Source organism: Leifsonia sp. 22587 (assembly GCF_052044215.1).
GTDB classification, from domain to species: Bacteria; Actinomycetota; Actinomycetes; order Actinomycetales; family Microbacteriaceae; genus Leifsonia; species Leifsonia shinshuensis_C.
In genome coordinates, this window is record NZ_JBQENB010000001.1 from 893,109 (window position 1) to 950,779 (window position 57,671).

Sequence of the window (57,671 nt, forward strand, 5' to 3'; positions counted from 1 at the left end):
CCCGCCGTGGCCGGCGGGGCGTGCCCCGGCCGCGCGGCCGCGCCAGCTCATGATCGTAGGTGTGAAACGTTCAAATCTCCGACGCGAGGCTTTCCCGAAGGAGATCGGGCTCGAATCCGCCTGAATGTCCGACATACGCTCGCGAATCTCCGACGGTAGGCATCCCGCACCGCAACCGTCGAGGGGTCGCAACGCCGTTATCCCGCGCCCATAACGGCCTGTTGCGACCCCTCGTCGCGCGCGGCTAGCCGGCAAACGGCGGAGCCGCCAGCGCGGCGAGCTGCGTCGCGAAGGCCGGCGCATCCACCGCGGCGAAGAAGGCGGCGTCGGCGGCCTCCACGTCGGCCGTCGCGCGGCGGGCCGCGGCTGCACCCTCGCGGGTGGGGCGCAGCACGCGGGCGCGGCCGTCGGTGGGATGCGGCAGCCGCTCCACGAGGCCGCCGCGCTCCAGTGCCCGTACCACCTGGGACGTCATCATCGGGTCGGTGTCCGCGAAGGCCGCCAGGTCGACCTGCGTCACCAGCCGCTCGGGCTCGCGGTCGGCCAGCCAGGTGAGGGATGCGAGCAGCACGTACTGCACGTGCGTCAGCTCGTGCGGGGCGAGCGCCGCGCGCATCCTCGCCTGCCAGCGGTTGGTCACCCGCCACAGCAGCAGCCCCGGGCTCTGCGCCGCGACCGGGAACCGGCTCCCCAGGCCCGCCTGTGCGCCCCCGCTGCTACTGCCGGCGCCGACTTCGCCAGCCTCAGCCACGGGCCGCCTGCGATTCGGCCGCCTCCGCCTGCGACTCCGCGACCCGCGCCTCCGCCGCCCGTAGCAGCTCCGCCATCGCGACCGGGAAGTCCCCGGCGATCTGTGGCCCCAGCTCCGGGCCGACCGCGTCCGCGTCCTCGCCGTCGATCTCCAGGGTGTGCGTCACGTCCGTACCGCCGTCGGCGCGGGGGGCCAGCGTGTGCCGGAAGGTGAGCGCCAGTCCGCCGAAGGCGGTGCGGTCGGCGTAGACGCGCTCCGGATCCAGCTCGACGATCTCGGACGTCATCGAGTCCTGGCCCTGCGGCGTCACCGTGACGGTGGTGCCGACGGCGAAGGGTCCGTGCAGCTCGAAGCGGTCGCTGGCCGGGCCGAGCGGGGTGCCGCTGTGCAGGTCGCGCAACGCCGACCAGACGGCGGAGGCGGGGGCGCCGGTTCCGGCGCTGTGCTGGGTGGTCCACATGGTGATCTCCGATCGAAAACTAATAAGCGCGCTTAGCGTATCGTCATCGGGTAGACTCGGCAACTGAACTTCGGCGAGGGATGCTGCGCACAGCATCCGTGATCGACGCGGTGGAGCAGGCTACGCAGTCTTTCCTCGCGCACTTCGATGCGTTCGAGTCGAACAACAACCACACTGCGGGCCTCTCGGCTCGCCCGACAGCCGGACCCCCGTCCGGCGAGGAGACACCATGGCAGACGAGTCCAACAAGGTCGCAGCCGAGCTGCGCGAGAGCTTCGGCAAGGGCGCGGCGCGCAAGATCCGCGCGGCCGGCAAGATCCCCGCCGTCATCTACGGTCACGGCACCGACCCCGTCCACATCACCGTCCCGGCCCACCAGGTCGGCCTGCTGCTGCGCAAGGCGAACGCGGTCCTCGACCTCGACATCGCCGGCAAGGCCGAGCTCGCCCTGGTGAAGGACGTGCAGAAGGACCCGGTGTCGCAGATCATCGAGCACCTCGACCTCATCCTCATCCGCCGCGGTGAGAAGGTCACCGTCGAGGTGCCCGTGCACATCGAGGGCGAGCCGTACTCCGGCACCATCGCCATGCTCGAGGTCAGCACCATCCGCCTCGAGACCGAGGCCACCCACATCCCGGAGCGCATCGTCATCGACGTCACCGACGCTCCCGAGGGCACCCAGTACCTGGCCAAGGACTTCGCCCTCCCGCAGGGCTCGACCCTGGCGGAGGACGAGGAGCTCCTCATCGTCAACATCGCGGTGCCGGCGTCCGCCCGTGCCGAGGACGAGGAGACCGCCGCGGCCGAGGCCGCCGCGGAGGCCGAGGCCGGCGAGAGCGCCGAGTAAGCACCTCTCATGGAATCACCCCGTCAGGCGCCCGCCCCGGGACCGTCGGACGGGCCGTGGCTCGTGGTCGGGCTCGGTAACCCCGGGCCCGGCTACGCCGCCACCCGTCACAACGTGGGTCAGATGGTGCTCGACGAGCTCGCCTCGCGCGGCCGTCTCACCTTCAAGACGCACAAGACGAACGCGACGGTCGCCGAGGGTCGGCTGACCCCCGGCGGCCCGCGGTTCGTCCTCGCCAAGCCGAACACGTACATGAACGTGTCCGGCGGGCCGGTGTCGCAGCTGCTGCGCTTCTACTCGCTCGACCCGTCGCACCTGATCGTGGTGCACGACGAGCTGGACATCCCGTTCGACACCATCCGCATCAAGCACGGAGGCGGCCACGGCGGCCACAACGGCGTCCGCGACGTGATCGCGGCGATCGGAACGGGCGACTTCACGCGCGTGCGCGTCGGCGTCGGCCGTCCCCCCGGTTCGGCGGGCGCCGCCGACCACGTGCTCAAGGCCTTCTCGGCGACCGAGCGCAAGAACCTGCCGATCCTGGTCGCAGACGCGGCGGATGCGGTCGAGCAGGTCGCCGCCGAGGGCCTCACCCCGGCGCAGAACCGCTTCCACGCCCGCTGACGCGCATCCCCCCGCCATCGAGTACACGAAAAGTGCACGCGATCTCGGCGTGTCCCGTGCACTTTTCGTGTACTCGCCGGAGGGGAGCAGCTCGGCGGGAGCGAGGGAGCAGCGCGGCGGGGATTCACGACGAACGCTCAGCGGGAGCGGAGGCGGCGCCCTGCCTCGCGCCAGGCGGCGCGCGTACCGTGACCGGCATGAAGTTGTTCTCGCGCGAGTGGGGCACCGGTGACCGCTACGCCGTCCTCGTCCACGGAGTGATGTCGGACTCGCGCAACTGGCGCCGCGTCGGCCCGGTGCTCGCAGATCGCGGCTACCACGTGATCGCCGTCGACCTGCGCGGGCACGGCCACAGCCCCCGCACCGACGAGTACTCGGCCGAGCTGATGGCGCAGGACATCGTCGACACCGTCCCGGACCGTCCCGAGCTCGTGATGGGTCACTCGCTCGGCGGCCTCACCGTGAGCCTCGCGATCGAGCGCCTCGACCCGCAGCGCGTGATCTACGTCGACCCGGCGTTCTCCTGCCCGGCCACGAACCGGTTCCAGCAGCTGCTCGCGCCCGCCTTCCTCCGCACCCTCGCACGCCAGTCCGCCGCTCGCATCGCCAAGCGCAACCCCCGGTGGGATCCGGCCGACGTCGCGATCGAGGTGGAGACCTTCCGGGCCTTCGACCGCGCGGTCCTGCCCGTCGTGGTGACCCCGTCAGCCATGCGCGCTCCCGAGGTGATGACCGTTCCCTCGCTCGTGATGCTCGCCGACAACTCGCAGCTGGTGAAGCCCGAGCTCGCGCGGCGCCTCCGCGGGGAGGGCTACGAGGTCCGGATCGTGCCCGGTTCCGGCCACGTGATCAACCGCGACGACCACGACGGCTTCATGAGGGCGCTGGACGGCTGGATCTGATCCTCCCGAACGTCCGCTGCCCCTGGAACTGTCGGCGGCCCCACGTAGAATCGACCGAGTGATACTCCAGGGTCTGGTCGGCGCGCTTGCGCGCGAGTCCTCGTTCAGCGACGCGCTCGCCCATGCGGCGCGCGACGCCGACTTCTCGCTGACCGACGGCCTGCGCGCTCCGCTCCTCGCCGGGCTGCTGCGCCGCCGCGCCGAGCAGGGCGCCTCCCAGGCGGTGCTGCTCATCACGGCGACGGGACGCGAGTCCGAGTCCATCCGTGGCGCGCTGCCCTGCCTGCTGCCGGAGGCCGAGATCGTCGAGTTCCCGGCGTGGGAGACCCTGCCGCACGAGCGTCTGAGCCCGAGCGCGGAGATCGTCGGCAAGCGGCTGCTCGCCCTGCGGAAGCTGACCGACTGGGCGGACGGCGACCAGCGCACGCCGTTCATCCTCGTGGCCTCCGTGCGTGCGGCGCTGCAGCCGCTCGCCGACAACCTCACCGACTACTCGACCGTCGAGCTGGCCACCGGCGGCCGCGGCTTCGACCTCGGCGGCCTGTCCGCCCAGCTGGTCGACCTCGCCTACGCGCGCGTCGACATGGTGACCCGGCGCGGCGAGTTCGCCGTGCGCGGCGGCATCCTCGACGTCTTCCCGCCGACGGCCGACCACCCGTACCGCGTCGACTTCTTCGGCGACGAGGTGGATCAGATCCGCGCTTTCTCGGTCGCCGACCAGCGGTCCCTCCCGGACCCGATCTCGTCGGTCGCCCTGCCGCCGAGCCGCGAGCTGCTGCTCAGCGAGTCGGTGCGGCAGCGGGCGCGCGAGATGGAGCACGAGTTCCCGAGCCTGTCGGCCATGCTCGCCAAGATCGGCGAGGGCATCCCGGTCGAGGGGATGGAGTCGCTGGCTCCCGCGCTCGTCGACCGGCTGGTTCCGCTGACCCACTACCTGCCCGAGGGCGCCGCCGTCGCCGTGCTGTCGCCCGAGCGGGTCGCCTCGCGCGCGGTGAGCCTCGCCGAGACCAACCGCGAGTTCCTGTCGGCCGCCTGGAGCGCCGCCACCGTGGGGGCCGCCGCCCCCATCGACCTCGCGGCCGGCGACTTCATGACGCTGCAGCAGCTGAGGGACTCGGTGAAGTTCAGCCGCCCGGGGGCGCCCAGTCCCGACCATCCCTGGTGGACGATGAGCGGCTTCCAGGCCAACGACGTGCTGCCCGAGGAGCTGGAGCTGGAGGAGCACCTGCAGGTGCGCATCCAGGCCGAGGCCGTCCCGAGCTTCCAGGGGAACGTCTCGGGCGCGGTCGAGCACGTGCGCGGACGCCTCCGCGACGGCTGGCAGGTCGCGATCGTCGCCGCCGGCAACGGACTGGTGGAGCGGGCCGCCGACGTGCTCGCCGAGGCCGAGCTGCCGGCTCGTCCGGTGGACGAGTTCCCGGCCGATCCCGAGCCCGGCATCGCGTACCTGATCAAGGCGACCGCCGAGCACGGGTTCGAGATGCCCGACATCAAGCTCGCCCTGATCAGCGAGGCCGAGTTCTACGGCCGCACCATCGGCTACGACTCGCGCCAGGTGAAGAAGCTGGCGACCCGGCGCAAGAACGTGGTCGACCCGCTGCAGCTGAAACCCGGCGACTACGTCGTGCACGAGACGCACGGCATCGGCAAGTTCGTCGAACTCACCCAGCGCGAGGTGTCGAGCGGCGGCCGCAACGCGGTCAAATCGAAGCGCGAATACCTGGTGCTGGAGTACGCGCCCTCGAAGCGCGGCTACCCCGGCGACAAGCTCTATGTGCCCACCGATCAGCTCGACCTCCTCACGCGCTACGTGGGCGGGGAGGCGCCGCAGCTGTCCAAGATGGGCGGCAGCGACTGGGCGGCGGCGAAGGGACGCGCGCGTCGCGCGGTCCGCGACATCGCCGTGGAGCTCGTCAAGCTCTACTCGGCCCGCATGGCGAGCAAGGGCCACGCGTTCGGTCCGGACACCCCGTGGCAGCGCGAGCTGGAGGAGGCGTTCCCCTTCGCCGAGACGCACGACCAGCTGCAGACCATCGACGAGGTGAAGGCCGACATGGAGCGGCCCATCCCGATGGACCGTCTGATCTCGGGCGACGTCGGCTTCGGCAAGACCGAGATCGCCATCCGTGCGGCGTTCAAGGCCGTGCAGGACGGCAAGCAGGTCGCCATGCTCGTGCCCACGACGCTGCTGGTGAAGCAGCACGCCGAGACGTTCCAGGAGCGCTTCGCCGGGTTCCCCATCCACCTCCGCCAGCTCAGCCGGTTCCAGACCGACAAGGAGGCGCGCGAGACGCTGCGCGGCCTGGCGGACGGCACGGTGGATGTGGTGATCGGCACCCACCGCATCCTCGCCGACGGCATCACCTTCAAAGACCTCGGCCTTGTGATCATCGACGAGGAGCAGCGGTTCGGCGTCGAGCACAAAGAGGCGCTGAAGAAGCTCAAGACCAACGTCGACATCCTCGCCATGAGCGCCACGCCGATCCCGCGGACGCTGGAGATGGCGGTCACCGGCATCCGGGAGATGTCGACGCTCGCCACCCCGCCCGAGGACCGGCACCCGATCCTCACCTTCGTGGGGCCGTACTCCGACAAGCAGGTCGCCGCGGCGATCCGCCGCGAGCTGCTGCGCGAGGGCCAGGTGTTCTTCGTGCACAACCGGGTCGGCTCGATCACGAGCATGGCGGCGAAGCTGGCCGAGCTCGTGCCCGAGGCCCGCATCGGGGTCGCCCACGGCAAGATGAACGAGCACGCCCTGGAGCAGGTGGTCGTCGACTTCTGGGAGCGGCGGTTCGACGTGCTGGTGTCGACCACCATCATCGAGACCGGCCTCGACATCTCGAACGCGAACACTATCATCATCGACCGCGCCGACAAGTACGGCCTGAGCCAGCTGCACCAGCTGCGCGGCCGCGTCGGCCGTGGCCGCGAGCGCGCGTACGCGTACTTCCTCTGGGACGAGAACAAGCCGCTGAGCGAGACCGCGCACGACCGCCTGTCCACGATCGCGGCGAACAACGACCTCGGCAGCGGCATGCAGGTCGCGCTGAAAGACCTCGAGATCCGCGGCGCGGGCAACCTGCTCGGCGGGGAGCAGTCCGGCCACATCGCCGGCGTCGGCTTCGACCTGTACCTGCGGATGATCGGCGAGGCCGTCTCCACCTTCCGCGGGGAGGTCGCCGAGGGCCAGACCGAGCTGCGCCTGGAGCTGCCGGTGGATGCGCACATCCCCGAGGAGTACGTGGACAGCGAGCGCCTGCGGCTGGAGGCCTACCAGAAGCTGTCGACGGCGAGCTCGCCGAACGCGAAGGACGGCCAGATCGACCTCGTGCTCGAGGAGCTGACCGACCGCTACGGCGCTCCGCCGGAGCCGGTCACCAACCTGATCGCCGTGTCGCGGCTGCGCCGGGCGGCGCAGAAGGCGGGCCTCGGCGAGGTCGTGGCGATGGGCTCCAACCTCCGCCTTGCGCCCGCAGTGTTGCCGGACTCGCTGCAGGTGCGCCTCCAGCGCATGTACCCGGGTTCGAAGTACCACGCGGCACCGAAGGTCGCGACGGTCCCGCTGCCGCGGGTGAACGGCGAGGCTCTGGACGACGCCGACCTCATCGGCTGGGTGGCCGACCTGCTCGGCGCCCTGTTCCCGGAGAAGGAGCCCGCCGCGGAGCAGCGCGCCGGCTGAGCGGACGTAGCGTCCGCCCAGCCGGGCCGCGCCGATCGGTCAGGAGAGCAGACCGCCGATCAGGCCGCCCGCGACGCCCGCGCCGACGACCCCGGCCGCGCCTCCGCCGGCTCCGGCGCCGGCGTTCATGAACGGTCCCATCGCTCCGACGAAGGCCTGGAGGTTGCGGGTCTGCATGAGCACCGTGCCCGGACCGGTGAACTCGGCGACCAGCATCTCGCCCGACGTGAACGACCGGAACAGGCTCTTCGTCGCCTTCTGGATGCGCACATCCATGCTCGAGTCCCAGGCCACGACGTGTCCCGTGTCGATGATGTACCGCTCGCCCGGCTGCAGCACCTTCTCGTGGAGGGAGCCGAAGGCGGTGAGCAGCAGCACGCCCTGCCCGGAGACGCGCATGATGAACAGGCTGTCGCTGCCGAAGAAGCCGCTCAGGCCGCCCCACTTGGTGTCGATCTCGAGGGACGGCTCGCTTGCGAGGTAGCTGGCGGCCGCGATGTTGTAGGTGCCGTTCTCGAGGTGGAGCGGCACCAGGTCGCCGGGCGCGGACGGCGCCAGGGTCAGCTCGCCCGCGCCGGCCGTCGCCGTGAAGCGGGAGACGAACGCCGAGCGCCCTGCGACCGAGCGCTTCACGGCGCCGAGGACGCCGCCTTCGAGTTGCGACGAGAGCTCGACGGACGGCGACATGGACACCATGGCGCCCGCCTGCGTCGCCACGGTCTGTCCGGGCGCGAGGTCGAGGGTCGCCATCGAGAAGGCGGGGCGGTAGTCCACGCGGTAGTCGAAGGTGCCGGCGCGGCCGACGTCGGGGAGGATCGTGAATTCAGACATGGGTGGAGGGTACGGAATCGCGCGTGCCGCCGTCTGATTGCGGTCACAGGCGCACCCGATCGGGCACCTTCGGACGCGGGAACGCGCTCAGTGTCCGGCCGCGCCGACCTCCGCGGCGGCCGTGCCGTGGCCGGTCGGGTGGGGGTGCGGGTGCAGCCGCCGATTGCGCCGGGCGAGCAGGCTGACCAGGATGGCCGCCAGCACGATCGACACCGCCGATCCGAGGAGCACGGCGAGGGTCCCTTCGGCGCGCACCTCCTCGGCGCCGGCGAAGGCGAGCTCGTTCATGAGCAGCGACACCGTGAACCCGATGCCGCCGAGCGCCGAGATCGTCAGCAGCCCGAACACCGAGATGCGACCGCGCTCGGGCCCCTTCTTCGTGAACGACCCGAGCCATCCACCGAGCGTGATGCCGACCACCTTGCCGACCGGCAGGGCGATGAGGATCGCCCAGAACGCGGGGGAGAGCTGCGAGGGCGACACCTGCGGGATGACGACGAGCGCCGCCGAGAACGCGAACAGCGGCAGGATCACCCCGTTCGACCACGGCTCGAGCGCGTGCGTGACGCGTCCCGCGGGCTGCCGCGCCATCGCGAGCCCCAGTGCGACGCCCGCGATCGTGGCGTGCACGCCCGAGTCGTACACCAGCCACCAGGTGAGGGCCGCGAGCAGCACCATGAGGACACCGAGCGGCCAGCGCAGCCGTCCGCGCAGCATCCGGCTGAGGGCCCCGAACAGGACGACGGTGACCGCCGCGAGCGCGAGCTCCCACAGGTTCGGGTCGGTGGTGAAGAACACCGCGATGATCAGGATGGCGATCAGGTCGTCGAGCACGGCGAGGGCGAGCAGGAAGACCCGCAGCCGGTTCGGCAGCCCGCGACCGAACACGGCCAGCACGCCCAGCGCGAAGGCGATGTCGGTGGCGGTGGGGATCGGCCAGCCCTGCTGCACGCCGGAGCCGACGGTGAGTGCGAGGTACAGACCGGCCGGCACGATGACGCCGGCGACCGCCGCGATGGCCGGATGGATGGCCTTCTGCACGCTGTTCAGCTCGCCCGCGACCAGCTCGTGCTTGAGCTCGACCGCGACGATGAAGAAGAAGATCGCGAGCAGTCCGTCGCTGATCGCGTGGCCCACGCTGATCTTCAGGAACCCGCCGCCGAGGTACGCGTGCTGGATGTCGACCAGCGTCGGCCCGACCGGCGTGTTGGCGAGGAGGAGACCGAGGGCGGCTGCGCCCAGCAGGAGGCCGGCGGCGGTGCGCTCGGAGCGGATGATGCTCATGGAATCACCAATCTGGGGTCACGGACTCGACGCCGACCAGACTTCCCGGCACACCGCAGACGAGTCTAGCCGGTGGCAGGATGGATGCATCGTAGAGCGAGGAGATCCGGATGGGCGAGACAGTGGTCCCTGAGGCCGCGACGAAGCTCGATGAGCTGGTCGCGGTGATGGCCCGGCTGCGAGCCCCGGGCGGATGCCCGTGGGACGCCGACCAGACCCACGAGTCGCTGGTGCAGTACCTGATCGAGGAGACGTACGAGCTCATCGACGCCATCGAGACCGGCGACCGCGACGAGCTCCTCGAAGAGCTCGGGGACGTGCTCTACCAGGTGCTGTTCCACGCGGACATCGCCGCGCACACGCCGGGCGAGGACTTCGACATCCAGGATGTGGCGGCGCACATGACGGCGAAGATGGTCGGCCGCCACCCGCACGTCTTCGGCGACCGCGCCGCGGCCGACGCGCGCACGGCGGAGACCGCCGACGACGTGGTCGGCTTCTGGGACGAGCTGAAGAAGCAGGAGAAGCCGGGCCGCACGAGCGTGCTCGACGGCATCCCCCAGGGCATGCCCTCGCTCGCCCTCGCCGACAAGCTGCTCGGCCGCGCCGAGAAGGTCGGTCTGCTCGACCTGCAGGAGCAGGGCGGCGTCCAGGTCGGCAGCGAGGACGAGCTCGGCCCGCTGCTCCTCGCGATCGTCGCCTCGGCCAAGGCGCAGGGGCTGGATGCGGAGCGCGCCCTGCGCTCGACCCTCCGCGACCTCCAGGGCGAGATCCGCGACCAGGAGGCGGCGACGCGCGAGAGTGCGTGAGCGTACCTACCGGTGGTGCCGCCCCAGCGGGACCACCAGCGGCGTCCCGGTGACGGGGTCGTCGGCGACCACCGCCTCCACGCCGAACACGTCGCGCACGAGGTCGGCCGTGACGACCGCGGCCGGGTCTCCCGCGGCGACGATCTCGCCCTGGCGCATCGCCACCAGGTGCCCGGCGTAGCGGGCGGCCAGGTTGAGGTCGTGCAGCACCATCACCACGGTCGTGCCGCGCGCCGCGTTGAGGTCGAGCAGCAGGTCGAGCACCTCCAGCTGGTGGCTGAGGTCGAGGAACGTGGTCGGCTCGTCCAGCAGCAGGATGTCCGTCCGCTGGGCCAGCGCCATCGCGATCCACACCCGCTGCCGCTGGCCTCCGGAGAGCTCGTCGACCGGACGTTCGGCCAGCTCGGCCACGCCGGTCGCCGTCATCGCCTCGGCGACCGCCTCGTCGTCCTCCGCCGTCCAGCGGCGGAACCAGCCCTGATGCGGGTAGCGGCCGCGGGAGACGAGGTCCGCGACGGTGATGCCGTCCGGCGCGCTGGGCGTCTGCGGCAGCAGCCCGAGCCGCTGAGCGACACGCTTGGTCGGCAGCGCCTGGATGTCGGAGCCGTCCAGGAGGACGGTGCCGCCGGTGGGCGCCAGCAGGCGTGACAGGCCCCGGAGCAGGGTCGACTTGCCGCAGGCGTTCGGGCCGACGATGGCGGTCACCCGACCGGCCGGCACCTCCAGGTCCAGGCCGTCCACGATGACCCGGCCGTCGTAGGCGAGCGTGAGCCCGCGGGCGGCCAGCTCCGGCGTCGGCGACGCCGGTGACGGCGATGTCGGTGACGGCGATCTCGGTGTTTGGGATGTCATGGTCAGCCTCCCCGGCCCACACTGTTGGTCCTGGCGAGCAGCCAGAGAAGATACGGCGCCCCGACGATGCCGGTGACGACACCGACCGGCAGCACCACGCCCGGGATCGCGAACTGGGCCGCGATGTCGGACACGACGAGGATGAGCGCACCGAGCAGCGCCGACGGCACCAGCGCGAGCGACCCGCGCCCGACCAGCCGCCGGGCGATCGGCGCCGCGAGGAACGCGACGAACGAGACCGGGCCGGCCACCGCGACGGCGATCGCCGCCAGCGCGACGGCCACCGCGACGACGGCGAGCCGGGTGCGCTCGGGGCGCACCCCGAGCCCGGCGGCGAGGTCGTCGCCCAGCGAGAGCGCCCCGAGCGGACACCCGACGGCCAGCGCGCACGGGACGAGCACGACGGTGCCGACGGCGAGCACGAGCAGCGCAGACGGATCGACCGAGTTCAGGCTGCCGGTGATCCACACCAGCGCCTGCTGCACGTCGGAGATGTCCCCACGGGTGAGCACGTACGACACGATGCCGCCGCAGAACGCGGCGATGCCGATCCCGATCAGCACGAAGCGGTACCCGCTGACCCCGCGGCGCCAGGCGAGCGCATAGATCACGGCGGCCGCGGCCAGCGTCCCCGCGAGCACGATGCCGGAGAGCGCCAGTCCGGTCAGCCCGAACCAGATCAGCGCGATCGAGCCGGTCGCGCTCGCCGCGGCGGTGATGCCGATGATGTCCGGGCTCGCCAGCGGGTTGCGCGCCACCGACTGGATGAGCGCCCCGGACAGGCCTAGGCAGGCGCCGACCAGCGCACCGGCCACCAGCCGTGGCAGCCGAAGGTCCAGGATGACGAAGGACGTCAGGCGGTCGGCTCGCCCGACCAGGGCCGCCAGCACGTCGAGCGGTGCGACGGAGGCTGCGCCGAGCGTCAGCGACACCGCCGCGACGACCACCACGGCGACCGCGAGCACCACCGAGACCCGCACGATTCGTGACCGGCCCGCGCGACGGTCGGCGCGCACGGCCGCGACGAGCGGGCGGGCGTTCCCCGCGATCACGGAGGAAGCGCGGCCGCCCGTCACAGGGCCACCGTCCGGCGACGGCGGACCAGCGCGATGAAGACGGGAGCGCCGACGAAGGCCAGCACGACGCCCACCTGCAGCTCGCCGGGCGGCGCGACGACGCGACCGATGATGTCGCAGCCGAGCAGGAGTGACGGCGCGAGCAGCGCGGAGTAGGCGAGGATCCAGCGGTAGTCGGCGCCGACGACCCGGCGCGCGATGTGCGGCACGATCAGCCCGGCGAAGGCGATCGGCCCGACCGCCGCCGTGGCCGATCCGCAGAGCAGCACGACGGCGACGCCGCTCAGGCCGCGGCTCACGCCGACACGCTGGCCGAGCCCGCGCGCGACGTCGTCGCCGAGCGCGAGCCCGTTGAGCAGACGCCCCAGGGCGAGGGCGATCACCGCGCCGAGAACCAGCGTGGGGAGCACCTGCAGCAGGACACCGAACCCCCGTCCTGCGAGCGAGCCGACCTGCCAGAACCGCATGGCGTCCAGGGAGACGCGGCTGGTCAGCTCCACCGCGGTGATCAGGGATCCGAGGGCCGCGGAGACGGCGGCGCCCGCGAGCGCCAGCTTCACCGGCGTCGCCCCCTCCCGCCCGAGCGACGACACGGCGTAGACGAGGGCGGACGCGAGGGCCGCCCCCGCGAAGGCGAACCAGATGTAGCCGGAGGGAGCGGTCACGCCGAGGAACGCGATCGCCACGACGACCGCCAGCGACGCGCCGAAGTTGACGCCCAGGATGCCGGGGTCGGCGAGCGGGTTGCGCGACAGTCCCTGCATGACGGTGCCCGCGAGTCCCAGCCCGAGGCCGGCGGCGATGCCGAGCAGCGTGCGCGGCAGCCGGCTGTCGACGACGACCAGCGCGTCCGGGTCCGACCGCGAGTAGTGGGTCAGAGCGTGCAGGACATCGGCAGGTGCGATCGTGCGTGCGCCGACCATCAGGCTCAGCACCGAGAGGACGACGAGCAGCAGGGCGGTGCCCGCGAACCCCAGCAGCAGACGCCGGCGGCGCCGGGCGATCGGGGCGGCCGTGCGGCCCTCCCCGATGCGCCCGGCGTCCGGGGCGACGGTGCTCGACGGCATCGTGCCTTACTTCACCTTGTCCGCGGCGGCGGCCAGCTGGGGCACGTAGCGGTCGAGCATCCACGGGATGCTGAGCACGCTCGGCGCGCTGGTGGCCGCGACGAACGACTCGCCGACGATCGGGGCGAAGCGTCCCTCCTTGATCGTGGGCATCGCGGCGACGAGCGGGTCGGAGGTGAACGCGTCCACCGAGGACTGCTTGTCGAAGTACATCACCAGCAGGTCGGTGTCGATCTTCGACAGGTTCTCGTTGCTGAGCTGGTAGAAGAAGCTGCCGTCGCCCTTCGACGCGTCGAGGGATGCGATGCTCGGGGAGTTCTTCAGCCCGAGGTCGTTCAGCAGCTGCACCCGCGGGTCCTCCGCGCGGTACACGTTGAGCTTGCCGGGCTCGTTGGCCGCGGCGTAGAAGAACGTCTTGTCCTTCAGCACGGGGTACTTCGCGGCCAGGGCGGAGACCGAGTCTTCGGTCTTGGCGACCAGCGCGTCCGCCTGCTTCGTCATCCCGAGCGCCTTGCCGACGATGGCCGTCTGGTCACGCCAGCTGGTCGCCCACGGCTTCTCCGGGTAGGCGACGACAGGGGCGATCTTGCTCAGGGTGTCGAACTCGGTCTCGGTCAGACCGGAGTACGGCGCGAGGATGACGTCCGGCTTCGCCGTGACGAACTGCTCGAACGGCACCTCGCCGGTGTCGGCGTCGAGGATCTGCGGGGTCTTCCCGCCGAGCTCCTTGATGCGGTCCGCGTCCCAGGGCAGCACGCCGTCCGCATCGCCGCCGTAGCTGAAGCCCGGCATTGCGACCGGGACGATGCCCAGCGCGAGCACGATGTCCTGCGCACCCCAGCCCCAGGTCGCGATCCGCTTCGGCTTCGCGTCGATGGTCGCGGACCCGAGGGCGCTCTTCACCGTCACCGGGAAGGCGCCGTCGCCGCCGCCGGCCGTGCTGTCAGCGCCGGAGCCGCCGGCGCTGCAGCCGGTGAGCACGAGCGCCGCGGAGGCGACGAGGGCGGAGGCGATGGTGACGAGACGGGACCGTCGGGCGCGGGCAGGGCGTGCTGGGAGCATGGCTCTCCTCGGTTCGGAGGGTGGGGGAGGATGCGGGCCGCCGCCTCGGGGAGGGGTGCCCGTCTTAGGCAAGCCTAACCTAATACGCCGGTCAACATGCCGATCCGGAGCGCCGAGTGGGCAGCGCCGAGGGCGGGGGCGGGGCCGGCAGCGCGTCCGCGGTGGGGGTGTCTATTCGCCATTCGGGTGAGACGCCGGGTGGCGGCGCGCTCCTGGTCCCGACGGACGCGTTGTCGGCCTCTACTGTCTGGCAGCGAGCAGGCGCCGTGGTCGGACGGATGCGACTCATGCCAGGTCCTCCCCGTGGAGGACACCACCGAGCCGCGCGCGCGGAGCGGCATCAGGGTGGCAACGCCCGAAGTTTACGCGCGTCGGCCGAGCCACCGCGATCCCCCCGGGAGGTGTGGAGGGGAGCCGACATGGAAGAATCGGAGCATGGCCTCACCGATCACCCCGCCCCGCGGCATGCGCGACTTCCTCCCCGCCGAGAAGGCCCGCCGCGAGCATGCACTCGGGGTGATCCGCCGCAGCTTCGCCGCCCACGGCTTCGACGAGATCGAGACCCCCGTCGTGGAGGACGTGGAGCGCCTCCACTCGGGGCTCGGCGGCGACAACGAGAAGCTGTCGTTCAGCATCCTGAAGCGCGGCCTCGACGGCGACGACCTCTCGGCGGCGATGGAGTCGGGCGACCTGCTCAGCCTGTCCGACCTGGGCCTGCGGTTCGACCTCACCGTCCCGCTCGCGCGGTTCTACGCCTCGCACCGTGCGGAGCTGCCGCCGGTGTTCCGCAGCATCCAGATAGCCCCCGTCTGGCGCGCGGAGCGACCGCAGAAAGGCCGCTACCGCCAGTTCGTGCAGTGCGACATCGACATCATCGGCGAAGGCTCGCAGCTGGCCGAGGTCGAGCTCATCACCGCGACGGCGGCCGCCCTGGAGGCGCTGGGCCTCAGCGACTGCACGATCCGGATCAACGACCGCCGCATCCTGAACGGGCTGCTGGAGTACTGCGGCTTCGACGAGGCGCGCTGGCCGCAGGTGCTGATCTCGATCGACAAGCTCGACAAGATCGGCACGGACGGTGTGGTCGCCGAGCTCGCGGAGGGCGGCGCCGACGCCGCGGCCGTGCTCGGCGGGCTGCTCGCCAAGCTCGAGCCGCACCTGGCCGACGGGGGAGTGGAGCTCACGGTCGAGGCGATCACCGGCATCCTGCCCGAGGGGCTCGACACGGATGCGGTGGCCGACCTGGAGGCGCTCGCCCACGCGCTCGACACCCTGCCGCCGGGCGTCAGCCTGCGGTTCGACCCGACGCTCGTCCGCGGGATGGGCTACTACACCGGGACCATCTTCGAGATCTCGCACCCCGGCTCGGGCAGCTCGGTCGGCGGCGGCGGACGCTACGACGGCATGATCGGCCGCTTCCTCGGCACCGATGTCCCGGCCGCCGGGTTCTCGATCGGCTTCGAGCGGGTCGTCGACCTCATCGAGCTTCCCGAGGACGCCTCGGCGGAGTCCGTCGTGCTCGTCTACGACCCCGCGGTCCCGCTCGACCGGCTCGTCGCGATCAAGTCCGAACTGGTCGCGCGGGGGAGCCGCGTCCGCCTCGACCGGCGCGCGAAGAACCTCAAGGGCGTGCTCGACCGCGCGGCCGCCTCCGGCTTCCGTTCCTTCGCGTTCGTGAACCCGGACACCGCGGACGCCTCGGCGCTCGAGCTCAAGCCGCTGGCGTAGCGCGCCACCCGGCCTCACTAGACTGACCTCGGAATCCCACAAAAACCACGCAAGGAGACAGTTGTGGCTGCAATCGAAGCTGTAGGCGCTCGCGAGATCTTGGACTCGCGCGGGAACCCGACCGTCGAGGTCGAGGTGCTCCTCGAGGACGGCACGGTCAGCCGTGCCGCCGTCCCGTCCGGCGCGTCCACCGGGGCGTTCGAGGCCTACGAGCTGCGAGACGGCGACAAGGAGCGCTACCAGGGCAAGGGCGTGCTCAAGGCCGTGGATGCGGTGCTCGACGAGCTGGGACCTGCGATCGAGGGCTTCGAGGCCTCCGAGCAGCGCCTGGTCGACGAGGCCCTCATCGACCTCGACGGCACCGAGAACAAGAAGCGCGTCGGCGCGAACGCCATCCTCGGCGTCAGCCTCGCGGTCGCGAAGGCGGCGGCCGACTCGGCCGACCTGCCGCTGTTCCGCTACGTCGGCGGCCCGAACGCGCACATCCTCCCGGTCCCGATGATGAACATCATCAACGGCGGCGCGCACGCCGACACCGGCGTCGACATCCAGGAGTTCATGGTGCTGCCGCTCGGCGCCGAGACGTACTCCGAGGGCCTCCGCTGGGGCGTCGAGACCTACCACTCGCTCAAGTCGCTGCTGAAGTCGAAGGGGCTCAACACCGGCCTGGGCGACGAGGGCGGCTTCGCCCCCGAGCTCGAGCACAACCGCGCCGCGCTCGACCTGATCTCCGAGGCGATCGAGCAGGCCGGCTTCACCGTCGGCCGCGACATCGCCCTCGGCCTCGACGTCGCGAGCACCGAGTTCTTCGAGAACGGCGTGTACCGCTTCGAGGGCCAGGACCGCAGCTCCGCCGAGATGAGCGCCTACTACCAGGAGCTCGCCGCCAACTACCCGCTGGTCTCCATCGAGGACCCGCTGGCCGAGGACGACTGGGAGGGCTGGACGCACCTCACCGCCGAGCTCGGCACCAAGCTGCAGCTGGTCGGAGACGACCTGTTCGTCACCAACCCGAAGCGCCTCGCCGACGGCATCGCCCGCCACGCCGGCAACAGCATCCTGGTCAAGGTGAACCAGATCGGCACCCTCACCGAGACGCTCGACGCCGTGTCCCTCGCCCAGCGCAGCGGCATGACCGCCGTGCTGTCGCACCGCTCCGGCGAGACCGAGGACACCACGATCGCCGACCTGGCGGTCGCGACCAACGCCGGCCAGATCAAGACGGGCGCCCCCGCCCGCTCGGAGCGCGTCGCCAAGTACAACCAGCTGCTCCGCATCGAGGAGGAGCTGGGCGACGCCGCCGTCTACGCCGGCCGCAGCGCCTTCCCGCGCTTCACCGCGTAACGCGCCCCGCGCGCCGCGCCGCGAACGGCCCCCGGGTTCCCCCGGGGGCCGTTCCGCATCTCGGGGATGCCGTCGCGCGCCGAGTTGCGACATCTACTCACCACTCGCGCGGGATTCCGACATCCACTCACGACTCGCGGGCGCTCGCCCAATGCTGGGCGCCCGAGTTGCGACATGTACTCACCATTCGCGGGGAATTCGGACATCAACTCACGACTCGCCGACCGGCGGCACGCGGGCGGTATGGTGCTGAGGTGCCGGAGATCGAGGACGTAGCGGGCGCGGTGCTCGCATGAGGACGGAGTCCGAGGTCGTCCCTCTGGTGCTGTTCCTCGCGCTCGCGGGGCTGTTCGCCGTGCTCGGTGTGTTCCTGCTGATGCGGCCCGGGCGGGCGGCCGCGTTCTTCGCCGATCAGGATGCGCGCACGCGCTTCCGGGCGCGCGACGCCCGCACCCTTGGGGCCGTGTTCGCCGTCGGTGCGGCGGTGCTGCTCGCGCTGGGCGTCGTGCGGCTGGTCGCCCTGCTGGGCGGCGGCTGAGCGCATCCCGACACCCCGACGCGCCGCCGCCGCGGGAGGATCCGTCGCCTACGATGGGAGGGGGCCGACCGGCTCCGTCCGACGCCGCGATCCGAGACCGGGAGGGCCCATGCCGAAGCCGCGCACGCGCCGCGTCCCGGTGCGCATGTCCCGGCCCACCGGCACCGGCCGGTGGCTCCGCCAGCTGCACTTCTCGGCGTTCTCGCTGGTCATGATGGGCGTGCTCGTGCTGGCCGTCGTCATCCTCGCGCCCACCGTGCAGGCGTTCCTCGCCCAGCGCCAGCAGATCTCCGACCAGCAGCACGCGGTCGACCAGCTCGCCACCCAGGTGAACACGCTGAAGGACCAGCGCGCCCGCTGGAACGACCCCAGCTACCTGCGTGCGCAGGCTCGCGACCGGCTCTACTACGTGATGCCCGGCGAGGTCAGCTACCTGGTCATCGACGACCGGCCGCCGGCGGCGAAGCAGGACGCGACCCCCGTCAGCTCGCGGCTGCAGAAGACGCGCACCGACTGGGTGAGCTCGCTGTTCGGCTCCTTCATGGGCGCCGGCCTCACCGAGGCGACCCCGCAGCAGCTGGGCGGAGCGCCCGCGTCGCCCACCCCGACTCCCACCCCCGCACCGAAGAAGTGACCCGCATGACCCGACCGCCCTTCGATCCCGTGACCGACGACGACATCGCCGTGGTCTCCGAGCAGCTCGGCCGCCCGGCCCGCAACGTCGTCGGCATCGCCGCGCGCTGCGTGTGCGGCCGCCCGACCGTCGTCTCGACGGCCCCGCGGCTCGACGACGGGACGCCGTTCCCGACCTTCTACTACCTGACGCATCCCGCCGCGACCGCCGCGATGTCGGCGCTCGAGGCGACCCAGGTGATGAACGAGTACAACGACCTGCTCGCCGCCGACGAGGAGGTCGCCGCGCAGTACCGGGCGGCGCACGAGCAGTACCTCGCCGACCGCGAGTCGATCGCCGTCGTCGACGAGATCTCCGGCATCTCCGCCGGCGGGATGCCGTCCCGCGTCAAGTGCCTGCACGCGCTCGCGGCCCACGCGCTGGCCGCCGGACCCGGCGCCAACCCGATCGGCGACCTCGCCCTTGCCCGGGGCGGATGGTCGCCCGCGGTGTGCGAGTGCCGCATCGACGTCGCGGGGTAGGTTCCGCATGGCGCGCAGGGGTGGGGCGGCGGTCCGCGGGGGGATGCGCGACCGCGGTGCGGAGCGCGTGCGACGCCTCGTCGGCGCGCGGCGCACGTCCGGTACGCGCCTGGCGCGGCTCACCGCATCCCTCGCCATCGTCGCGGTCGCCCTCGCAGGTGCGGTCGTCCCCGCGACCGCCGCGCACGCCGACCAGGTCCGCGACCTCGAGTACTGGCTGAACGACTACGGCTTCTCGCAGGCCTGGGCGACCACGCGCGGCGCCGGGGTGACCGTCGCCGTCATCGACACGGGCGTCGACGGGTCCGTCCCCGACCTCGCCGGTGCGATCGTCGGCGGCACGGACGTGTCGGGCGTCGGCTCCGCGAACGGCGAGAAGCCGCTGGGGGATGCGGAGAGCGCGAACCACGGCACGTGGGTCGCGTCGCTGCTCGCCGGCCGCGGCACCGGGCCGGACAGCGGTGTGCTCGGCGCCGCGCCCGAGGCCGGCGTGCTGGCGGTGTCCGTCGCGTTAGGCAAGGCGCTGGGACCGGTGGGCAGCGACGAGCAGATCGCTCAGGCCGTGCACTGGGCGGTCGACAACGGCGCGAAGGTCATCAACATGTCGCTGACCCGCAACACGCTGGACTGGCCGCCCAGCTGGGACGAGGCCTTCCAGTACGCCTTCGCCCACGACGTCGTGATCGTTGCCGCCGCGGGCAACCGGGGGAGCGGCACCAGCGAGGTCGGCGCGCCCGCGACCATCCCGGGGGTGCTGACCGTCGCGGGCGTCGACCGCGCGGGGCGGGCGAGCTTCGATGCGTCCGCGCAGGGCATCACGATCGGCGTCTCGGCGCCGAGCGAGCAGCTCGTCGGGGCGAATCCGGGCGGGGGCTACGTGCAGTGGGCGGGCACCAGCGGCGCGGCGCCTCTGGTCGCCGGGGCGGTCGCGCTGGTGCGGGCCGCGCATCCCGAGCTGAACGCGGCGGATGTGATCGAGCGCATCATCCGCACCGCTCGGCCCGCAGGCGGCGCGGTGCCCAGCCCCATCTACGGCTACGGGCTGCTGGATGCGGCCGCGGCGGTCACCGCCACGGTCCCGCACGTCACGGCGAACCCGATGGGCGATCTCGCGGACTGGATCCGCATCCACCGCCGGGCGCAGTCGCCGTCGGCCACCGCGCCGCCGGCAGCGGGCGGGGATGTTCGCGCTGCGCCGGTGCCCGCGAAACTGACCCCCGAGCGCGCGGTACCATGGAGTCAGATGTTCTGGCCGCAATGGAGCGTCCTCACCGCTTTCTGGCTGCCATTCGCCTTGATCGCCGGCTTCCTCGTCCTCGTCGCCCTCGGCGGCACCGGCGCGTGGCTGCATTTCAGGCGGATGCGCAGCAGGGAGTAATGTAGGCCCAAACTTTCGTGTTGAGGAGACGCATCACTGTGCCCAAAATCCTGATCGTCGGCGGCGGATACGCCGGCTTCTACACCGCGTGGAAGCTCGAGAAGCAGCTCCGCCCGGGCGAGGCCGAGGTCACCATGGTCGACCCCGTGCCCTACATGACGTACCAGCCGTTCCTCCCGGAGGTCGCGGCGGGCTCCATCGAGCCGCGTCACGCGGTGGTCGCGCACCGCCGCCACCTCAAGACGACCAACATCATCACCGCGAAGGTCACGTACGTCGACCACGCGCGCAAGGTCGCCACGATCCAGCCGCCGGTGGGCGAGTCCTACGAGTTCGAGTACGACATCGTCGTGGTCACCGCCGGTGCGGTGTCGCGCACGTTCCCGATCCCGGGCGTCGCCGACCAGGCCGTCGGCCTCAAGAACATCGAGGAGGCCGTGTACATCCGCGACCGGCTTCTCACCAACTTCGACAAGGCGGCGGGCATGCCGGCCGGCCCCGAGCGCGACCGTCTGCTCACCTTCGTCGTCGTCGGCGGCGGCTTCGCGGGCATCGAGATCTTCGCCGAGCTCCGCTCCTTCGCGAGCGCCCTGCTGAAGCGCTACCCGGAGATCTCCTTCGAGGACACGCACTTCCACCTGATCGAGGCCATGGGCCGGATCATGCCGGAGGTGTCGCTCCCGACCAGCCACTGGGTGATCAAGAACCTGGCGGAGCGCGGTGCGCAGATCCACCTCGACACGCAGCTCTCGAGCGCGGTCGACGGCGTCATCCAGCTGTCCACCGGTGAGAGCTTCGAGTCCGACCTCATCGTCTGGACCGCCGGCGTCATGGCGAACCCGGAGATCGTGCGCCACACCGACCTCCCGATCGAGGAGCGGGGCCGCCTGCGCGTCCGCGCCGACCTCCGCGTCGGGACGGACGACGAGATCATCGAGGATGCCTGGGGCGCGGGCGACGTGTCCGCCGTCCCCGACCTCACCGGCGGCGGCGTGGGCGGCTACTGCGTGCCGAACGCCCAGCACGCGGTGCGTCAGGGCAAGCTGCTCGCGAAGAACATCGTCGCCTCGCTGCGCGGTGAGCTGCCGCGCCAGTACTACCACAAGAGCCTCGGTGCGGTGGCCGGCCTCGGCGTCGGCATCGGCGTGCTCCAGTCGGGCAAGATCGCCGTCAAGGGCGTTCTCGGCTGGCTGGCCCACCGTGGCTACCACGGCCTCGCGATGCCGTCGTGGGAGCGCAAGTTCCGCGTGATCTGGGGCTGGTGGAACAACCTGTGGCTCGACCGCGACATCGTGTCGCTGCAGGCCGTCCAGAACCCGCGCGCGAACTTCGAGGAGTTCGCCGCCCGCCCGAAGCCGGCCGTCGAGGCCGCCCCGGCCGAGCCGGCGAAGAAGGCCCCCGCCCGCAAGAAGGCGGAGCCGGCGACCAAGCAGCCCGCCGAGGTCACCGCGAAGTAACGCACCGACCGCGTCGAAGGCCCGGCCCTCAGGGGGCCGGGTCTTCGTGCGTGTGCGGCAGGTTCGTGCCGTCGCGGCACGAGCGATCGTCGGAGATCTGCGATCGTCCGTCGGAGATCCGGCCGGAATCGCCGCGAAAGTCCTGCGGCAGAGCGTTGCGTCGGAGATTTGGAGGGTGTTTTCCGACGGAAGCACGGCCGAAGCCCCCAAGGAGTACCCCCAGTGGGACTCGAACCCACACTCGGGCGAGTTTAAGTCGCCTGCCTCTACCGATTGGGCTATGGGGGCGTGGCCCGCGGCCGCGTCGGGCGACGGATGCGGAGGTGCTCTACCGGTCGCGGTACGGGGACCTGATCATCTGCACGATCGCCGCAGCAGCGATGCCGCCTCCGACCACGACGACGAGCCAGATGAATCCGATGAGCAGACCTTCCATGGGCTCAACGCTACACCGTCGTGCTCGCCCGGCGCCGTCCGTGCCGGGTGAGCAGGCTGAGCACCCCGAGCCCGATGGCGAAGAGCGCGACCGCGATCAGCGTCCCGTCGGGACGCTGTGCTCCGGTCGACGCGAGGTCGGAGGCCGACGGCTGGGCGGGCGCCGCCGGGGTCTGCGGTGGGACGACGGGTGCCTCGGCCACCCTGGCGACCGCGGTGGCGGAGCCCGAGGTCACGGACGTGCCGAGCAGATCCGTCGCGGTCGCCACGGCGACGTTGGTGACACCCGCCCCGCGGAGGTCCGCGGCCGTGGGCGTGTACCCCGCAGTGCAGGTCACCTGACCTCCCGGCGGGAGCAGCTCATCCGGGCAGTCGGGAACGGGCAGGGGCCCGGTCCCGGTGAATGCCGCCTCCGTGATGCCCAACTGACGGACCGTGATGTTCCCCGTGTTCGTGACCGTGTAGGTGTACTCGAGGGTGTCGCCGGCGGCGAACGTTCCCGGCGTGACGGTCTTGGCGAGGGTCAGGTGCGGCTGGGGGAAGCTGGGGAGGCTGAGCAGGTTGCTGGTGCCCGTCACGGGCAGCCCCGAGGGGGCGGTCGCCGTGGCGGTCGCCTGGTTCGAGGTCGTGCCGTTGGACACGTCGGCGGCCGTCAGGGTGTACGTCGCCGTGCACGTCGTGGCGGCACCGGACGGGAGCTCCGTGACGGGGCAGATCGGGGCGGGTGGCGTGCCCGTCCCCGTGAACAGGGTCTCCGTGAGGGCCAGGTCGCCGAGGGTGACGTTGCCGGCGTTGACGACGCGGTACTCGTACGTCACGACGCTGCCCGCCGTGTAGTCGTCGGGTGCGAAGGCGGGGGCGCTCTTGTGGATGCTGAGGGCGGGAGCGGCGGGGATGCTCAGCTCGACCGTGTCGGGAAGCGACGACACGGCGAGCCCGCTCGGCAGCTGGGCGGACGCGGTGGCCGTGTTCGTGAGGGTGCCGCTGTCAACATCCGCCCGCGTGGTCGTGTACGTCGCCGTGCAGGCGGTGCTCTCACCGGGGGCGAGCGCGGCGGCGGGGCAGATGACGGGGGAGAGCGCGGCGGGGTCGGCGGGCGGTGCGACGGTGTCGGTGACCTCGGTCGCGGTGACCGTCTGGTTGCCGGTGTTGGTGACCGTGTACGTGTAGGTGACGCGCTGGCCGACCTCCGTGACCGGTTCCGGGGAGGCGGTCTTGGTCAGCACGAGGCCGGGTTCGGGCACAACGGGGACGGTGTGGACCGCGGGTGGCGCATCCACTGGTCCGGCCGGGCTGACGGCGGTGGCGCGTGCGGTGTCGCTGATCGCACCGCTGTCCAGGTCCGCCTGGGTGACGGTGTACGTCGCGGTGCAGACGGTGGATGCGCCGGGCGGCAGAGAGGTCGCCGGGCAGTGCACCGGGCTGGCGCTTGCCGGATCGGGCGGCGGGCTGACGGTGTCGGTGACGGCGAGCCCGGTGACGGTCTGGTTCCCGGTGTTCGTGACGGTGAAGGTGTAGGGGACGACCTGGCCCGTGCCGGTGATGGTGGGCGTCGTCGTGCCCTTCACGAGCGACAGGCCCGACTGGGAGGCGATGGTGACCGTGGCGGCGGAGGGTGCCGAGGCGACCGCGGTGCCGTCCGGTGCCCTGCCCCCGGCCGCAGCGGTGTTGCGGACGGTTCCCGCGTCCACGTCGTCCTGCGTCAGGGTGTACCCGGCGGTGCAGGTCTCCACCTGGCCGGGCGCGAGCGTGGGGAGCGGGCACACGGGCGCGGGTGGCGTCCCGGTCCCGGTGAACGCCGTCTCGGCGATGGCGATGGAGCCGACGGTGACGTTGCCGATGTTGGTGACGCGGTAGGAGTAGGAGATGTCGGCGCCCGCAACGTCGGCCGTGGGCGGGTCGGCGCTCTTCTCCAGAGCGAGGGCGGGCGTCTGCACGATGGGGAGCTGCGCCGTCCACGGCGGTGACGTGATGGCGCTGCCATCGGGTGCGGTACCGGTCGCGACGGCGGAGTTCCGCACTCCGCCGTTGTCGGCGTCCTCCTGGGTGAGGGTGTACGTGGCGGTGCACACCACCTGATCCCCGGGCGCCAGCGTCGTGACCGGGCAGGCGACCTGCGGCGAGGTCCCGGTGCCGGTGAACTCGGTGTCCGTCACCGCGATCCCCGTGAGCGTGGTGTTGCCGGTGTTCGTCACGACGAAGGTGTAGCCGGTGATCGTCCCCGGCGCGTCCCCGGTGGCGTCGACGGACTTCACCACGGTGAGGGCGGGCGACTGCGCCGCCGGGATGCCGAGGGTCGCTGCGTCGGAGGTGACCGGGACGAGTCCCGGCGCGATCCCCTGCGCGATGGCCCGATCATCCACCGATCCGTGGTCGAGGTCGGCCTGGGTGACGGTGTACGACGCCTCGCACACCAGCTCCGCATCCGGTGCCAGGGACGTCGACGGGCAGGTCACGGGCGTCAGCGCGGCGGGATCGCCGGGAGGCTGCACCGTGTCGATCACGGTGACCGCGGCCAGGGTCTGGTTGCCGGCGTTCCGGACCGTGAACCGGTAGGGGATCCGCTCGCCCACCGCGGACACGGTCGTCACCGTGCTCTGCTTGGCGAGTTCCAGCGCGATGTGCGGGGCGACCGGGACGCTCACCGTCGACAGGGCGGAGGTCACGGTCTCGCCCCCGGCGGTGTTCGCGGTGGCCGTCGCCGAATCGGTCACCGAGCCGGAGTCCACGTCGGCTTGGCTGACGGTGTACGTGGCCGTGCAGGTGGTCGACCCCGCCGGCGACAGCGACGTGACCGGGCAGCGCACCGCGCTCAGCCCTCCGGGATCCGCCGGCGGCGCGACCGTGTCGGTGACCGCCAGGCCGGCGATCGACTGGTTCCCGGTGTTGACGACCGTGAACGTGTAGGGGATCTCCTGGCCCGCATCCGTGATCGTCGCCGTCGTGGTGGCCTTGGTCAGGGTGAGACCGCTCACGGCGGAGGCGGGGATGCTGACGTCGTTCGACTGCGTCGCGACCGTGCTCCCGGAGGGCGTGGTGGCGACGGCCGACGCGACGTCCGTGATCAACCCGTTGTTGATGTCCGCCTGTGTCGTGGTGTACTCGGCGCTGCACGTCGTGGTGGCCCCCGGCGGCAGTGTCGTGGTGGGGCAGTCGATCGCGCTGAGGTCGCTCTGTCGCGAGGGCGCGGCGACCGTGTCCGCGACCACCAGTCCGGAGAGCGTCTGCGACCCGGAGTTCCGCACGGTGAACGTGTACGGGATGGTCTGGCCCGGCCCGGTCACGGCCGTCGCGGGAGTCGTCTTGGTCACCTCCAGTCGCGCCGCGGCCGACGAGACCGCCACCTGGACGTGCGACGGCTGGGCGGTCACCGGACCGGCGGGCGTGCTGCCGGTCGCCGTGGCGCTGTCGGCGATGAGCCCGTTGTCCAGGTCCGGTTGCGTCACCGTGTAGCGGGCGGTGCAGAGCGTCTGCGCTCCGGGTGCCAGCGTCTGCGTCGGGCAGGTGACCACGCTCAGGTTCGCCTGGTTCGCGGGAGGGGTCTGGGTGTCCTGCACCTGCAGTCCGCTGACGGTCTGCGAGCCGGTGTTGGTGACCAGGAAGGTGTAGTCGACGCGATCGAAGAGACCCGTGACGGTGGCGGTCGCGGAGGACTTCACGATGGTGAGCGCCGGCGCGGCGGCGGGCGCGGGGATGGTGAGGCTGGTGGGCGGGCTGTCGATCGTCGCCCCGGCGGGGTCGGTGCCGCTGGCGACCGCGGTGTCCGAGAGCGATCCGTTCGCGAGATCGGCGGCGGTCGTGAGGTAGTCCGCGGTGCAGATGGCGCGCTCGCCGGGCTGGAGGGTCCTCTGCAGGCACGTGACGGGCGAGAGCGCGGCGGGCGAACCGGGCGCCTGCACCGTGTCGGCCACGACGAGGTCGCGGATCGTGGTGTTCCCGGTGTTGGTGACGAGGTAGCTGAACGCCACCGGCTGGCCGGCGGCGGTGATCACGCTGGTCGACGACGACTTCGCGACCGTCAGTTCGGGGGACTGCGCCGCGGGGATGCTGTCGGCCGACGGATCGGACGGCGGCAGGGCGATGCCGTCCTGGTCGGTCGCCGACGCCACGGCGACGTCGTCGAGGGAGCCGTGGTTGATGTCGGCCTGGGTCACCGTGTACGTGCCGGTGCAGGTGACGGACTCACCCTCCGCGAGCGTGCCGTCCGGGCAGCGGATTCCGGACATCGCCCCCGGCGACGCGGGCGCGAGCTGCCGATCCGTCACTGCGATGCCGGTGACCGGTCCGGGCCCGAGGTTGCGGACGGCGAACGTGTACGGAACCACCTGCCCGGCGTGGTCGATGAAGGCGGTGGTCGACGATTTGGTGAGCGCGAGCGCCGGCTCGGCGGGGATGGTGACCCGCGAGGCACGCGAGGTCACCGTGCTCCCGTCCGGCGCCGTCGCCGTGACGGTGGCCGAGTCGGTCACGAACCCGCGGTCCAGGTCGGCCTGGGTCACTGTGTAGGTCCCCGTGCAGTCGATGCTGTCTCCCGGCGTCAGCGAGGTCGCCGGGCAGTCCACCGGCCCCAGGCCGCCGGGCGTCGCGGGCGGGAGCACCGTGTCCTGCACCGCCACGTCGGTCAGCGCCGTGTTGCCCGTGTCCGTGATCGTGAACGTGTACCGGGTCTGCTCCCCGACGGTGTGGATGCGCGAGGTCGTGGTGGTCTTGACCAGCGAGATCCCGGGCTGCGGGTCCACCGGGACGACCAGGCTCGAGTCCGCGGTGCGGAAGACGGCGCCGCCCGGGTCCGTGCCCTGCGCGTAGGCGCTGTCGCTGACGAAGCCGTTGCTCAGGTCCGCGGCGGTCACCACGTGCGAGGCGCTGCACGTCTCCGTCTGCCGCGGGCCCAGGACGGGCTGCGGGCAGAACACAGGCCCGGTGGCGTCCTCTCCGGAGGGGGAGAGCGTCGTGTCCACCACGCCGACGTCGTGATACGCCACGTCGGAGTTGTTGGTGACCGTGAAGGTCAGCTGCAGCACCTGGCCGACACGGGAGATCCCGTCCGTCCGCGTGGATTTGATGATGGTCAGCGCCGAGGTCTGCACCGGCACGGACTGCGACGACTGGGGCGACGTCACCGCTGCACCGGACGGATCCCGGCCGGTCGCCACCGCGGAGTCGTTCACGGACCCGTTGGCCAGGTCGGCGGCGGCGACGGTGTAGCTGCCGGTGCACACCTCCTGCGCGCCGGGGGCGAGCGTCGGCTGCGGGCAGACCACCGGGGACAGGTTGCCCGGCAGCGACGGCGGCGTGGGGGTGTCCGCGACCGCGACACCGGTCACCGGGACGTTCCCCGTGTTGGTCACCTCGAACGTGTACGGCACCTGCTGCCCGACGGCGGAGACGGAGAGGGCCGTCGTCCTCTTGACGAGCCCCAGCGTCGCGATCGGGACGGCGATCGTCAGCGTGGACGGCGCCGACGTCACCGGCGCGTTCGCCGGATCGGTGCCCCGGGCCACCGCGATGTCGGAGACCTGGCCGTTGTTCGCGTCCGCGGACGTCACCGTGTACGTCCCGGTGCAGGTCGTCGAGGCTCCCGCGGCGAGGACGGTCGCCGCGCAGGTCACCGGCGTCATGTTCGCCGGAAGCGCCGGCGCCTGCTGGGTGTCGGTCACGCTGACGTTGGAGATGGTCACCGCGGAGTTGTTGGTCACGGTGAACGTGTACGGGATGGGCTGACCCACCGCCGGCAGGGTCGTCACGGTGGAGGATTTCACGACCGATAGGGCACCGGGCAGGCTTGCGGGGATGCTCAGCGCCGACGGTGCGGACGTCACCGCGGCACCCGTCACATCCGACGCGGTCGCGACCGCCGAATCCCGCAGCGACCCGTTCGCCAGGTCGGCCTGGGTGGCGGTGTAGGCGGCGGTGCAGACCTCCGACTCGCCCGGGGCGAGGGACGGCTCCGGGCAGCTCGCCGGCGTGAGGTTCCCCGGCGAGCCCGGCGCGGCGACCGTGTCGGTCACCTGCACGCCGAACAGCTGGACGTTGCCGGAGTTGGTCACGGCGAACGTGTACGGCACGCGCTGCCCCACGGAGGAGACCAGCGCCGTGGTCGAGGACTTCGTCACCGTCAGGCCGGGAGCGGGCACCCCGATCGTCAACCGCGACGGCGGAGTGGTCACGGTCGTCATCGACGGGTCCAGCGCGGTCGCCGTCGCAGTGTCCGTGACCCCGCCGTTGTCGAGGTCCGCCTGCGTCACCGTGTAGGTCGCCGTGCAGGTCGTGGAGGCATGGGGTGGCAGGTCCGTCACCGGGCAGAGGATGGGCGACAGGGCGCCCTGCGTCGCCGGCGGAGCCTCCGTGTCCACCACCTGGAGCCCGGTCACCGGGACGTCGCCGCGATTGACCACCTCGAAGCGGTACGCGATCTTCTGCCCCACCGCGGAGATGGCGGTCGTGGAGGACGACTTGGTCAGCACCAGGGATGCGGGCGGTTGCACGGTCAGGGCGGTGTCCGCCGGCGGGTTCAGCCCGTTCAGCCCGGTCGCCCCCGCGGGGAAGTTGCCCGGCCCGTTCACGTACGTCCCCGGCGCGGAGGCCGTCACCTGCACGGTGAGGGAGCACGACGACTGACCGGCCGCCAGCGTCCCTCCCGTGACCGTCACCGTGCTGCCGCCGGGGGTGGCCGTGAGGGTGCCGGCCGGGCACGTCGACGACGTCACGCCGGTCGTCGTGAGCCCCGCCGGCAGGTCGTCGGTGAAACCCCACCCGGCTTTCGCGGCCAGTTCGAGCGTGTTCGTGACCGTGTACGTCAGCGACGCCACTCCGCCGGACGCGATCGAGCCGGGCGCGAACGCCTTGTCCAGCTGAGGCGTCACGTCGAGGATCTGCGGGAGGTCGAAGGCCACGTCGTTTCCCGCGCCCGACCCTTGGGCGTTGTAGATCTCCACCTGCAGTTTCGGCGAGCCCGTCGGCGCCAGGTGCAGCACCGACGACTTGAGCGGCGCGACCACGGTGCCGCCGCCGAAGTCGACGCGGCCCGGATCGGTGCAGGGCACCAGGTTGTTCGCCACCACGTTGCGCTGCCCGTCGACCAGCAGGGTGAACCGTTCGAGCGCAGTCGTCGCTCCGTTCGGGCAGCTGGCCTCCCCGAACAGCGCGGTCACCTGGTAGAAGTGCCCGGCGACGGCCGGGATGGGCGTGTTCGTCAGCAGCTGTACGCCCGGCCCCGGGTTCCCGCCCGTCGCGGCGGCGACCGCCTGATTCGTCGCGGCGGCGGCCGCCGTCATCCCCTGGTAGCGGCCGAGCTTCGTCGACAGGTCGTGCAGCAGTCCGTTCTGGCAGGTCGGGGTCGAGGCGTTGACGATCCATCCGTTGCAGAAGCCGCCCGCGCCCTGCCAGTTCCGGTCGGCCGAGTACGTCTCCGAGAACGCGCCGGAGATGCCGGGCGCGTAGACGGTGCCGGGCGTCCCCTGGTAGTCGACGATGTCGATCGGTGCAGCGGTGGCATTGCGGGCCGAGAAGTCCTCGGTGTACAGCGGGGTCGGCGGCTGCGGCACGCCCGGACGGCCCGCGACGGTCGCCTGCGCCGGGACCGCCGCGCCGGCAGCCGACAGGCACGCCAGGAGGATCACGGCGGACGCCGCCGCGAGACGCCGGAGCGCAGAGCGCGCCGTCTTCGGATCGTCCCGGATCATCTCTGCACCCGCACCCGCCGTCCTCACACCCGGCCGGCACCGCGGCGGGCGTCACCATGATGGGATGCCATGCGAGAGCCGCGCTAGACAGCGTCGCGCGCCCCCGCGTCTGCGAAGACCTTCAGGACGTCCGAAGAACCCGCTCACCTTCGGGGACCACAATGATGGCCGACACCCTTTCTGGTGAGGTGTCCCCGACCCGGCCGGCGCCCAGGATCCCCCCGACGTGGGCGTCGGCCGGGTCTCCATATCCGGGGCCGGAGCCGGGCCTGAGCGGGCGCGACGCGCGGCTAGGCTCGGTGGGTGACCACCCGCTGTCCTTGCCTGAGCGGCGAGACCTACGACGCGTGCTGCGGCCCGCTGCACCGCGGCGAGCCCGCTCCCACCGCGGAGCGGCTGATGCGGTCGCGGTTCAGCGCGTTCGCCCTCGGCGACGCCGGCTACCTGCTGCGCAGCTGGCATCCCACGACGCGTCCCGCCGAGCTCACGCTCGACCCGGATGTCCGCTGGTACCGGCTCGACATCGAGCGCACGGAGCGCGGCGGACCGTTCGACACCGACGGTGTGGTCGAGTTCGTCGCGCACTACAAGGGCGCCGAGCGGGGGAGCCTCCACGAGGTCTCGCGCTTCGTCCGCGACGGGCGCGACTGGTTCTACGTCGACGCGGTCACGGCCGACCGCCGGGCCTAGGGCACGCTGCGGTCGAGCGCGGGCGCGACGTACCGCTCCCACAGCCACACCGCGACGCTGGTCGCCGCGAAGCCGACGGCCACCGCGACGATGACCAGGATGCCCACCCCGCGCTCGACGAGGGATGCCACGGGCAGCAGCAGCGCGAACAGCACGGTGTAGACCACCAGGCTGAGCCCCGCCCACAGCCAGCGCGACCACTGCGCGATCGCACGTCCGGCCAGGCCGCCGATCGGCAGCAGCATCACTGCCGCCGAGCCGATGCCGGTCAGGGCGAGGGCGTTGACGAGTTCGACGACGAACGCGCTCGCCGGGTCGGACGGGACCCCCAGCAGGCCGACCGCGAGCCACGCGAGCACGCCCAGCGCGGCGACGGCGGACACCTGGACGGCGGCGATGCGTCCGCGCCGCACCCGTCCGGCGTGCGGTCCGAGGGCGAGCCCGAGGACCAGGGCGAACAGCAGGGCGGGGGAGAGACCCAGGACGCGCGATCCGATCGCCGCGACCGCGACCACCACGAGCAGGCCCGGGCGCAGCACCAGGTGGGGCACAGGCAGGTGCAGATGCGGCGCGAGACCGCGGCCCGCGAGCACCCACACGGCGTTCACGGCCGCGACGGCGAGGGCGACGGCGACCAGGACGCTCGGGTACGTGCCCGCGTCGGGGACCGGGGTGGAGAGGGTCACCAGCAGCACCGTCGCAAGCCCCGTGGCCGCGATCGACCAGAAGCGCTGCGACCGCGAGACCGCAGGGGTGTCGCTCTCGGCGGCTCGCGCTGCGCCGGCCTCACCGAACAAGGCGGAGGCCTCCGACACGTCCGAGCGCGGCCGGTTGCGGCCGAACAGCGCGCTTCGGTGCGCGCCGTGGCGTTCGCGCTGGGCGCGGCCGCGGGCCAGGGCCGCGGCCAGCAGCCTCGCGGGCAGCACGAGGAGCAGCAGGGCGGCGACGGCGAGACCGGCCGACCGCATCCACCCGGGCAGCGCCGCCGCGGACACCACGGGTGCGCTCGCGGTGGTGAACGGCGCGTCGAACCGTTCCTGGGTGTCGGGACTGGCCGGGCCGGTGGGCGGCGCGGCACCCGGAGCGGCGGGCGCCGGGGCCGACGGCGTGGGGGCCGGCGCCGGGGTACGTGAGGGCGACGGCGTCGGTGCGGCCGCAGCGCCGGCCGCGGCCGCGACGGTCAGGGTGACCGGGTTGCTGCCCGGGCTGACGTTGCCGGCCGCGTCGCGCTGCAGGGCCGACACGGTGTACGCGCCGCCGTCGAGGACGCCCGCGCACGACCACGCGCCGCTCACCACCTGCGCGCTGCAGACGACGGTGGTGCCGCCGGGCGTCTGCGCGTAGAGCGTGACGCGTGCTCCGGACTCGCCGGACCCGCCGAAGGAGACCGGCGTGCCGGCAGCGGCGGAGGAGCCGGGCGCCGGGGTGGTGATGCTCGGGGCGCCGGGCGGGGTGCGGTCCACGGCGAGCGGGACGGCGGAGCTGCGGCCGGAGCGCTGGGTGGAGAAGCCGGCGACCTGCGTGGCCGACACCGTGTGCCGCCCGTCGGGCAGGGAACCGCTCAGCACGCATCCCCACGCGCCGTTGGAGTCCGCCGGGAAGGTGCAGCTCGCGCCCGTCTCGGCGGTCACGGTCACCCGCGCGCCGGGGAAGGCGGTGCCGCGGACGGCGCCGGACGTGGAGACGACCCCGCTGCCGCTGATCGTGGGCGGGTGCAGCACATCCACCCGGTCACCGGTGGACTCGCCGGTCGACCGCGCCTCGGCCCGCACGGCCACCCCGCCGCCGTCCGGCAGCGAGGCGAGCCCGCACGACCAGCGTCCGTCGTCTCCGACGGTCGCCTGGCAGCTCTCGGAGGCGCCCGGCGTGGAGCCGGCGGACACCGCGACGACGTCGCCGGGCGTGGCGGTGCCCGAGACGGGGAGCGGAAAGGAGGTGACGAGCCCGGTCGGGAGGGCGTCCATCCTCAGCGGCTGCGGTGTGGGCGGCGGCGAGGGGGTGCTCGACGGCGGTTGGGTGTCCGCGGGAGCTGCGGCGGGCGGCTGCGGTGCCGCCGAGGCGGGTGCTTCGTGTGCTGCGGCGTACGGTGACGCGAGGTGCTGCGGTGCGAGGGATGCGTGAGGGGCGGGAGTCGCGGTCGCGGGAGGCGCGTCCCCGATCAGTCCGGCGGCGCTGAACAGCAGAACCGCCAGCGCGGCGACGGTCGCGAACGACACCAGTCCGCTCGACCCCCGTGGCCGGACTGGTGGTGACACGTCGCTCGTAAATCCCCGCATTCCACCCCATTCCAGGGGGTACGGCCCGGGCGTGTCAAACTCATCGACACAATTTGCGGCATACTGACATCTGGGACGACTGTCCCACTTTCTCCCGCGCGATGGGGCGCGGCAGAGCCTCAGGAGTCCGGATGACGCGTATCCCGGTGGCGGACCGGCGCACGGCGCTGGTCCAGGCTGCGCTCCGGCTGATCGCGCGCGACGGCGTCGCCGCGGCCACCACCCGGCGGATCGTCGCCGAGGCGGACATGCCCCTGGCCTCCTTCCACTACGTGTTCGCATCGCGGGACGAGCTGATGGCCGAGCTCATCGAGGCGGCCGTCGAAAGCGAGCAGAGGGACTTCGCGCCGGTGCTGGCGGGCGGCGACGGCGGGCACGGTGTCGGGATGCGCGAAGCGGTCCGCGCCGGGCTCCAGCACTACTTCGACGGCGTCCGCGCCGACCCCGACCGCGAGAAGGCGATGCTCGAGCTGACCCAGTGGGCGCTCCGCGAGCCCGGTTTCGAGCGGCTCGCGCAGCGCCAGTACGCGCGTTACCACGCCGTCGCCGCGCAGGCGGCCGCCGACGCCGCACGGCTGACGGGCAGCATGTGGCTGCGGCCGATCGACGAGGTGGCCCGCATCCTCGTGTCGTTCACCGACGGTCTGACGCTCGCCTGGCTGGTGACGCGGGACGACCGGGCGGCCGCCGCCACCATGGACGTCGCCGCCGACGCGCTCGCCGCCCTGACGGCGCCCGCCGCATCCGACGGCCACGCGCCCGCCGCATCCAGCACCGCCGCATCCCGTACCGCCGCATCCCGCACCTCCGACCCGAAAGCAGGCCGCCGATGACGAACACCTCCACGCCGGCGGTCTTCGCCGAGCCCGTCCGCAAGGTGCCGGGCCGGTGGATCGCCGCGTTCGCCGTCGCGTGGCTGGGGGCGTGGATGGCGCAGCTCGCGCCCATCCAGAAGCTCCTGCCCGACCAGGTGCAGACCGAGCTGCACACCACGTCGTGGGTCGACAACGTCGTCGCGTTCGGCGTGATCTCGGGCATCTCGGGCGTCTGCGCGATCGTCGCCTACCCGCTGACGGGTGCGCTCTCCGACCGGACCACGAGCCGGTTCGGCCGCCGCCGCCCGTGGATCGCCGCCGGCGCCGTGGTCTTCGCGGTGTCCCTCGTCCTGCTCGGGCTGCAGACGAGCATCGTCGGGATGGGCGTGTTCTGGTCGCTGGCGCTCACCGGGTTCTGCATCCTCACCGCGGCGCTCACGGCGACCATCAGCGACCAGGTGCCGGTCGACCAGCGCGGCTACGTGAGCGGCTGGATCAGCGCCCCGCAGGCGATCGGGATCATCCTCGGCGTCGCCCTGGTCACCTACGTCTTCGTCGGCGCGTTCGTCGGGTACACCGCGATGGCGGTGCTGCTGCTCATCCTCGTGCTGCCGTTCCTGCTGCTTCCGGATGCGGTGCTTCCGACGGAGCTGCGGGAGCGGATGTCGGTGCGCGGCGTCATCGAGGGGCTGTGGATCAGCCCGCGCGCGCATCCCGACTTCGGCTGGACGCTGCTCAGCCGCGTGCTCGTCAACTTCGGCAACGCGTTCGGGACGTCGCTGCTGCTGTACTTCCTGGAGTTCGGCCTGCGCGACCCGAACGCCGACGACGACCTGCTCGTCCTCATCCTCATCTACATGGTGTTCGTCATCGTCGCGTCGCTCGCGCTCGGTCGGCTCTCCGACCGGCTGGGCCGCCGCAAGGCGTTCGTGTTCGCGTCCTCGGCGGTGCAGGGTGTCGCGGCGCTGCTGCTCGCCTTCGTGCCGGACCTGTCGGTCGCGTTCGTCGCGGCCGCGCTGCTCGGTGTGGGGTACGGCTGCTTCCTCAGCGTCGACCAGGCGCTCGCCACCCAGGTGCTGCCCGACCCGGAGACCCGCGGCAAAGACCTGGGGATCATGAACATCGCCCTCGCCGTTCCGCAGGCCGTCGCCCCGCTCTTCGGCGCGATGATCGTCGCCGCCCTCGGCGGCTTCGCCGGCCTGTTCGTCCTGTCCGCCCTGTTCGCGTTCGCGGGTGCGTTCGCGGTCGCCCGAGTGAAAGCGGTGCGCTGATGACCGACCTGAACCTCGCTACCCCGCCGGTCGCCGCCGAGCGCACCTGGACGACGCCCGACGTGTTCTGGCCGTCGCTCTCCGCCGCGACCGCCCAGCTGGACCCGCCGCTCGCCGTGCTGCACCTGCCCGCCCTCCGGCACAACGCGCACGACATGCTGCGGCGCGCGGCCGTGCCGTCCGGGCGCGCGACGAAGAGCATCCGGGTCGCGTCCAAGTCGGTGCGCGTCCGGTCGGTGCTGGATGCGGTGCTCGCGCTGCCCGGGTACGCGGGCGTGCTCGCGTACACGCTGCCTGAGGCGCTGTGGCTCGCCGAGGGTGACGCCGAGCATCCGCCCATCGAGGATGTCGTGGTCGGGTACCCGACCGCCGACCGGGGCGCGATCCGCCGGCTCGCGGCGTCGCCCGAGCTGGCCTCGCGGGTGACGCTGATGGTCGACTCGATCGCGCACCTCGACCTCATCGACGCCGTCGTGCCGCCAGGCGCGCGCGAGACCATCCGGCTGTGCCTCGAACTCGACTCCTCCTGGCTCGCGCCGGTGCTCGGCCACGTCGGGGTCTACCGGTCGCCGGTGCACTCCGCCGCCGCCGCCCGCGAGCTGGCGGCGGCGATCGTCAGCCGCCCCGGCTTCGCCCTCGTCGGGATGATGGGCTACGAGGCGCAGATCGCCGGCCAGGGCGACAATCCCCCCGGGAAGCCGGCGTGGGGCGCCACCCTGCGTTGGATGCAGAAGAACTCCCGCGAGGAGCTGCTCGGCCGGCGCGGCGAGGCGGTCGCCGCGGTGCGTGCGATCGCCGACCTGGAGTTCGTGAACGGCGGCGGAACCGGATCGCTGGAGTTCACCGCCTCCGACGACGCGGTGACCGAGATCGCCGCGGGCAGCGGGCTCTTCGGCGGGCACCTGTTCGACACGTACCGGTCGTTCCGTCCGGCGCCCGCCGCGTCCTTCGCCCTCTCGGTCGTGCGCCGCCCGGACGCGGGCACGGCGACGCTGCTCGGCGGCGGGTGGATCGCCTCCGGCCCTCCGGGGCCCGACCGGATGCCGTCGGTGGAGTGGCCGACCGGCCTGTCGATGGTGACGCGCGAGATGGCCGGCGAGGTGCAGACGCCGCTGACCGGGGCCGCCGCGAGCGTCATGCGCATCGGCGAGCGCGTCTGGCTGCGGCACACGAAGTCGGGCGAGCTCAGCGAGCACGTCGACGCCTTCCACCTGGTGGACACGGTGGACGGCCGTGCACGCGTGGTCGGCGAGGCGGCCACGTATCGCGGCGACGGCAAGGTCTTCCTGTGACGGCGGTCGGCGGACTCTGGCGCAACTGGGGGCGGACCGAGGCGGTGCGCCCGCAGCGCGTCGAGCGTCCCGCGTCCGCCGAGGCGGTGCAGCGCGCGGTGCAGGCGGCCATCCGCACCGGGATGCGCGTCAAACCCGTCGGCGCGGGCCACAGCTTCACGGGCATCGCTGTCGCACCCGGCGTGCAGCTCGACCTCGAGGATCTGAACGGCATCCTGGATGTGGACCTCGAACGCGGACGGGTCACGCTCGCGGCGGGCACGCACCTGCATCAGCTGCCGCGGTTGCTCCGGCCCCACGGCCTGGCGCTGGAGAACATGGGTGACATCGACCGCCAGACCATCGCGGGCGCGACCTCCACCGGTACGCACGGGACGGGCGGATCGTTCGGCGGCCTCGCGGCGCAGATCGTCGGCCTCACCCTGGTGACCGGACTGGGGGAGCTGCTGCGCATCGACGAGACGCAGAACGCGGAGCTGCTCCCGGCCGCCCGGCTCGGGCTGGGGGCGCTCGGCGTGATCGTCGACGTCACGCTGCAGTGCGTCCCGGCGTACCTGCTCCAGGCCGTCGAGCGGCCGGAACCGCTGCAGGCGACGATGGAGTCGTACCTCGAGCGGTCCGCCGCGGAGGACCATTTCGAGTTCTACTGGTTCCCGCACACGGAGACGGCGCTCACCAAGACGAACACCCGGCTGCCGCTCACGGCCGAGCGCAAGCCGCTGTCACGTGCCGGGCGCTGGGTCGACGACGAACTGCTCGCCAACGGCGTCTACCGCGGCGTCTGCGCGCTCGGCGCCGTCGCACCCGGCGTCATCCCGCCGTTCAGCCGCCTGGCGCAACGGCTCACCGGCAACCGCGACTTCACGGACCACGCGCCGCGCGTCTTCGTCACCAACCGCACCGTTCGGTTCCGCGAGATGGAGTACGCCCTGCCGCGGGAGGCGGTGCCCGCGGCGCTCGCCGAGGTGAAGGCGCTGATCGAGCGGCGCGGCTGGCGCATCTCCTTCCCGATCGAGGTGCGCAGCGCGGCGGCCGACGACAACTGGCTCTCCACCGCCCACGGGCGCGAGAGCGGCTACATCGCGGTGCACCGGTACTACCGGGAGGACCAGCGCGAGTACTTCTCGGCAGTCGAGGAGATCATGGTCGCGCACGAGGGCCGGCCGCACTGGGGCAAGCTGCACAGCCGGGACGCGGACGCGCTGCGTGCGGTCTACCCGCGGTTCGACGACTTCCTCGCCGTGCGCGACCGGCTCGACCCGGACCGCCGCTTCGAGAACGCCTACCTGCGCCGCGTGCTCGGGCCCTGACCCGCGCCGCGCCGCGCCGGCCTTCGCGCCGATGTCTGCTGCGTCTCGGAACGTCGGCGGCTGCGCGCGCCGGCGCAGACGTTCCGAACCGCGGCAGTCAGCGGGCTAGAAGCTGCCGCCCATCGACTCCAGGCGCTCGACGCGCTCGGGGATCGGCGGGTGCGTCGAGAACAGGCGCGCCACGAGGCCCGGCTTCAGCGGGTCGTTGATCCACAGGTGCGCCATGGACGAGTTCTGCTTGCGCATCGGGCGGCCGTACGCCTCCAGCTTGAGCAGCGCGCTCGCCAGGGCGTCCGGGTGCCGCGTCGTCAGCGCTCCCGTCGCGTCGGCCAGGTACTCGCGCTGCCGCGAGACGGCCAGCTGCACCAGCGTCGCGACCAGCGGCGCCACGATCGCGGCGATCAGCCCGAACACCAGCACGACCGGGTTGCCGCCGCCGTTGTTGTTGTTCCGGTTGCCGCCGAAGAACGCCATCCGCAGGAAGATGTCGGCGATGAAGCCGATCGCGACGGTGAGGCCGAACACGATCATCCCGAGCCGGATGTCGTAGTTGCGCACGTGCCCGAGCTCGTGCGCCATGACGCCCTCGAGCTCCGCATCCGTCATGATGTCGAGCAGCCCCGTCGTGGCGGCGACCGACGCGTGCTGCGGGTCGCGCCCGGTCGCGAACGCGTTCGGCGCCGGGTCGTTCACGATGTAGACCGCCGGCATGGGCGTCCCCGTCGTGATCGACAGGTTCTCGACGATGTTCCAGAGGCGCGGGTTGTCCGCCTTCTGGATGGGGATGGCCCCCGACATGCTCAGCGCCTGACTGCTCGCCAGGTAGTACTGGAACAGCGCGTAGAGGATCGCCCCGATGAGCACGACCACGAGGATCGTGTAGCTCTGGTAGATGACCGAGGCCAGCCATCCGAGCGCACCGATGAGTACCAGGAACAGCAGGATGATGAAGACGGTGTTGCGCTTGTTCCTGGCGATCGCCCTGTACATCGACGCCCTAGAACTGGACGCGCGGAGGCTCGGCGATCGCGGCGAGGTTGTCGACCTCGAAGAACTCGCGCTCGGTGAAGCCAAGGCGTCGGGCGAACAGGTTGTTCGGGAAGACCTTGATCTTGGTGTTGAACTCGCGGACGCCGCCGTTGTAGAAGCGGCGCGACGCCTGGATCTTGTCCTCGGTGTCGACCAGGTCGGCCTGCAGACGTAGGAAGTTCTGGCTCGCCTGCAGCTGCGGGTACGCCTCGGCCACGGCGAAGATGCTCTTCAGCGCGGTCTGCATGTGATTCTCGGCGACCGACGCCTCACCCGGTGTCTGCGCGGACAGTGTCTCGGCGCGCGCCTGCGTCACCGACTCGAACACCCCGCGTTCGTGGGCGGCGTATCCCTTGACCGTCTCGATCAGGTTCGGGATGAGGTCGGCACGGCGCTTCAGCTGCACCGTGATGTCGCTCCACGCCTCGTCCACACGGACTTTCAGCGTCACGAGGGAGTTGTAGGTGGCCCACAGATAGATCCCGATGATCGCCACGATCACGACGACGATGATGACCGGAATGAGCCATTCCATGTTCGCTGAACTCCTTGTGTACAGGCGCCGGGTCGAGTGATTGCGCAGGTCACATCCTAGCTTCGGCGGAGGCGGCGCCGACCGCGTTCCCATCACACTCGAAGCAACCACCTCAGAGGCGGACAGCGGACGTCCGGGTGCACAATGGGCTCCGTGAGCGAGCTGGCCGAACGTCGCCGACCCGGGCGGCCGCGCAAGGAGCGCGGCGCGGCGTCCGCGCGCTCGGCGATCCTGCGCGCGGCGGCCGACGAGTTCGCCGAGCGCGGCTACGAGGCGGCCTCCCTGCGGGCGGTCGCGCGCCGTGCCGGCGTCGACTCCGCGCTCGTCCACCACTACTTCGACGGCAAGGCGGACCTGTTCGCCGCGACGCTCGAGGTGCCGCTGCGGCCCGACCGCGTGTTCGACGTGGTGCTGGCAGGCCCGCGTGACCGGGTGGGGGAGTCGCTGGTGCGCTACATCCTGGAGCGCCTCGACGACGAGAAGTCCGCCCGGCGGATGGTCGTGGTGCTGCGCACCGTGCTGGGCAGCGGGCCGGGCACGCGGATGGTGCGCGAGTTCCTGCAGCGGGAGGTGCTGTCGAAGCTCGCCTCCCTGAGCGACGCGCCCGACGCATCCCTGCGCGGGGAGCTCGCCGCCGCCCAGCTGGTCGGGATCATGATGACCCGCTACGCGCTGCAGGTCGAGCCGATCGCGAGCACGCCCGCGGAGGAGCTCGCGCGCCGGGTCGGGCCGGTGCTCCAGTGGCACCTGTTCGGAGACCCCGACGCGCCTGTCTCCTGACGCGACCGCGCCGCGAGCGGTGTCTTGACGCGGCGTCCGCCGGAGCGAATAATTCAGCACATGATGAATTCGCCGGATGCGGTGGAGCCCGCCGTCGCCATCGAGGGCCTCCGGGTGCGTCGTGGCCGCGCCGACATCCTGCACGGCCTCGACCTCCGCATCCCGCGCGGCCAGGTCGTCGGCCTGCTCGGGCCGAGTGGATGCGGGAAGACGACCCTCATGCGCTCGATCGTCGGCGTGCAGCGCGTCAAGGGCGGCACGGTGACCGTGCTCGGTCAGCCGGCCGGTTCGGCGACCCTGCGTCACCGTGTCGGCTACGTCACGCAGGCGGCGAGCGTCTACGACGACCTCACCATCCGGCAGAACCTCGACTACTTCCGGCGCGTCCTCGGCGCCGGGCGCGCGGATGTGGAGCGCGCGATCTCCGCGACCGACCTGGAGGAGCACGCCGGGCGGCTGGTGTCGGCGCTGTCCGGCGGCCAGCGCAGCCGTGTCTCGCTCGCCGCCGCGCTGCTGGGCTCGCCCGACCTGCTGGTGCTCGACGAGCCGACGGTCGGGCTCGATCCGCTGCTCCGGGTGGAGCTGTGGGGCCTGTTCCACCGCCTCGCCGACTCGGGCACCAGCCTCCTCATCTCCAGCCACGTGATGGACGAGGCGACCCGTTGCGACCGGCTGATCCTCATGCGCGACGGCGCCGTGCTCGCCGACGCGACGCCCGACGAGCTGCTCGCCGAGACCGGGGCGGCGGATGCGGAGGGCGCGTTCCTCGCCCTGCTCCGGCGCCGGCACGCGCGGCACGCGCTGCCCGGGACGGACGAGGACGCGGCGGACCTCGGGGAGGACGTGCGATGAACCCCACCAGAACGCTGGCGACCACGGGCCGGGTGCTCACCCAGATCCGCCACGATCCCCGCACCGTGGTGCTGCTGCTGATCGTGCCCAGTCTCCTGATCGGGCTGGTGGCATGGATCTTCACGGACACGCCGGTGTTCCAGACGATCGGGCCGGCCATCCTGGCGCTGTTCCCGTTCATCGTGATGTTCCTGGTCACCTCCATCACCACGCTGCGGGAGCGCCGCACCGGGACGCTGGAGCGCCTGCTCTCGATGCCTCTCGGGCGCGGCGACTTCATCCTCGGCTACACGATCGCGTTCGGGCTGCTGGCGATCGTGCAGGCGCTGCTGGCGTCGGGCTACGCGCTGTGGGTGTGCGGGCTGGACGTGAAAGGCGACCCCTGGCTCCTGGTCGCGGTCGCCGTGACGGATGCGGTGCTCGGCAGTACCCTCGGCCTGTTCGCGAGCGCGTTCGCGCGCACCGAGTTCCAGGTGGTGCAGTTCATGCCGCTGCTGGTGTTCCCGCAGATCCTGCTGGGCGGGATCTTCCTGCCGCGCGACGAGCTGCCCGCGGGCCTCAAGGAGATCAGCGACTGGCTGCCCCTGTCGCACGCGGTGGATGCGCTCAACGCGGTGGCGGCGGACAGTCACGACGCCGCGTACGTGGGCGGGCAGCTGCTCATCATCGGGTCGTTCGCGGTGGCGGCGGTCGTGCTCGGGGCGCTCACGCTGCAGCGGCGCACCGCCTGAGGCGGGCGCGGCGCGGCCGGCCGGCGGCGCGCTGCCGCCTTCGGCGCGTGTGCTTGCGACGGAAAAAGGTGCTCAAATCTCCGACGCAACGCTCTGTGGAGGGAGTTTCGGGCCGGATCGGGGCGGATCTCCGACGGTGGCTGCCGGATCTCCGACGGAACGGCCTGCGGGGTGCGCCGCCTCAGGCGGGCGCGGCGCAAGGGGGCGGCGTGTGCTTGCGTCGGAGAAAGGAGCTGGAATCTCCGACGCAACGCTCTGTGGAGGGAGTTTCGGGCCGGATCGGGGCGGATCTCCCACGGTGGCTGCCGGATCTCCGACGGAACGGCCTGCGGGGTGCGCCGCCTGAGGCGGGCGCGGCGCAAGGGGGCGGCGCATGCTTGCGTCGGAGAAAGGGGCTGGAATCTCCGACGCAACGCTCTGTGGATGGAGTTTCGGGCCGGATCGGGGCGGATCTCCGACGGTGGCGGCCGAATCTCCTACGGAACGGGCGGCGCAGCGCAGTACGCGCTACCCGCTACGCGCTCGCGCGCCCGTCGGGCACGTGGTCGCCGTCGGGCACCTGCAGCTCGGCGGTGCCCGTGTAGCGGTAGCGGACGCGGGTCCCCGTCGGGGGCTCGTCCAGCAGGCGCCACTCGGTGCCGACGTTGTCGTCGCCCACGATGGAGACGTCGCGGATGACCTCCTTCGGCTTCCCGTCGACGAGCGACTGGATCACCTCGGCGTAGACCTCCGAGTCGGGGTTCAGCAGAACCGCGATGTAGTGGTCGGAGCTGCGGACCTCGCGCGCCGGCACCCACAGGCGCTCGTCGAACTGGACGAGCGTGCCGCCGTCCGACGCTCCGTGCGGTCTCACGCCCGTGACGATGCCGTCGAGCCAGGTGTCGCCGTCGTGATAGGCGTACAGCTCGCGCATCGGCGACTCGTAGTCGGCCTCGTCGGCCCCGTCCTGATCCAGGTAGTCCAGCGGTGACGTCATGCCCCGAACCCTACCCCCGGCCGCAGCGCCGCCGCGAGGATCGGGGCGAGGTCGCCCCGGGCGCCCTCCGCGACCTCCGCCCGGTCGAGCCCCTGCCACGCGGCCGTCTCAGCCAGCAGCGGAAGGAAGCGGTCGAGCGGCACGGCGGGCATGTCCGGTTCCGTCCAGGCCGACTGCACCCTCAGTACGCCCGCCTGCCGGTCGCTCTTCAGATCGATGCGCCCGACCAGGGCGTCGTCGATCAGGATGGGCAGCGAGTAGTAGCCGTAGACCCGCTGCGGCGCCGGCGTGTAGATCTCGATGCGGTAGTGGAACCCGAACACGCGCAGCGCCCGGTCGCGGTACCAGACCACCGGGTCGAACGGCGACAGCAGCGCCGCCGCCTCCACCCGCCGGGGCTTGCGAGCGTCGCGGTGCATCCAGGCGCGGAGCGGCCGCCCGGCGCTCTCCCACCCCGCAACCTCCACCGGGACGAGCTCGCCCGCATCCTCCAGCTCTTGCAGCGCCACACCGACGCGCGGGCCCTTGATGCGGTAGTAGTCGGCGAAGTCGCGCGCCGTCCCGATCCCGTGCGCCACCGCGGCGCGCCGCAGGAGCTCGCGGATGGCGTCGTCGTCGCTCACCGTCGGTTCCAGCACGCTCGCTGGCAGCACGTCGGAGGCGAGCCCGTACCGGCGCTGGAAGCGCGTTCGCCCCGCGATCGCGACCTCGCCGAACAGGAACATCCGCTCCAGGGCGCGCTTGACCTCCGACCATCCCCACCACGGTCCGGTGCGGTAGTTGGCGTCGTGCTCGATCTCGCCGGCCACCAGCGGTCCGTTCGCGGCGAGCTCCCCACGCAGCCACTCCACCGTGGTCTGGTTGACCTCGTACCAGCTGCCCGGGCCGCCGTACCGCTCGCGGTACTCGCGCATCCGCCAGGCGAACAGCGGCCAGTCCTCCGTGCGCATGAACGCCGCCTCGTGCGGCCAGTACTCGGTGTACGGGCCGCGGGCGTCGAACGTCAGCCGGTCGAGCAGGCCGCGGTCGTAGGCGCCGAGGCGGGCGAACGCGGGCAGGTAGTGGCTGCGCTCGAAGACGTTGACCGAGTCGATCTGCAGCAGGCGCAGACGGTCCATCAGGCCGTTGAGCTGGCGGGTGCCGACGGAGTCGGGATGCGGCCTGCCGAACCCCTGTGCGGCCAGCGCGATGCGACGTGCGAGTGCGGGGGAGATCTGTTCGACCACGGAACGACCATAGCGACAACCCCGGACACCGGACGTTCACCGCGGTGTCACCGGCGCGAAGGCGCCCGGACGCCTGGCCTTCCTACGGTGACCACGTCCGGGCGCACCGCCCGGTCGACACCTTGCACTGGAGGAAACCCGTGATCAACAAGCGCGCACGTGTCGCCGGCCTCGCGGCCGCGGCCGCCGTCGTCGCACTCTCGCTCTCCGCCTGCTCCGGCGGCGCGAACGCCAGCACCGCCGACACCGCGAAGATCGGCACCGCCACCGACGTCGCGTCGGCCGGCGGGATGGATGCGCTGGTCGCCGCCGCGAAGAAGGAGGGCAGCCTCAACATCATCGCGACCCCGGGCGACTGGGCGAACTACCAGGAGATCTTCGACGGCTTCACCAAGAAGTACGGCATCACGATCAACCCGAGCCAGGACAGCGCCTCCAGCCAGGAGGAGATCGACGCCGCGAAGAAGCTCAAGGGCCAGGACACGGCTCCCGACACCTTCGACATCGGCTCCTCGGTCGCTCTGGCGAACACGCAGTACTTCGCCGCCTACAAGCCGACCGGCTGGGACGACATCCCCGAGGGCCAGAAGGAGAAGGACGGCCTCTGGAAGGTCGGTTACTACGGCGTCATGGCGGTCGGCTACGACGCCAACAAGATCAAGACCGCCCCGAAGTCGTTCGACGACCTCCTGAAGCCCGAGTTCAAGGGTGCGGTCGCGCTCAACGGCAACCCGACCCAGGCGGCCGCCGCGGCCGGCGCGGTCGCGTACGCCACCCTGCAGAACGGCGGGACGCTCGACGACCTGACCCCGGGCATCGATTGGTTCTCGAAGCTCAAGAAGGCGGGCAACTGGAACGCCGCCGACGGCAAGCCGAACACCATCGCCTCCGGTGAGACCCCGGTGCTGCTCGACTGGTCGTTCAACCAGAAGGGCTACGCCACCTCCGACACCATCAAGGGCGGCGGCGTGAACTGGAAGTACGTCGTGCTCCCGGGCACCGCCTACGTCGGCTACTACAACCAGGCCATCAACAAGGACGCCCCGCACCCCGCGGCCGCGCGCCTCTGGGAGGAGTACCTCTACAGCGACGCCGCCCAGAACGCGTGGCTGAAGGGCGGCGCCTACCCGGCGCGCGTCGACGCCATGGAGAAGGCCGGCACGCTCGACAAGGACGAGTTCCCGGGCAAGCTCGACAAAGTGGCCGTGATGAGCGACAAGCAGGCGACCGACGCCGGCACGCTGCTCAACGCCAAGTGGGCGAACGCGGTCGGCTGATGACCGAGACCGTGACGGGCGCCGCGGCGCCTGCGGTCGACCGTGCTGCCGCCGGCGTTTCCGCGACGGAGACCCGGCGGCAGCCGTCGTCGGCCCGGCCCGCAGGCGTCAGGGCCGGGCGGCGGCGCCGGAAGAGCGCGGCCGCCGTGCTGGGGCTGACGCCGTTCGCTTTCTACGTGATCGTCTTCCTGGCCGTTCCGACGGTCGTCGCCGTGGGCAGCGGCTTCCTGGATGCGGACGGCCGCTTCACCTGGGCCAACCTGACGGGACTCATGGAGCCGGCCATCGCCGGCTCGTTCTTCGGCGCCTTCTGGCTCTCCGCGGTCACCGCGGTGGTCGGGGCGATCGCCGGCGCGGCGCTGTGCTTCGCCCTGCTGCGCTCGCGCCCGGGCGGCGTGACCCGCTCGCTGGTGGATTCGGCGAGCAGCGTCCTCGCGCAGTTCGGCGGCGTCATGCTGGCGTTCGCCTTCATCGCGACGATCGGCGCGCAGGGCCTCGTGACCGTGCTGCTCCGCACGGTCGCGCACATCAACATCTACGAGAACGGGGTGTGGCTGTACACGGTGCCCGGCCTCATCCTGCCGTACCTCTACTTCCAGATCCCGCTCATGGTCATCACCTTCATGCCGGCGCTGGAGGGACTTCGCCCGCAGTGGCTGGAGGCGACGGCGACGCTGGGCGGCAGCCGCTGGACGTATTGGACGCGCGTGGGCGGCCCCATCCTGCTCCCGTCGTTCCTGGGCAGCCTGCTGCTGCTGTTCGCGAACGCCTTCTCGTCGTACGCGACCGCCGCAGCCCTCGTCGGCCAGGCGAACAACATCGTCTCGCTGCAGATCCGGCAGGCGCTGATCAGCGAGACCGTGCTCGGCCGCGCCAACCTCGCGGGCGCCATGGCGCTCGGGATGCTGCTGGTGATGGTCGTCGTCATGCTCGGCTACTCGGCGCTGGTCCGCCGCACCGCGAGGTGGCAGCGATGACGCGCGCGGTGGACACCCGCACCCCGGAGGTCCGGCCGGCCCGCCGCCGACGGTCGCAGGAGCTGCGTCTGGGGCCCGGTCCCGCCGTCCGCACGGTCATCTGGGTGGTCCTCGGGCTGTTCTTCCTCATCCCGCTGTTCTCGATGGTCGAGTTCACCCTGCGCACGGCGAAGCCCGGCGTGTACAACATCGACCGCTGGGTGGCCGTGTTCTCGGGAGAGACGACGCGGTACGACCGCGTCTACCAGGGGCTCGGCAACTCGCTCGTGCTCGCGGTCGTGACCGTCGCGATCATGCTGCTGGTGCTGCTGCCGACCATCGTGCTGGTGGAGTTGCGGTTCCCGAAGCTGCGCCGGCTGCTCGAGGGGATCTGCCTGCTGCCGATCATGATCCCGGCGATCGTGATGGTGGTCGGCCTCGCGCCGACGTACGCCGTCGTGACGGACGTCTTCGGCTCCGGTGCGTGGACGCTCGCCTTCGCGTACGGGATCACCGTGCTGCCGTACGCCTACCGCGCCATCCAGAGCAACGTCGCCGCCGTCGACATGATCACGCTCAGCGAGGCGGCCCGCTCGCTCGGCGCCCCCTGGTGGACCGTGTTCTGGCGCGTGCTCGTCCCGAACCTGCGGCGCGGCATCCTCGCCGCCGCCGCGCTCTCGGTCGCCGTCGTACTGGGCGAGTTCACCATCGCCTCGCTCCTCTCCCGCGTCAACCTGCAGACCTCGCTGCTGCTGGTGTCGCAGTCCGACCCCTTCGTCGCGGTCATCTTCGCGCTCCTCGCGCTGGTGTTCGCGTTCGTCCTCCTCGTCGTCGTCGACCGCCTCGTGAGCGTGCGGCGACGGCGCACCGCGAAAGGCTGACATGACCGCCCTCGAGACCCCCGTCCTCTCCGCGCGCACAGGATCCACCGTCGAACTGCGCCACCTCGTCCGCGACTTCGGCGGCGGCGTCGGGCTGGCCGGCTTCGACCTGCAGGCCGCGCCGGGCGAGCTGATCGCCCTGCTCGGCCCGAGCGGCTGCGGCAAGACGACCGCGCTGCGCTCGCTCGCCGGGCTGGAGCGCGTGGACAGCGGCAGCATCCTGATCGACGGACGCGACGTCACCGACGAGCCGACCAACCGGCGCGACCTCGGGATGGTGTTCCAGTCGTACTCGCTGTTCCCGCACCTGACCTCCGGGCAGAACGTCGAGTTCGGTCTCCGGATGCGCAAGGTCGCCCCGGCGGAGCGGCGGCGGCGTGCGGCCGCCGCGCTCGAGCTGGTGGGCCTCGACCACCACGCCGACCGCTACGCGCACCAGCTGTCCGGCGGCCAGCAGCAGCGCGTCGCGCTCGCCCGCGCGCTGGTCACCGAGCCGCGCGTGCTGCTGCTCGACGAGCCGCTCTCCGCCCTCGACGCCAAGGTGCGCGTGCAGCTGCGGGACGAGATCCGCCGCATCCAGACGGAGCTCGGCATCACCACGTTCTTCGTCACGCACGACCAGGAGGAGGCGCTCGCCGTCGCCGACCGCGTCGCCGTCATGCGCGCGGGCCGGATCGAGCAGATCGGCAGCCCCGAGGAGCTCTACCACCGTCCCGCGACGGCGTTCGTGGCCGAGTTCGTCGGCCTGACCAATCGCGTCGAGGGCATGGTGGCCGCCGGGCGGCTGTCGGCTCTCGGCCAGGAGGTCCCGCTCGCGTCGCCGGTGGACGACGGGCCGGTCACCGCGTACGTGCGTCCGGAGGACGTCCTGCTCGTCGCGGACGGCATCCCGGGCGTCGTGCTCACCACCAGCTTCCTGGGGGCGCTCCGGCGCACGCGGGTGCGGCTCGAGGATGGCAGCGAGCTGTCGTTGCAGCACGGTGCGCGCGAGCGGCCCGAGCCGGGGGATCGCGTGAGCGTCGGCCTGAGCGGATCCCCGGTCACCGTCGCGCCGCGCTGACTGTCGCGCCGCGCCGGCCCCGGAGTAGGGTGCGCGCATGTCCAGCGAGTCTCCAACTCCAGGGGAGCGCGCGGGGGAGGACGACGCAGCGGAAGCCGCTGAGACGATCGACCTCACGACGTTCGAGAGAACCCTGTCCCTCACGGACCTCGCGCACCAGGTGTCGGTGCACGAGATCATCACCTTCCCGTGGTTCCGCCCCATCGACTCCATCAGCCCCACCCACACCGTGGGGAAGGGCAGGACGAACCTCACCCTGATCGCCTCCGACATCATGCAGACGGACACCACGGGCACCCCGTACGCGTCGTTCACCTACCGGCCGACCCCGTCGGGCGGTCCGGGCGTATCCGTCCACTTCACGCCGTCGGCCTACGGGGTGACCTCGGTCGGCAGCTATGTGCTGACCTTCGCCATCACGGCGAACGGCCCGGTCTCCCTCACCGTCGGCGGATACGCGGGCGCGGGGTCGGTCTCGGGCGCCGGCGCCCGCACCGTGAACGGGAACGTGGCCGTCGTGGTCGGGCTCCACAACGTGGCGCCCGGCCAGGTGACCTACGCGTCCATCCAGCAGACCGGCGGTTCCACCTGGCAGTGGTACCGCACCGACATCGAGTACCCGCCGCTGATCATCACGCTCTGAGGCCCGCGCCCGTACGACGGGATCACCCGCCTGGGAAGGGGCCGACCGCCGGGCCGCGGTTCCATTGCACCGGGAGTGCCGCGGCCTACACTGACGGGCATGTCCGACATCGACCGCCCCGTCCCGTCGCCCACGACCGCACCCGGCGCCGGCCCGGATGCGAACCGCGCGCCCGCGCGCGCGTGGTTCCAGCGCCGCCGCCGTGACCTCGGCGAGCCCATCGAGCCCGCCGACGAGACCGTTCCGCGGGGGATGCGCATCGCGGGCGCCTGGTCGTGGCGGCTGCTGCTGATCGGTGCGGTCCTCGCCGTCGTCATCTTCCTGATCATCCAGCTGAAGCTCATCGTCATCCCCGTGCTCATCGCGGTGCTGCTCGCCGGTCTGCTCGTGCCGTTCAAGGACTTCCTGGTGCGCCACCGCTGGCCGAAGTGGCTCGCGATCGTCGTCGTGCTGATCACGCTCATCGTGGTCGTCGGCGGCCTGCTGTACCTCGCGATCTGGCAGGTGACGCGGCAGAGCGGGGAGCTGCAGAAGCAGTCGGTCGCCTCGTTCAACGACCTGCAGGCGTGGCTCACCTCCGGTCCCCTCGGACTCAGCCCCGATCAGATCAGCAACGCGTTCGCCTCGATCGGGAAGTCGATCCAGCAGGACAGCCAGGTCTTCCTCTCGGGTGCGCTGTCGGTCGGCTCCACGCTCGGGCACGTCTTCGCCGGCGCCCTGCTGGTCCTGTTCAGCACGATCTTCATCCTGATCGACGGCAAGAGCATCTGGGGATGGATCGTCCGGGTCTTCCCGAAGCGCTCGCGCGCGGCGATCGACGGAGCGGGCAAGGCCGGCTGGGTCACACTGAAGAACTTCGCCAAGGTGCAGGTGCTGGTGGCCTCGATCGACGCGCTCGGCATCGGCCTCGGAGCGTTCTTCCTGGGGCTGCCGCTCGTCATCCCGATCTCGGTCCTGGTGTTCCTGGGGTCGTTCATCCCCGTCGTCGGCGCGGTCGTCACGGGAGCGCTGGCGATCTTCATCGCCCTGGTGTTCAAGGGCTGGGTGTTCGCGCTGATCATGCTCGGCGTCGTGCTCCTGGTGCAGCAGATCGAGGGGCACATCCTGCAGCCGCTCATCATGGGCAGCGCGGTGAAGGTGCACCCGCTCGCGGTAGTGCTGGCCGTCGCGGCGGGGTCGCTGCTCGCCGGCATCCCGGGCGCGCTGTTCGCCGTGCCGTTCGTGGCCGTGCTGAACGTGATGGTGCACTACATCGCCAGCGGCGTCTGGCGGAACACCCCGACGTCGGACTACACCCCGCCGGAGCGGGCGATCTGGGAGACCGTCCCGCGGCCGGTCCGCCGCCCGCCCGCGCGGCAGTAGGTCGCACCCGCATACAGTCGACGGCATACGTCCGCCGCTAGGCTGGGCGCGTGGCAACCGCGACCGATCACACGCGCACCCCGTTCGCCGGGCCCAGCCTGGACGAGTTCGAGGCAGCGCGCGCCACCGTCGCCGCCGTCGCGCAGCCGACGCCGATGGAGACCTCGCGGTACCTGACCGACATCCTCGGCGCGCCGGTGGTGCTCAAGTGCGAGAACCTCCAGCGCACCGGGTCGTACAAGATCCGCGGCGCCTACAACCGGATGTCGAAGCTCACGGCCGAGGAGCGCGCGCGGGGCGTGGTCGCCGCGTCGGCGGGCAACCACGCGCAGGGCGTGGCCTTCGCGGCGCGCGAACTCGGCATCCACGCCACCATCTTCATGCCGGTCGGCGTCGCCATCCCCAAGTTCCAGGCCACGCGCGCCTACGGGGCGGATGTGGTGCTGAGCGGCAGCATCGTCGACGAGACCCTGCGCGCCGCGGCCGACTTCGCCGCGGAGACCGGCGCGGTGCTCATCCCGCCCTTCGACCACCCGGACGTGGTGGCGGGGCAGGGCACGCTCGGCCTCGAGATCCTCGACGAGGTGCCGGATGTGCGCACGCTCGTCGTCCCGATCGGCGGCGGCGGGCTGATCTCGGGCGTCGCCAGCGCGGTCAAGCAGCGCGCGGCGCGTGAAGGCCGCGAGGTCCGCGTGATCGGCGTGCAGGCGGCCAACGCCGCCGCCTACCCGCCGTCGCTGGCCGCGGGGGAGCCGACCGACATCTCCCTGGTCGCCACGATCGCGGACGGCATCGCCGTGAGCCGGCCCGGCGCGCTCAACTTCCAGATCATCCGGGAGGCCGTCGACCAGGTGGTCACGGTCTCCGAGGACGACATCGCCCGCGCCATGGTCATGCTGCTGGAGCGCGCCAAGCTCGTGGTCGAGCCCGCGGGCGCGGCCGGCGTCGCAGCCATCCTCGCCGGGGCGATCCCGGCGGACGGCACGACCGTGGCCATCCTGTCCGGCGGCAACATCGATCCGCTGCTGATGCAGCGCGTGATCAGCCAGGGCCTCGCGGCGTCCGACCGGTACCTCAAGCTCACGATCCAGCTGCCCGACCGCCCCGGCCAGCTCGCTCGCATCGCCGAGATCCTCGCCGGCGTGAACGCCAACGTGGTCGAAGTGCTGCATACGCGGCACGGACGCGGGATGCAGCTGAGCCAGGTCGAACTCGACGTGAGCGTGGAGACGCGCGGCACCGACCACCGGCGGCACGTCATCGAGGCGCTGCGCGCGGCGGGCTACGACCCGGTCGTCGACGACGAGTAGCCCTCGCCTCAGCCCTTCGCCCGGACGACGCCGGTCGGCAGCGCTCGAGGCCCCGTCACCTGTTTCATGACCAGGGTGGAGGACAGCTTCCGCACCCCGGGCAGCGCGCCCAGCGGCCCGTCGAACAGCTCCTGGTAGGCCGTCAGGTCGGTCGTGAGCACCCGCAGCATGTAGTCCGGGTCGCCGAACAGGCGCTCGGCCTGCACCACCGACGGGATGGCCAGAACTCCGGCCTCGAAGGCGCCGACCGTCTCCGGGTCGGTCCGGTCGATGCGCACGAACACGATCGCCTCGAAGTCGAGGCCCACCGCCGACGGGGAGACCACCGCGCGGTAGTGCTCGATCGCGCCCGACCGCTCCAGCTCGCGCACGCGGCGGTGGCACGGGGAGAGCGTCAGCCCGACGCGGTCGGCGAGGTCGGTGAGGCTGATCCGCCCATCCTCCTGGAGTACGGCAAGGATCTCGCGGTCGATGGCATCCATGCGGTGGATTCTTCCACATTCTGCCGCACGCCGCGCCGAATCAGGGAGCACCTCCGGCCCGGATTGACATAGATTGCCGTCCAGAAGCGGGACGAGCCCGCGCGAGGGACGGAGGCAGCGGGATGGCGACGACGGCGATCCTCGGATTCTGGGGCGTGGCAGCGCTCCTGGTGCTCACCCCGGGCGCCGACTGGGCGTACGCGATCGCCGCGGGGGCCGGGCGACGCGCGGTGTCGTCGGTCGCGGGCATCCTGAGCGGCTATGCGCTCGTGGTCGTCGCCGTGGCGGTGGGGGTGGGAGCCCTCGTGGCGGCCAGTCCCGTCCTCCTCGGCGTGCTCACGGTCGGCGGTGCGCTCTACCTCGTGTGGATCGGGTTGAACGGACTCCTGCGCCGTTCCGTGCCGCTGGCCGAGGTGACGTCGCGTGCGGGATCGCCGTGGGCCAGCTTCCTCCGCGGCGCCGGTGTGTCCGGGTTCAACCCCAAGGGACTCCTGGTGCTGGTGGCGCTCGTCCCGCAGTTCACCAGCCCCGAGTCCGGCTGGCCGCCCGCGGCACAGATGCTGCTGCTCGGCGGACTGTTCGTGGTGACCTGCGCCGTCGTCTACTCGGGCGTCGCCCTCCTCGCGCGCTTCGTGCTGGTCTCGCGGCCGCGGAGCGCCGCTGTGGTCGCCAAGGTGTCGGGCGCTGCCATGACGGCGATCGGCGTGGCGCTGCTGATCGAGCGCGGGGTGATGCTCCTGCCCGGCCACTGAGCCGGCGGGGCGATAGGCCCCATCGCCGTCATGATCCGCTGATCGCTGCGTCCTCTCAGGTGAGACCACCCGAGAGGACAGAGGATGAGGTTCCTGCGCGCACTCGCCGTCGGCGTTGCCGTGATCGCCGGCATCGGCAGTATCGCGGGCATCGGCGGCCTGGCGTCGACCCCGGCGCGTGCGCTCGAACGCAGTGCTCCGGCGGCCACGACTCCTTCCCGCGTGCTCTACATCGCAGTCGCACATCCCGACGACGAGTTCCAGGCGGCGGCGATGTACGCCGACCGGCCGGACCTCTACAAGGTCTTCGTGCTGATGACGCGCGGGGAGGCGACGACGCACTGCAGCCCGGTCGTGTACGGACTCGCCGTGAGCGAGGGAGCGCCGCCGGTGACACCCGCTCCGCGTGGGATCCGCACGGCGTCGTGCGAGGAGGCGCGACTGAACTCCTGGCTGTCCTACTTCTCCGCCATGTCGCAGACCGACACATCGCTGCCCGGCGACTTCGGCCCGGCGACGACGTCGGCGGCGTTCCCGGCCGGCGGGGTCTCGCTGTCACGCCCGGGGGTCCGGCCGGAGATCCCCTCGAATGCCGTGATCCCGGACTTCACCGACTCGACCGCCCGGGTGTGGGTCGACCGCCAGGGCCGGGGTGCGCTCGTCGGCTTCAACCTCGGCGACGGGGCGCTGACGCAGGCGAAGGCCGCGTGGGCACTGCGGACGGTCATCGGCGGAAGGGCGGCGCTCGGCCTCGACACGACGCTTCCCGACTACGGCGCCGTCGGCACGTTCAGCAACGAGAACGTGCCGGGCTGCTTCCGCTACAGCCACCGCGACCACACCGCGATCAGCGACGCGCTGCGGCAGACCGACCTCGGCTTGCGCTTCCAGGGCGCGACGACCTGCCGCGACGACTCCGGGACCACCAGCACCTCGACGGTCCCCGCGGACCACCTCGATGCCGCCTACCCGGCGGACGGCTCCGCAGGCGCCTTCGCGCAGAGCTACTCGTGGCTCGAGACGCCGGTCGTCTCCCGCGCGGATCAGAGCTCCCTCTTCATGGGTGTCCAGAGCGTGGATGTGCGTTTCCAGCACCTGCCGGGGCGCCGGGTGAGCGGGGCCGACCGCTTCCTGACCAGTGTCGCGATCTCGCAGGCGTCGTATCCCGATGGCGCCCCGGTGGTCTACCTGGCGTCGGGCACGAACTTCCCCGACGCGCTCTCCGCCGGAGCGGCAGCGGCCCATCAGGGCGGCCCGCTCCTGATCACGGCGCCGTGGATGCTGCCGGGCGCGGTGGCGGACGAGATCACCCGGCTGCATCCCGCTCGGGTCGTCGTGGTCGGAGGCGACAGTGCGGTCACGCCCGCGGTCGCCGACGCCGTGGCGGCCCTCGCGCCCGACGTCGTCCGGCTCGCGGGCGGAGACCGGTTCGACACCAGTCGCCGGGTGGCCGAGTACGCCTTCGCGCCCGGCTCCGTGGCGACGGCCTACATCGCGAGCGGGTCCTGCTTCCCCGACGCGCTCTCGGCCACGGGCGCGGCGGGAACCGAGGGCGCTCCCGTCCTCCTGACGCCGGGCGGCGACACCACCGGCGCGACGGTCCGCGCCACGCTCGCCGGCCTGGCGCCGAAGCGGATCGCCGTCGTCGGCGGCGCCTCCGTCGTACCGGCCGCCCTCGATCGGGCACTGACCGCGGTCGCGCCGGTGCAGAGACTGGCGGGAAGCGATCGGTTCGCGACCAATGCGCTGGTGACCGCGTTCGCCTACGACTCCGCTCCGTCGGCGCTGATCGCCTCGGGCCTCAACTTCCCCGACGCCCTGACCGGCGCGGCCTGGGCGGGCCACGCGCACGTGCCCCTCCTCCTGACCCGCGGCGGATGCCTCGCGAAGCTCGAGGCCGACCAGCTCTACACGCTCGGAGCCGACTCCATCACGATGCTCGGCGGAGCGGACGTCGTCGGGGACGGTGTCACGCGCGGCGAGACCTGCTGAGCGAACCGCCCGAAGTGGGGCCAGCGGTTCCCCAGATCTGGGGGTACTGAGCGGTCGTCCGTTATCCCTTCGCGCTTCTAGGCTGGCGAAGCCGGCGATCCCCGGCGACGAAAACCCGAAGGAGACGGACCAGCATCCGTCTCGACCTGCCCGAGGATCCGCTTGCCCCACCGTGCCTCCAGCGTGCGCGCCTTCGCCGCGCTCGCTCTCATCGCCCTGACCACCACCGGCTTCTCCGCCCTGCCCGCCGAGGTCCCCGCATCCGCCGGCCCACGTGTGGTGGCGTCCACCAGCGACGCCGGCGACCCCACCGGCGCGACGAGCGATCCGTCGGCGACGGGCGCACCGGTCGATCCATCCGATTCATCCGATCCCGGCGATCCGGCCACATCCGCCACCCCTGACCCGACCGACCCGTCCGGCGGCAGCACCGGCGCACCCTCGGACCCGACGGCACCGGAGAACACCCCGTCGCCCGATCCGACCGATGCGCCCAGCACGTCGACCCCCGCGCCGACCGACCCGGCAGCCCCCGCACCGGCGCCGACCGCGTCGCCGACGCGCATCCTCTACATCGCCATCCCGCATCCCGACGACGAGTTCGAGGCCGCGTCGTTCTACGCGAACCGGCCGGACCTCTACAAGGTGTTCGTCCTGATGACCCGCGGCGAGTCCACCTACCACTGCAGCCCGGTCGGCTACGCGCTCAGCGTCCTCGACGGCATCACCCCGGTCGCTCCCACACCGCAGGGGATGCGGACCGCCTCCTGCGAAGAGGCGCGCCTGAACTCGTGGCTGAACTACTTCACGACGATGTCGCGGTCGGACACCAGCCTGCCCGGGGACTTCGGTCCCTCCGTGACCACGGCGGCCTTCCCGACCGAGGGCGTGGATCTGAAGCGCGAGGCCCGTCAACCGGACCGGCCGAACGGTGTCCACGCCGCCGACTTCACCGACTCCACAGCCCGGGTCTGGACGGACCGGCAGGGACGCGGTGCCCTCGTGGACTTCGACCTCGGCGACGGCGACCTGACCCCGGCCAAGGTGGACTGGGCGATGCGCACGGTGCTCGCGCAGAAGGCGGCGCTCGGCATCGACGGCTCGCTGCCCGACGCCGGTGTCGTGGGCGCCTACAGCAACCTGGACGCCAAGGGATGCTTCGTCTACACCCACACCGACCACGCGGCCGTCGACGACGCGCTCCGGCAGAGCGACTTCACCCTGCGGCTGCAGGCCGTCGCCACCTGCCGCACCGACCCCGGAGCGAGCACCACCCTCACCGTGCCGGCCGACGAGCTGGATGCCGCGTACCCGGCGGACGGCTCGGCCGGAGCGTTCGCCGCCAGTTACGGCTGGCTGGAGACCCCCGTGATCTCCCGCACCGACCAGAGCTCGCTGTTCATGGGCGTGCAGAGCTTCGACGTCCGGCACCAGCACCTGCCCGACCAGCGCGTGAGCGGATTCGACCGCTATGCGACGTCGGTCGCCATCTCGCAGGCCGGCTACCCGATCAGCGCTCCCGTCGTGTACGTCGCGTCGGGCACGAACTACCCCGACGCACTCTCCGCGGGCGCCGCCGCGGCCCACGAGGGCGGACCGCTGCTGCTGACGGCGCCCTGGATGCTGCCGAAGACCGTGGCCGACGAGATCGTCCGGCTGCGCCCGGCGCGAGTCGTCGTGGTCGGGGGCGTCAACGCCGTCACCCCGGCGGTGACCGACTCCCTCGCCGCGATCGTGCCGAACGTGGTGCGGCTGGCCGGGGGAGACCGGTACGACACCAGCAGCATCGTCGCCCACTACGCCTTCGCGCCGGGCTCGGCGGACATCGCGTACGTGGCGAGCGGCACGAGCTTCCCCGACGCGCTCTCGGCCACCGGCGCCGCCGGCAGCCAGGGCGGGCCGGTCCTGCTGACGCCGGGGAGCGACACGACCGGTGTCACGGTCGGTGGAACCCTGGCGGCCCTTGCACCGAAGCGCATCGCCGTGGTCGGCGGCGCGAACGTCGTCCCGTCGTCACTCGACCACGCCCTGTCTGCGGTCGCGCAGGTCACCCGGCTCGCCGGCTTCGACCGGTTCGCGACCAACGCCGCGGTCACGGCCTTCGCCTTCCCTGACGCTCCGACCGCGCTCATCGCCTCCGGGCTGGACTTCCCGGATGCCCTCACCGGCGCCGCCTGGGGCGGTCACGCGCACCTGCCGCTCCTGCTCGCGCGGGGCGGCTGCCTCACCAAGCCGGAGGCCGACCAGCTCTTCAGCCTCGGCGTGCGCTCGACGGCCGTGCTGGGCGGCCCGAACGTGGTCGGCGACGGGGTCGCGCGCGGCACGACCTGCTGACGCCGGAGCCGCGCCCGGCCGCGCCGCGGGCGGCGGGCCGCTCCCGCCTGCGCTGCGCCCGGCCGCGGTCAGCCGACCGGCGCCGTCGCCGCGTCGGCGCCGCGGCTCTCCACGACGCGTCGCGCATCCGGGCACGCCGCCTGAGCGGTCGCCGCGAGCAGGCCGTTCGCCTGGTCGGCGGTGAGCGAGTAGCCCTTCTGCTCGACGGTCAGCACCTGGCTGTAGAACGCCGTCGACATCTTGGGGGAGCGGAGGGTGGCGCAGGTCAGGTCGGTGAACTCGCCGACGCTGTCGGCCGTCACATCGTTCACCCCCGGCAGCGTCCGAACGTAGCCCAGGAGCTTCTCGTCGGCGGAGGACAGTGACGCCGTCGGCCGGGGCGTCGCCGCGGGCGCGGTCGTCCGGGGCGCCGCACCTGCGGACGCGACGGACGCCATGTGCGTCGGGTCCGCGGGGTGCGGGGCGGCCACTACGGCCGTCGTCATGGCGGCGCCCAGCACCACGAGCGCTCCGCCGCCGATCGCGAGAGCGGTCCGCGCCCTCACGCGCCGTTGCCGCGGGGGTCGTCCGCGTCGCGTTCGGCCTGCTCCGCATCCAGCTTCTCCGCGATCTCCGCCCGGTAACGCACCCGGCGGATGCGGCGGGTCATGTCGATCACGAGGAGGACGACGGCCACCGCGAGCAGGAACGTCACGACGAAGCCGAGCACACCCGGCGTCACCGAGTCGTCGGAGGGCGATCCCGTCGGCGTGGGGGCGGGCGTCGCCGCCAGGCGGACGGAGGCGCGCAGCAGGGCGTCCGCGATCACTCGGCCATCACCCCGGCGAAGAGGTCGGTCTCGGGCATCTCGGTCTCCACTCCCATGCTGGACTCGTCGT

Annotated in this window: 47 protein-coding genes and 1 tRNA gene; 30 read left to right on the forward strand and 18 right to left on the reverse strand. The window is 72.1% G+C overall.

All coding sequences use genetic code 11. From position 1 onward, the window contains the following. Nucleotides 1-244: 244 nt before the first annotated feature. Together ACTJI1_RS04370 and ACTJI1_RS04375 are read right to left on the reverse strand one after the other, a co-directional pair. Nucleotides 245-751 (reverse strand): MarR family winged helix-turn-helix transcriptional regulator, encoded by a 507-nt coding sequence (locus ACTJI1_RS04370; RefSeq protein ID WP_440741688.1) that lies wholly within the window; start codon nt 749-751, stop codon nt 245-247. Continuing rightward, nucleotides 744-1,211 (reverse strand): SRPBCC family protein, encoded by a 468-nt coding sequence (locus ACTJI1_RS04375; protein ID WP_440741689.1) that lies wholly within the window; start codon nt 1,209-1,211, stop codon nt 744-746. Before ACTJI1_RS04375 ends, ACTJI1_RS04370 begins: the two co-directional genes overlap by 8 nt. 229 nt (nt 1,212-1,440) lie before the next feature. Here ACTJI1_RS04375 and ACTJI1_RS04380 point away from each other — a divergent pair, with 229 nt between their 5' ends. From ACTJI1_RS04380 to mfd, 4 genes are all read left to right on the forward strand, one after another. Next, a complete protein-coding gene (locus tag ACTJI1_RS04380; protein ID WP_310130287.1) occupies nt 1,441-2,058 on the forward strand; it encodes a 50S ribosomal protein L25/general stress protein Ctc in 618 nt (205 codons plus the stop codon). A gap of 9 nt (nt 2,059-2,067) precedes the next feature. After that, on the forward strand, nt 2,068-2,682 hold the full coding sequence (pth, locus tag ACTJI1_RS04385) for an aminoacyl-tRNA hydrolase (RefSeq protein ID WP_440741690.1): 615 nt from the start codon (nt 2,068-2,070) through the stop codon (nt 2,680-2,682). A 197-nt stretch (nt 2,683-2,879) separates the two neighbouring features. Then, nucleotides 2,880-3,584: an alpha/beta fold hydrolase gene (locus ACTJI1_RS04390; RefSeq protein ID WP_440741691.1), complete on the forward strand. Its 705-nt coding sequence runs from the start codon at nt 2,880-2,882 to the stop codon at nt 3,582-3,584. 58 nt (nt 3,585-3,642) lie between these two features. Further along, a complete protein-coding gene (gene mfd, locus ACTJI1_RS04395) occupies nt 3,643-7,263 on the forward strand; it encodes a transcription-repair coupling factor (protein WP_440741692.1) in 3,621 nt (1,206 codons plus the stop codon). A gap of 39 nt (nt 7,264-7,302) precedes the next feature. Here mfd and ACTJI1_RS04400 read toward each other — a convergent pair whose 3' ends face one another. Then, the gene (locus ACTJI1_RS04400) at nt 7,303-8,094 is read right to left on the reverse strand and encodes a TIGR00266 family protein (protein ID WP_310130277.1); all 792 of its coding nucleotides are present in this window, start codon (nt 8,092-8,094) and stop codon (nt 7,303-7,305) included. A gap of 87 nt (nt 8,095-8,181) precedes the next feature. After that, entirely contained in the window at nt 8,182-9,378 is a 1,197-nt protein-coding gene (locus tag ACTJI1_RS04405) for a Na+/H+ antiporter NhaA (RefSeq protein WP_310130274.1), read from the reverse strand. Nucleotides 9,379-9,488: 110 nt separating this feature from the next. Here ACTJI1_RS04405 and ACTJI1_RS04410 point away from each other — a divergent pair, with 110 nt between their 5' ends. Then, entirely contained in the window at nt 9,489-10,187 is a 699-nt protein-coding gene (locus tag ACTJI1_RS04410) for a MazG family protein (RefSeq protein ID WP_310130273.1), read from the forward strand. Nucleotides 10,188-10,193: 6 nt separating this feature from the next. On the opposite strand, the gene ACTJI1_RS04415 is transcribed toward ACTJI1_RS04410, so the two are convergent. The 4 genes from ACTJI1_RS04415 to ACTJI1_RS04430 are packed head-to-tail and all read right to left on the reverse strand — an operon-like array spanning nt 10,194 to nt 14,244. Continuing rightward, nucleotides 10,194-11,039, reverse strand: coding sequence for an ABC transporter ATP-binding protein (locus tag ACTJI1_RS04415; protein ID WP_440741693.1), 846 nt, complete (start codon nt 11,037-11,039; stop codon nt 10,194-10,196). A 2-nt stretch (nt 11,040-11,041) separates the two neighbouring features. After that, a complete protein-coding gene (locus tag ACTJI1_RS04420) occupies nt 11,042-12,115 on the reverse strand; it encodes a FecCD family ABC transporter permease (RefSeq protein ID WP_440741694.1) in 1,074 nt (357 codons plus the stop codon). Then, entirely contained in the window at nt 12,112-13,182 is a 1,071-nt protein-coding gene (locus ACTJI1_RS04425; RefSeq protein ID WP_440741695.1) for a FecCD family ABC transporter permease, read from the reverse strand. Before ACTJI1_RS04425 ends, ACTJI1_RS04420 begins: the two co-directional genes overlap by 4 nt. A gap of 6 nt (nt 13,183-13,188) precedes the next feature. Then, the gene (locus ACTJI1_RS04430) at nt 13,189-14,244 is read right to left on the reverse strand and encodes an iron-siderophore ABC transporter substrate-binding protein (RefSeq protein WP_440741696.1); all 1,056 of its coding nucleotides are present in this window, start codon (nt 14,242-14,244) and stop codon (nt 13,189-13,191) included. Nucleotides 14,245-14,679: 435 nt separating this feature from the next. On the opposite strand from ACTJI1_RS04430, the gene hisS reads away from it, so the two are divergent. From hisS to ACTJI1_RS04465, 7 genes are all read left to right on the forward strand, one after another. Then, nucleotides 14,680-15,972 (forward strand): histidine--tRNA ligase, encoded by a 1,293-nt coding sequence (gene hisS / locus ACTJI1_RS04435; RefSeq protein WP_440741697.1) that lies wholly within the window; start codon nt 14,680-14,682, stop codon nt 15,970-15,972. A 63-nt stretch (nt 15,973-16,035) separates the two neighbouring features. Continuing rightward, nucleotides 16,036-17,316: a phosphopyruvate hydratase gene (gene eno / locus ACTJI1_RS04440; RefSeq protein ID WP_440741698.1), complete on the forward strand. Its 1,281-nt coding sequence runs from the start codon at nt 16,036-16,038 to the stop codon at nt 17,314-17,316. A 292-nt stretch (nt 17,317-17,608) separates the two neighbouring features. Continuing rightward, on the forward strand, nt 17,609-17,854 hold the full coding sequence (locus tag ACTJI1_RS04445) for a hypothetical protein (RefSeq protein ID WP_310130257.1): 246 nt from the start codon (nt 17,609-17,611) through the stop codon (nt 17,852-17,854). A 109-nt stretch (nt 17,855-17,963) separates the two neighbouring features. Beyond that, complete coding sequence (locus tag ACTJI1_RS04450) at nt 17,964-18,488, forward strand: FtsB family cell division protein (protein ID WP_440741699.1); 525 nt, start codon at nt 17,964-17,966, stop codon at nt 18,486-18,488. A gap of 5 nt (nt 18,489-18,493) precedes the next feature. After that, entirely contained in the window at nt 18,494-19,009 is a 516-nt protein-coding gene (locus tag ACTJI1_RS04455; RefSeq protein WP_440741700.1) for a DUF501 domain-containing protein, read from the forward strand. Nucleotides 19,010-19,016: 7 nt separating this feature from the next. Further along, on the forward strand, nt 19,017-20,387 hold the full coding sequence (locus ACTJI1_RS04460; RefSeq protein WP_440741701.1) for a S8 family serine peptidase: 1,371 nt from the start codon (nt 19,017-19,019) through the stop codon (nt 20,385-20,387). Nucleotides 20,388-20,425: 38 nt separating this feature from the next. Next, on the forward strand, nt 20,426-21,844 hold the full coding sequence (locus ACTJI1_RS04465; RefSeq protein ID WP_440741702.1) for an NAD(P)/FAD-dependent oxidoreductase: 1,419 nt from the start codon (nt 20,426-20,428) through the stop codon (nt 21,842-21,844). Nucleotides 21,845-22,058: 214 nt separating this feature from the next. Here the strand turns inward: ACTJI1_RS04465 and ACTJI1_RS04470 are convergent. Further along, a tRNA-Leu gene (locus ACTJI1_RS04470) sits at nt 22,059-22,132 on the reverse strand. A 158-nt stretch (nt 22,133-22,290) separates the two neighbouring features. Continuing rightward, nucleotides 22,291-29,961 carry a DUF7507 domain-containing protein gene (locus tag ACTJI1_RS04475; RefSeq protein ID WP_440741703.1) on the reverse strand — a complete coding sequence of 2,557 codons (7,671 nt, stop codon included), beginning with the start codon at nt 29,959-29,961 and terminating at the stop codon, nt 22,291-22,293. A gap of 303 nt (nt 29,962-30,264) precedes the next feature. Here ACTJI1_RS04475 and ACTJI1_RS04480 point away from each other — a divergent pair, with 303 nt between their 5' ends. Then, nucleotides 30,265-30,651 carry a YchJ family protein gene (locus tag ACTJI1_RS04480; RefSeq protein WP_440741704.1) on the forward strand — a complete coding sequence of 129 codons (387 nt, stop codon included), beginning with the start codon at nt 30,265-30,267 and terminating at the stop codon, nt 30,649-30,651. Here the strand turns inward: ACTJI1_RS04480 and ACTJI1_RS04485 are convergent. Further along, nucleotides 30,648-32,906, reverse strand: coding sequence for an Ig-like domain-containing protein (locus tag ACTJI1_RS04485; RefSeq protein WP_440741705.1), 2,259 nt, complete (start codon nt 32,904-32,906; stop codon nt 30,648-30,650). The genes ACTJI1_RS04480 and ACTJI1_RS04485 overlap by 4 nt on opposite strands. 152 nt (nt 32,907-33,058) lie before the next feature. Between ACTJI1_RS04485 and ACTJI1_RS04490 the strand changes: the two genes are divergently transcribed. Genes ACTJI1_RS04490 through ACTJI1_RS04505 form a run of 4 tightly spaced genes read left to right on the forward strand, consistent with a single transcriptional unit; the run spans nt 33,059 to nt 37,615 of the window. Further along, on the forward strand, nt 33,059-33,760 hold the full coding sequence (locus ACTJI1_RS04490) for a TetR/AcrR family transcriptional regulator (RefSeq protein ID WP_440741706.1): 702 nt from the start codon (nt 33,059-33,061) through the stop codon (nt 33,758-33,760). Further along, on the forward strand, nt 33,757-35,013 hold the full coding sequence (locus ACTJI1_RS04495) for an MFS transporter (protein ID WP_440741707.1): 1,257 nt from the start codon (nt 33,757-33,759) through the stop codon (nt 35,011-35,013). Before ACTJI1_RS04490 ends, ACTJI1_RS04495 begins: the two co-directional genes overlap by 4 nt. Next, nucleotides 35,013-36,305 (forward strand): amino acid deaminase/aldolase, encoded by a 1,293-nt coding sequence (locus ACTJI1_RS04500; RefSeq protein ID WP_440741708.1) that lies wholly within the window; start codon nt 35,013-35,015, stop codon nt 36,303-36,305. Before ACTJI1_RS04495 ends, ACTJI1_RS04500 begins: the two co-directional genes overlap by 1 nt. Further along, entirely contained in the window at nt 36,302-37,615 is a 1,314-nt protein-coding gene (locus ACTJI1_RS04505) for a D-arabinono-1,4-lactone oxidase (RefSeq protein WP_440741709.1), read from the forward strand. The genes ACTJI1_RS04500 and ACTJI1_RS04505 overlap by 4 nt, the downstream gene beginning before the upstream one ends. 105 nt (nt 37,616-37,720) lie before the next feature. Here ACTJI1_RS04505 and ACTJI1_RS04510 read toward each other — a convergent pair whose 3' ends face one another. Both ACTJI1_RS04510 and ACTJI1_RS04515 read right to left on the reverse strand, forming a co-directional pair. Next, the gene (locus ACTJI1_RS04510; RefSeq protein ID WP_310130242.1) at nt 37,721-38,605 is read right to left on the reverse strand and encodes a M48 family metalloprotease; all 885 of its coding nucleotides are present in this window, start codon (nt 38,603-38,605) and stop codon (nt 37,721-37,723) included. Between the two features lie 7 nt (nt 38,606-38,612). After that, nucleotides 38,613-39,179, reverse strand: a complete 567-nt coding sequence (locus ACTJI1_RS04515; RefSeq protein ID WP_018191575.1) for a LemA family protein — start codon at nt 39,177-39,179, stop codon at nt 38,613-38,615. A gap of 153 nt (nt 39,180-39,332) precedes the next feature. On the opposite strand from ACTJI1_RS04515, the gene ACTJI1_RS04520 reads away from it, so the two are divergent. From ACTJI1_RS04520 to ACTJI1_RS04530, 3 genes are all read left to right on the forward strand, one after another. Further along, complete coding sequence (locus ACTJI1_RS04520) at nt 39,333-39,959, forward strand: TetR/AcrR family transcriptional regulator (RefSeq protein ID WP_440741710.1); 627 nt, start codon at nt 39,333-39,335, stop codon at nt 39,957-39,959. A 63-nt stretch (nt 39,960-40,022) separates the two neighbouring features. After that, on the forward strand, nt 40,023-40,811 hold the full coding sequence (locus ACTJI1_RS04525) for an ABC transporter ATP-binding protein (RefSeq protein WP_440742174.1): 789 nt from the start codon (nt 40,023-40,025) through the stop codon (nt 40,809-40,811). Next, nucleotides 40,808-41,542: an ABC transporter permease gene (locus ACTJI1_RS04530; RefSeq protein ID WP_310130239.1), complete on the forward strand. Its 735-nt coding sequence runs from the start codon at nt 40,808-40,810 to the stop codon at nt 41,540-41,542. The genes ACTJI1_RS04525 and ACTJI1_RS04530 overlap by 4 nt, the downstream gene beginning before the upstream one ends. A gap of 514 nt (nt 41,543-42,056) precedes the next feature. Here ACTJI1_RS04530 and ACTJI1_RS04535 read toward each other — a convergent pair. Together ACTJI1_RS04535 and ACTJI1_RS04540 are read right to left on the reverse strand one after the other, a co-directional pair. Then, complete coding sequence (locus tag ACTJI1_RS04535) at nt 42,057-42,518, reverse strand: hypothetical protein (RefSeq protein ID WP_310130238.1); 462 nt, start codon at nt 42,516-42,518, stop codon at nt 42,057-42,059. Beyond that, nucleotides 42,515-43,744 carry a winged helix-turn-helix domain-containing protein gene (locus ACTJI1_RS04540; protein ID WP_440741711.1) on the reverse strand — a complete coding sequence of 410 codons (1,230 nt, stop codon included), beginning with the start codon at nt 43,742-43,744 and terminating at the stop codon, nt 42,515-42,517. Before ACTJI1_RS04540 ends, ACTJI1_RS04535 begins: the two co-directional genes overlap by 4 nt. Before the next feature lie 140 nt (nt 43,745-43,884). Between ACTJI1_RS04540 and ACTJI1_RS04545 the strand changes: the two genes are divergently transcribed. From ACTJI1_RS04545 to ilvA, 7 genes are all read left to right on the forward strand, one after another. Beyond that, entirely contained in the window at nt 43,885-45,021 is a 1,137-nt protein-coding gene (locus ACTJI1_RS04545) for an ABC transporter substrate-binding protein (RefSeq protein ID WP_310130235.1), read from the forward strand. Beyond that, nucleotides 45,000-45,998, forward strand: coding sequence for an ABC transporter permease (locus ACTJI1_RS04550; RefSeq protein WP_440741712.1), 999 nt, complete (start codon nt 45,000-45,002; stop codon nt 45,996-45,998). The genes ACTJI1_RS04545 and ACTJI1_RS04550 overlap by 22 nt, the downstream gene beginning before the upstream one ends. Then, a complete protein-coding gene (locus ACTJI1_RS04555) occupies nt 45,986-46,858 on the forward strand; it encodes an ABC transporter permease (protein WP_440741713.1) in 873 nt (290 codons plus the stop codon). The genes ACTJI1_RS04550 and ACTJI1_RS04555 overlap by 13 nt, the downstream gene beginning before the upstream one ends. A gap of 1 nt (nt 46,859) precedes the next feature. Then, nucleotides 46,860-47,918: an ABC transporter ATP-binding protein gene (locus tag ACTJI1_RS04560; protein ID WP_440741714.1), complete on the forward strand. Its 1,059-nt coding sequence runs from the start codon at nt 46,860-46,862 to the stop codon at nt 47,916-47,918. A gap of 37 nt (nt 47,919-47,955) precedes the next feature. Beyond that, entirely contained in the window at nt 47,956-48,561 is a 606-nt protein-coding gene (locus tag ACTJI1_RS04565) for a hypothetical protein (RefSeq protein ID WP_310130227.1), read from the forward strand. A gap of 99 nt (nt 48,562-48,660) precedes the next feature. Then, nucleotides 48,661-49,923: an AI-2E family transporter gene (locus tag ACTJI1_RS04570; protein ID WP_440741715.1), complete on the forward strand. Its 1,263-nt coding sequence runs from the start codon at nt 48,661-48,663 to the stop codon at nt 49,921-49,923. A 50-nt stretch (nt 49,924-49,973) separates the two neighbouring features. After that, nucleotides 49,974-51,233 carry a threonine ammonia-lyase gene (ilvA, locus tag ACTJI1_RS04575; RefSeq protein WP_310130225.1) on the forward strand — a complete coding sequence of 420 codons (1,260 nt, stop codon included), beginning with the start codon at nt 49,974-49,976 and terminating at the stop codon, nt 51,231-51,233. 8 nt (nt 51,234-51,241) lie between these two features. Here ilvA and ACTJI1_RS04580 read toward each other — a convergent pair whose 3' ends face one another. After that, nucleotides 51,242-51,715 (reverse strand): Lrp/AsnC family transcriptional regulator, encoded by a 474-nt coding sequence (locus tag ACTJI1_RS04580; protein WP_440741716.1) that lies wholly within the window; start codon nt 51,713-51,715, stop codon nt 51,242-51,244. A gap of 122 nt (nt 51,716-51,837) precedes the next feature. On the opposite strand from ACTJI1_RS04580, the gene ACTJI1_RS04585 reads away from it, so the two are divergent. From ACTJI1_RS04585 to ACTJI1_RS04595, 3 genes are all read left to right on the forward strand, one after another. Further along, nucleotides 51,838-52,467, forward strand: a complete 630-nt coding sequence (locus ACTJI1_RS04585; protein WP_310130223.1) for a LysE family translocator — start codon at nt 51,838-51,840, stop codon at nt 52,465-52,467. An 84-nt stretch (nt 52,468-52,551) separates the two neighbouring features. Beyond that, nucleotides 52,552-54,459 carry a cell wall-binding repeat-containing protein gene (locus tag ACTJI1_RS04590; RefSeq protein WP_440741717.1) on the forward strand — a complete coding sequence of 636 codons (1,908 nt, stop codon included), beginning with the start codon at nt 52,552-52,554 and terminating at the stop codon, nt 54,457-54,459. A 162-nt stretch (nt 54,460-54,621) separates the two neighbouring features. Beyond that, nucleotides 54,622-56,793 carry a cell wall-binding repeat-containing protein gene (locus tag ACTJI1_RS04595; RefSeq protein ID WP_440741718.1) on the forward strand — a complete coding sequence of 724 codons (2,172 nt, stop codon included), beginning with the start codon at nt 54,622-54,624 and terminating at the stop codon, nt 56,791-56,793. A 68-nt stretch (nt 56,794-56,861) separates the two neighbouring features. Here ACTJI1_RS04595 and ACTJI1_RS04600 read toward each other — a convergent pair whose 3' ends face one another. Beyond that, entirely contained in the window at nt 56,862-57,338 is a 477-nt protein-coding gene (locus ACTJI1_RS04600; protein WP_440741719.1) for a hypothetical protein, read from the reverse strand. Continuing rightward, the gene (locus tag ACTJI1_RS04605) at nt 57,335-57,601 is read right to left on the reverse strand and encodes a hypothetical protein (protein WP_310130213.1); all 267 of its coding nucleotides are present in this window, start codon (nt 57,599-57,601) and stop codon (nt 57,335-57,337) included. Before ACTJI1_RS04605 ends, ACTJI1_RS04600 begins: the two co-directional genes overlap by 4 nt. Between the last annotated feature and the right edge of the window lie 70 nt (nt 57,602-57,671).

What these genes read in the sequence shown, in the direction of transcription:
- ACTJI1_RS04515 (WP_018191575.1), bottom strand. Translation starts at nt 39,179, where the DNA reads ATGGAATGGCTCATTCCGGTCATCATCGTCGTCGTGATCGTGGCGATC.
- pth (WP_440741690.1), top strand. Translation starts at nt 2,068, where the DNA reads ATGGAATCACCCCGTCAGGCGCCCGCCCCGGGACCGTCGGACGGGCCG.
- hisS (WP_440741697.1), top strand. Translation starts at nt 14,680, where the DNA reads ATGGCCTCACCGATCACCCCGCCCCGCGGCATGCGCGACTTCCTCCCC.
- ACTJI1_RS04535 (WP_310130238.1), bottom strand. Translation starts at nt 42,518, where the DNA reads ATGACGTCACCGCTGGACTACCTGGATCAGGACGGGGCCGACGAGGCC.
- ACTJI1_RS04430 (WP_440741696.1), bottom strand. Translation starts at nt 14,244, where the DNA reads ATGCTCCCAGCACGCCCTGCCCGCGCCCGACGGTCCCGTCTCGTCACC.
- ACTJI1_RS04390 (WP_440741691.1), top strand. Translation starts at nt 2,880, where the DNA reads ATGAAGTTGTTCTCGCGCGAGTGGGGCACCGGTGACCGCTACGCCGTC.
- ACTJI1_RS04560 (WP_440741714.1), top strand. Translation starts at nt 46,860, where the DNA reads ATGACCGCCCTCGAGACCCCCGTCCTCTCCGCGCGCACAGGATCCACC.
- ACTJI1_RS04495 (WP_440741707.1), top strand. Translation starts at nt 33,757, where the DNA reads ATGACGAACACCTCCACGCCGGCGGTCTTCGCCGAGCCCGTCCGCAAG.
- ACTJI1_RS04530 (WP_310130239.1), top strand. Translation starts at nt 40,808, where the DNA reads ATGAACCCCACCAGAACGCTGGCGACCACGGGCCGGGTGCTCACCCAG.
- ACTJI1_RS04400 (WP_310130277.1), bottom strand. Translation starts at nt 8,094, where the DNA reads ATGTCTGAATTCACGATCCTCCCCGACGTCGGCCGCGCCGGCACCTTC.
- ACTJI1_RS04525 (WP_440742174.1), top strand. Translation starts at nt 40,023, where the DNA reads ATGAATTCGCCGGATGCGGTGGAGCCCGCCGTCGCCATCGAGGGCCTC.
- ACTJI1_RS04405 (WP_310130274.1), bottom strand. Translation starts at nt 9,378, where the DNA reads ATGAGCATCATCCGCTCCGAGCGCACCGCCGCCGGCCTCCTGCTGGGC.
- ACTJI1_RS04375 (WP_440741689.1), bottom strand. Translation starts at nt 1,211, where the DNA reads ATGTGGACCACCCAGCACAGCGCCGGAACCGGCGCCCCCGCCTCCGCC.
- ACTJI1_RS04590 (WP_440741717.1), top strand. Translation starts at nt 52,552, where the DNA reads ATGAGGTTCCTGCGCGCACTCGCCGTCGGCGTTGCCGTGATCGCCGGC.
- ACTJI1_RS04500 (WP_440741708.1), top strand. Translation starts at nt 35,013, where the DNA reads ATGACCGACCTGAACCTCGCTACCCCGCCGGTCGCCGCCGAGCGCACC.
- ACTJI1_RS04445 (WP_310130257.1), top strand. Translation starts at nt 17,609, where the DNA reads ATGAGGACGGAGTCCGAGGTCGTCCCTCTGGTGCTGTTCCTCGCGCTC.
- ACTJI1_RS04510 (WP_310130242.1), bottom strand. Translation starts at nt 38,605, where the DNA reads ATGTACAGGGCGATCGCCAGGAACAAGCGCAACACCGTCTTCATCATC.
- ACTJI1_RS04460 (WP_440741701.1), top strand. Translation starts at nt 19,017, where the DNA reads ATGGCGCGCAGGGGTGGGGCGGCGGTCCGCGGGGGGATGCGCGACCGC.
- ACTJI1_RS04455 (WP_440741700.1), top strand. Translation starts at nt 18,494, where the DNA reads ATGACCCGACCGCCCTTCGATCCCGTGACCGACGACGACATCGCCGTG.
- ACTJI1_RS04450 (WP_440741699.1), top strand. Translation starts at nt 17,964, where the DNA reads ATGCCGAAGCCGCGCACGCGCCGCGTCCCGGTGCGCATGTCCCGGCCC.
- ACTJI1_RS04580 (WP_440741716.1), bottom strand. Translation starts at nt 51,715, where the DNA reads ATGGATGCCATCGACCGCGAGATCCTTGCCGTACTCCAGGAGGATGGG.
- ACTJI1_RS04490 (WP_440741706.1), top strand. Translation starts at nt 33,059, where the DNA reads ATGACGCGTATCCCGGTGGCGGACCGGCGCACGGCGCTGGTCCAGGCT.
- ACTJI1_RS04425 (WP_440741695.1), bottom strand. Translation starts at nt 13,182, where the DNA reads ATGCCGTCGAGCACCGTCGCCCCGGACGCCGGGCGCATCGGGGAGGGC.
- ACTJI1_RS04380 (WP_310130287.1), top strand. Translation starts at nt 1,441, where the DNA reads ATGGCAGACGAGTCCAACAAGGTCGCAGCCGAGCTGCGCGAGAGCTTC.
- ACTJI1_RS04415 (WP_440741693.1), bottom strand. Translation starts at nt 11,039, where the DNA reads ATGACATCCCAAACACCGAGATCGCCGTCACCGACATCGCCGTCACCG.
- ACTJI1_RS04475 (WP_440741703.1), bottom strand. Translation starts at nt 29,961, where the DNA reads ATGATCCGGGACGATCCGAAGACGGCGCGCTCTGCGCTCCGGCGTCTC.
- ACTJI1_RS04410 (WP_310130273.1), top strand. Translation starts at nt 9,489, where the DNA reads ATGGGCGAGACAGTGGTCCCTGAGGCCGCGACGAAGCTCGATGAGCTG.
- ACTJI1_RS04565 (WP_310130227.1), top strand. Translation starts at nt 47,956, where the DNA reads ATGTCCAGCGAGTCTCCAACTCCAGGGGAGCGCGCGGGGGAGGACGAC.
- ACTJI1_RS04585 (WP_310130223.1), top strand. Translation starts at nt 51,838, where the DNA reads ATGGCGACGACGGCGATCCTCGGATTCTGGGGCGTGGCAGCGCTCCTG.
- ACTJI1_RS04570 (WP_440741715.1), top strand. Translation starts at nt 48,661, where the DNA reads ATGTCCGACATCGACCGCCCCGTCCCGTCGCCCACGACCGCACCCGGC.